This is a genomic window from Pseudomonas onubensis, from assembly GCF_965653655.1.
Lineage (GTDB): Bacteria > Pseudomonadota > Gammaproteobacteria > Pseudomonadales > Pseudomonadaceae > Aquipseudomonas.
The window spans coordinates 1-57671 of record NZ_CBFHAZ010000030.1; the positions used below are offsets into that span (position 1 = coordinate 1).

Genomic DNA, 57671 nt, shown 5'->3' on the forward strand with positions numbered 1-57671 from the left:
CGAATACGGAGTATCAGCTACGCATGTATTGGCTGATACACCGCATTCGCGAGCAAGCCCGCTCCCACATAAGGCAATCGGCGCTTGGCTGATCCAACAAAACGGCCGTTATCTTATAGCAAAACGGCGGCCAGAGGCCGCCGTTTAGTGCATTGCGCACGTTTTTACTCAGCTGTTGCCGGCTCAACCGTGGGTGCAGGTTTTGGCAGCGACGACAGGAACGCCATGATCAGCGCCGCCACGTACGGCAGCGATTGCACCAGCAGCATCACCACCCAGAAGCGTATGTCATTGCTTGGCAGGCCCTGCACCAGGTAAATCCCCAGTGCGGCGCCCCACAGCAGCAACATAATGAACATCTCTTCGCGGGCTTCGGAAATCGCCACCCAGAAGCCGTGGTTATCGGCGTTTTTGGGTGTGCGAAAGAACGGAATACTGGTGGTGAAGAAGCCGTACAGCACCGCCTTGGCGATGGTGTGCGACAACGCCAGACCGGCCAGTGCCGCGCAGAACGCATCCTTCAGGTTTACGCCAACGGCGCGGCGGTACAGGAAGATGATCTTGCCCACCTTGAACACAAACAACGCCAACGGCGGGATCGCGAAAATCAGCAGCGGCGGGTCAACACGGGTCGGCACGATGATCATCGCCGCCGACCACAACAGAGCGCCGACGGTGAAGAAGATGTTCATGCCATCCGCCACCCACGGCAACCAGCCCGCGAGGAAGTGGTAACGCTGGCCACGGGTCAGCTCGGTGCCCTTGCCGCGCAACAGGCTGGCGGTGTGGCGCTTGATGATCTGGATCGCGCCGTAGGCCCAGCGAAAACGCTGCTTCTTGAAGTCGATAAAGGTATCCGGCATCAAGCCCTTGCCGTAGCTGTCGTGGTAATACGCCGCCGACAGGCCTTTCTCGAACACGCGCAGGCCCAGTTCGGCGTCTTCACAGATGCACCAGTCGGCCCAACCCAGTTCTTCGAGCACCGAGCGACGGGTCATGGTCATGGTGCCGTGCTGGATGATCGCGTCACGGTCGTTACGGGTGACCATGCCGATATGGAAGAAGCCTTTGTATTCGGCGTAGCAGAGCTTCTTGAAGGTGCTTTCGTTCTGGTCGCGGTAATCCTGCGGCGACTGCACCACGGCGATTTTCGGGTCGGCGAAGTGCGGCACCATGTGCTTGAGCCAGTTGGGCGACACGCAGTAGTCCGAGTCGATCACTGCGATCACTTCGGCATCCTTGGCGGTGTGCGGGATCAGGTAGTTCAGCGCGCCGCCCTTGAAACCGGCCAGGGGCGAAACGTGGAAGAACTTGAAGCGCGGGCCGAGGGTTTCGCAGTAGTCGCGCACCGGTTCCCAGACGGCCGGGTCTTTGGTGTTGTTGTCGATGATCAGGACTTCAAAGTCCGGGTAATCGAGGGCGGCCAGGGCGTCCAGGGTCTGTTTGACCATCTCCGGCGGCTCGTTGTAGCACGGCACATGGATCGAGACTTTCGGGCGGTAGTGCGAGTCACCTTCCACCGGCAGGAATTCACGCCGGCGCTTGTGGGTCCACACCGCTTCCGCCAGTTCGTGGGCTTCGGTGAGCAATACGATAAACACGCCCAACGCGCCGAGGGCCAGCAAGATGCCAACCGTCAGGCTAAACCAGGTGCTGTATTGCTGGCTGTAGTCGTAGCCGATCCACACCAATACCGAACCGCAAAGGAACGCGATAAAGGTCAGGAAGGTGCGACCACGCTGGCGCAGGGCCGAGCCGTCGATCATCAGCAGGGTCAGCGACAGCAGCGCCAGCACCACCGAGCCGATGGCCAGCACGCGCCATTGCGGGATGGCGACGACCGGGCCTTCAAAGTTGAATTTCTGCTGGCGTGCGGCGTTGTACACGCCCCAATAGGCGCCGGCCGAACCTTCGTCACTGACTTTCCACGGCTGGTCGAAAGCCTCGATCACGAAGTAGTTGTAACCCTGGCGGTTGAGCTTGTTGACCAGCGTACGCAGGTAAATCGCCTGGTCGGCCGGCGAGGTTTCATTGCCACCGCGCATACGGCCGTTGCTCGGCCAGCCCACTTCCGAGAGCAGCAGCGGTTTTTTCGGGAACAGCTTTTTCAGGTCCCGGGCACGGTCCAGTACGTACTGGCCGGCCTTGTCCATCGGGATGAACTCCCAGAACGGCAGGATGTGCGCGGCGATCAGGTCGACGTGCTTGGCCAGTTGCGGGTTCTTTTCCCAGATGTGCCATTGCTCGGAGGTGGTCACCGGTACTTTCACGGCGGCGCGCACCCGGTCCAGCAGCACAATCAGCGCCTCTGGGGTGATTTCCTCACGGAACAACGCCTCGTTACCGACCACCACGCGCACTACGCTGCGCGAGGTGTTGGCGATCTCGATGGCGCGCTGGATTTCCCGTTCGTTGCGTTCCAGGTCCGGGCTGATCCAGATCCCCAGGGTCACGCGCAGGCCAAACTCTTCGGCCAGTTTGGGGATATCGCCCAGGGTGCCGTCGACCGAGTAAGTACGGATGTTGTCCGTCATCTTGCTCATGATCGCCAAGTCCTGGCGCATCTGGTCGTCGGTGGGGTACTGGTCTTTCTGCGGGAACTGGCCTTGTTGGAACGGCGAGTAGGAGAACCCGGAGATCTGTTCAGGCCAGTTGGGGGTGGTGACCGGGCGGTTGATCAGCGCCCAGAAGCCGGTGAAAAGCGCGGCAATTGCCAGCACCACCACCAGGTTGAGTCCAAATTTACGCGATGACATGGCTATTTCGGGTTCCAAAGGGTGTGGAACGAAAAGAGGTGTCGGCCAACGCCGAACGGCGCGCATCCTACACCGGCCTCTAACTGAGCGTACAGCAGACAGAGAAAAGCCGGACGTTAGTCAGCGAAAGACCCTCTAAGTTCTTAACTTGTAACTTGTAGCTTAAAACTTGCCGCTGCGTAGCCCTATAATGCGCGCCGGTTTTTGGGGTAATGGTCATGAGCACAGAAGATCCACGGTTTGCAGGCGTCGCCCGCTTGTATGGCATTGAAGGCCTGGAACGTTTGAAAGCGGCCCACGTGGCGATCGTCGGCGTCGGCGGCGTGGGCTCGTGGGCGGCGGAAGCGATTGCCCGGTGCGGTGTGGGCGAGATTTCGCTGTTTGACCTGGACGATGTCTGCGTCAGCAACAGCAACCGCCAGTTGCACGCCCTGGACAGCACCGTGGGCAAGCCCAAGGTCGAAGTGATGGCCGAACGCCTGCGCGGCATCAACCCCGACTGCAGGGTGCACGCGGTGGCGGACTTCGTGACCCGTGACACTATGGCCGAGTACATCACACCGAATATTGATTGCGTGATCGACTGCATCGACGCCGTCAACGCCAAGGCGGCGCTGATCGCCTGGTGCAAGCGCCGCAAGATCCAGATCATCACCACCGGCGGCGCCGGCGGGCAGATCGACCCGACGCTGATCCAGGTCTGCGACCTGAACCGCACCTTCAACGACCCGCTGGCCTCGAAAGTGCGCTCCACGCTACGCCGCGACTACGGCTTTTCGCGCACCGTGACCCGCCATTACAGCGTGCCGTGTGTGTTCTCTACCGAGCAGCTGCGTTATCCCAAGCCGGACGGCAGCATTTGTTTGCAGAAGAGTTTTGTCGGTGACGGCGTGAAGCTGGACTGTGCCGGTGGGTTTGGCGCGGTGATGATGGTCACGGCCACGTTTGGCATGGTGGCCGCGACCAAGGCGGTGGACAAGATTGTGGCCGGGGTGCGCAGGCCGTCGGAGCGGGTCAAGCCTGACTGAATCTCACTGCCGGGCATAGATCCAAATGTGGGAGCGGGCTTGCTCGCGAATGCGGTGGTTCAGTCAATGAAGTATTGACTGACACTACGCTTTCGCGAGCAAGCCCGCTCCCACATTCAGTTTTGTGTACGGCTTAATTCACGCATGCGCTGCAGTACAGCATTAAGACCATTGCTGCGTGACGGCGATAGCTGTCGCGACAGGCCCAACTGTGTAAACCAGTCCGGCAAGTCAACCGCCTGCAGCTCACTTGCCGACAACCCATTGACCCGTGCCAGCAGCAACGCCACCAACCCTCGGATCATTCGCGCATCACTGCTCGCGGCAAACTGCCAATGACCATCCTGCAAACTGGCGACCAACCACACCAGGCTTTCACAGCCCTGTACCAGGTTTGCCTCGACCTTTTCGTCATCCGCCAACGCAGGCAACCGCTCGCCCCATTGCATCAGCAAGCGGGCGCGCTGCTCCCAACTGCCGACTGCCTGAAACGACTCAAGCGCGCTGACGGCATCCACAGGCAAGCTCATCGCAACATATCCAGCGCCTGATCCAGCGCTTCAAAGAAGCGTTCCAGGTCATCGGAATCGTTGTACAGCGCCAGGGACACACGGATCGCCCCGGACAAGTGCATGGCCTTGAGCAACGGCATTGCACAGTGGTGGCCGGCCCGCACGGCAATACCTTGCTCGGTGAGCAGGTGAGCCAGGTCGGCGTTATGCACGCCATCCACGACGAAACTGGCGAGTGCCACCTGTGGCGAGCCGAGTACGCGCACGCCATTGCGCGCTTTCAGGCCGCGCAGCAGGTAGTCATGCAGCGCCGCTTCGTGGGCGACCACGGCCAGCGGGTCCAGTGAGTTCAGGTAATCGAGCGTGGCGCCCAGGCCGATCACACTCGCAATCGGCGGCGTGCCCGCTTCGAAACCCAGCGGGGCAGGGCGAAAGCTCGCACTCTGATACTCGGCCTGCTGCACCATCTCGCCGCCGAACTGCCAGTGGCGCAGGTGATGCAGCGCTTCGTTGCGGCCATACAGCACGCCGACGCCGTCCGGGCCGTAGAGCTTATGGCTGGAAAACACGTAGAAGTCGCAACTCAGCGCCTGTACGTCGTGGCGACCGTGGACAATGCCTTGGGCGCCATCGACCACGGTCAAGGCGCCGTGGGCCTTGGCCATCGGCAGCAAGGCTTGCAAGGGTTGCCAGGCGCCGAGCACGTTGGACAGCTGGCTCACTGCCAGCAAGCGCGTGCGCGGGCCGATCAATTCGGCGGCGGCTTGCAGGTCAATCACGCCATTATCGCCAAGGGGCAATACCACCAGCGTCAGCGCGCGGCGCTTGGCCAGTTGCTGCCAGGGCAGCAGGTTGGCGTGGTGTTCCAGGGCGCTGATGACAATCTCATCGCCCGCATTGAATAAGTGCTCAAGGCCATAGGCCAAAAGGTTCAGCGCAGACGTCGCGCCGTGAGTGAACACGATCTGCCCGTTATCACCTGCGTTCAACCACTGCGCGACCTTGCTGCGACTGTTTTCAAACGCCTGAGTCGCATGGGCACCCGGCAAATGCTGGGCACGGTGCACATTGGCTGCGCCATTGGCGTAGTAATGGCTGATGGCATCCAACAGGGCTTGGGGTTTTTGCGTGGTGGCGGCGTTGTCCAGGTAGGTCTGGTCTTGCCGTTGCAGGGTGGCGATGGCCGGGAAATCGGCGCGCCAGGGAGAGGGCACAAGCATGGTCTTAAGACTCGTATAAGCGAGCCCCAGGTTTGGGGCCCGCTAGTGGCATCGAGTGGCTGCTTAGTTGTGAGCGTGCAGCGCTTCGTTCAGTTCGATCGCCGATTTGTGGGTTTTGCACTCCACGGCACCGGTCTGGGAATTGCGGCGGAACAGCAGGTCCGGCTGGCCGGCCAATTCGCGCGCCTTGACCACTTTGACCAGTTGGTTGTGCTCGTCGAGCAGGGCAACCTTGGTGCCGGCGGTTACGTAGAGGCCCGATTCCACGGTATTGCGGTCGCCCAACGGGATACCGATACCGGCGTTGGCGCCGATCAGGCAGCCTTCGCCAACCTTGATCACGATGTTGCCGCCGCCCGACAGGGTACCCATGGTGGAGCAACCGCCGCCCAGGTCCGAACCCTTGCCGACGAATACGCCAGCCGACACGCGGCCTTCGATCATGCCAGGGCCTTCGGTGCCGCCGTTGAAGTTGACGAAACCTTCGTGCATCACGGTGGTGCCTTCGCCCACGTAGGCGCCCAGGCGGATGCGCGCGGCATCAGCGATACGCACACCGGTCGGCACTACGTAGTCAGTCATTTTCGGGAACTTGTCCACCGAGAACACTTCCAGCAGCTCGCCACGCAGGCGTGCTTCCAGCTGGCGCTCGGCCAATTCGTTGATGTCGATTGCGCCCTGGCTGGTCCATGCCACGTTCGGCAACTGCGGGAACACACCGGCCAGGCTCAGGCCGTGGGGCTTGACCAGGCGGTGGGACAGCAGGTGCAGCTTGAGGTAGGCCTCAGGCGTGGAGGTGAGCGCGGCGTCTTCGGCCAACAGGGTGGCGACCAGCGGCGTGTGGCTTTCAGCCAGGCGGCTCAGCAGGGCAGCTTGGGCAGTGTCGACGCCTTTGAGCGCGTCAGCCAATTGCAGCGCCTGGGAGACGGTGAAGGTGATGGCCTGGTTGCCTTCGGTGTAACCGAGGATCGGCGCGATAGCGGCGACGATTTCGGCCGACGGCTTGAGCAACGGTTGTGCGTAAAACACTTCCAGCCAAGCACCTTGGCGGTTCTGAGTGCCGACGCCGAAGCCCAGGCTGAACAGGGAATTGGACATGCTGTTACCTCTACAAAAATGGAAGGCTGGCCTACTTGAGGGCCGCCGAATAACTATCTGGCTTGAAGCCAATCAGGGTTCTGTCACCGAGATCGAGCACGGGGCGCTTGATCATCGAGGGTTGTGCGAGCATCAATTCAATGGCTTTCGACTGATCGAGATCGGCTTTGCGTTCGTCTTCGAGTTTGCGAAAGGTGGTGCCCGCACGGTTCAAAACCACCTGCCAACCGTGCTCGTTGCACCATTGGGTCAAGTGTTCGCGGTCGATACCGGCCGTTTTGTAGTCGTGGAATTCATAGCTCACGCCGTGCTCATCGAGCCAGGTGCGGGCTTTTTTCATGGTGTCGCAGGCTTTGATGCCGAAAAGGTGCAAGGTTTTGCTTGAAGCGGTCAAGGAATTGCCCCCCTTTGGACGTACGAAAGTTAAAGGTCACGGATTATGCCACGACCAGCGGGTTTGGGTGCCGCTCGTCATACCTGCCAATGATTCCGTGCGACTTATGTGCAAAGGCCGTCGCGCAGCCAAGCGGGTAACATAGCCGTTTAATATGGCACTTCAGCGGCCAGTTGTTGCCAGATCGGTGTCATTGCAAGTCGATTGTCCGGGAAACCCGCGTTATGCAAACCGCCTATACCGTTCTTATCCTGCTGATGCTGGTCAGCGTTTCGCGCCTTGTCGGGCGCATTATTCCCCTGCCGTTGCCCTTGGTGCAGATCGCCGCCGGCGCCTTGCTGGCCTGGCCTACGCTAGGGCTGCACGTAGCACTGGACCCGGAGCTGTTCCTGTTTCTGTTTCTGCCGCCGTTGCTGTTCTCCGATGGCTGGCGCATGCCCAAGCGCGAATTGTGGCGCCTGCGTGGCCCGATCCTGACGTTGGCGGTGGGGCTGGTGTTGTTTACTGTGGTCGGTGCCGGTTACTTCATCCATTGGATATTGCCTACGATCCCGTTGCCGGTGGCCTTCGCCTTGGCGGCCGTATTGTCCCCGACTGACGCCGTAGCGGTGTCGGCCATTTCCCAAAATCGCCTGCCAAAGCCTTTGATGCATATGCTGCAAGGCGAGGCATTGATGAATGATGCCTCGGGCCTGGTGACCTTCAAGTTCGCCCTGGCGGCGGCGTTGACCGGCGTGTTTTCCCTGGCCGATGCCAGCCTGACTTTTGTGCTGGTAGCGGTGGGCGGCCTCGCGGTAGGCGTGGCGCTGAGCTGGTTGGTCGGCCGTTTACGTGCCTGGATGATTGCCCGTGGCTGGGACGACCCGGCCACCCACGTGGTGTTTATGTTACTGCTGCCGTTCGCAGCCTATGTGCTGGCCGAGCGCCTGGGGGCATCGGGCATTCTGTCGGCGGTGGCGGCGGGCATGATGCAAAGCTGGCTCGACTTGCTGCCACGCCAGACCAGTACGCGCCTGCTCAATCGCAGTGTCTGGTCGCTGCTGGAGTTTGCGTTTAATGGCCTGATCTTTTTGCTGCTGGGCCTGCAACTGCCGGACATCATCAAGGCCGTGGTCAGTCACGAGCCGACACTATGGCCAACCTTGCTGTATCGCTGCCTGGATGTGGTTGCGATTTTCCTGGTGCTGGTGGTGTTGCGCTTTATCTGGGTGCAAAGCATCTGGCGGCTCTCGGGTTTACTGCGGCGTATTCGCGGTAAAAGCGAGCTGACATTGGTGCCGACTGCCCGTTCCTGCTGGCTGTTGACTGTTGGCGGCGTGCGCGGTGCTGTCACCTTGGCGGGTGTGATGTCGGTGCCTCTGCTGCTGGCGCCGGGCCAGGATTTTCCCGAGCGCGACCTGCTGATCTTCATCGCCGCCGGCGTGATCCTGTTGTCGCTGGTCGCCGCCTGTATCGCGTTGCCATTGCTGCTGCGTGGCATCGAGCAGAGCCCGGATGAAAAGCGCCATAACGAAGTGCGCGAGGCGTGGAAAAAGACCGCCGTAGCCGCCATCCACGCGCTGGAAGCGGACGAGCCTGCCGAAACCGAAACCCCAGACGCCGCCCAGGCAGCACTCGCGACCGAGCTAAAGGCGCGCTTGATGTCGGAATATCGTCATCAGTTGGAAGTATTCAACGATTCAGCCGAAGCCCAGGCGCTGGCGCACCAGATGGACTTGCTTGAACGTAAATTGCGCCTCAAGGCCCTGCGCGCGCAGCGCTTGGAGTTGTACAGCTTGAGCCGCCATCACCAGATTGGTGATGACGTTTTGCGCGAGGTGTTGGCGGATCTGGATATGAGTGAGGCGAATCTGGGGGCTATCAAGTAAATTGGCCTACCATTGGTTTGAGCTAGGAAAGGCTGCCATATCCATCTATCGGGCCGCTGTCACTCGGGGGCTTTTATGGTGTTAAATGCCTCCCTCGTGATCAATAGTGTTCTACATTGATCCTATGACAGTCTGATGCATTTTTGAGATCTGCTCGCCTCTGGCTTGAGCGGCTCGTTTGCCGGATGAAAAGTCAAAAAAATCATGGAGAGGAGTCATGTCTAAAAGCAATGTCGTCTCGTTTACCGAAAAGAAAGCCGAGCTTCAAGCCGGGGCAGGCTTTCTTGAGTTGCTTGACAACGATATCAAGGCAAATCCAGACACTGTTCTGCCATTGCCACGCGGTTTGGTGCAGCGCATTGAAACCCTTCGCGCTAAAGCAGACGCTAACCGTCGTCGCGAGCTGCAAGAAGGGTGAGCGCGGCTGAGAGCGCTGTTCATGTCGAAAACGGGTGGGCTCTTTATGCTCACCCGTTTTTCGTTTCACGTCTTGATGAACTCACCGTTGAGATAGAGCGAGCTGCTGTCAGTGATCCTGATGGTTTTCATCATCATCCGGCTTACAAGTTGTTCGATGCTGTAACCGTTAACATTCTGCATAACGTGCCGGCTGACCCGACTCGTCCTTGTTACCGTCAGGGAAAGACGCTTGGACGTGAATTTTTACATTGGTTCAGAGTGAAAAAACAGGGCATGTTGCCGCGATATCGCTTGTTCTTCCAGTTCAGGTCCGATGCGCCGAAGACTATTATTTATGCTTGGCTGAATGATGAGCGAACCTTGCGCAAGGCTGGCGATAAAAATGATGTCTACGCCGTTTTCACAACAATGCTGAAAAACGCAAAGATGCCCAATTCCTTTGCTGAGTTGATGGCGGTGTGCAAAGGGTTAAGCCTTGATGGTGCGGCTACCGGCACCGAGGAAGAGTAGATCTGTTTAAAAAATCAAAAGCCCAGCTTGATCCGCTGGGCTTTTTGTATGGGCATTTACCGACGGCGTCGAATAAAGTCCCGAATCCGCTCTGCTGCTTCCACACACTCCGCCAACGGCGCCACCAGCGCCAGGCGCACACGCCCGGCGCCCGGGTTGAAACCGTCCACTTCGCGGGACAGGTACGAGCCCGGCACCACGGTCACGTGTTCTTCCACGAACAAATCGCGGCAGAACGCAGCATCGTCGCCCTGTACATTCGGCCACAGGTAGAAGCCGCCGTCTGGGGCTTGTACATCCAGCACCGGCTTGAGAATCGCCAGCACGGCGTCGAATTTCTCCCGATACATGTCCCGGTTAAGCAATACGTGAGCCTCGTCCTGCCAGGCCGCAATGCTGGCCAGCTGGGTTTGCACCGGCATCGCGCAGCCGTGGTAGGTGCGGTACAACAGGAAGGCCTTGAGGATGTCGGCGTCGCCGGCCACGAAGCCCGAGCGCAGGCCTGGCAGGTTGGAGCGTTTGGACAGGCTGTGGAACACCACGCAACGCTTGAAGTCCTGGCGGCCGAGTTCCACGCAGGCGCTGAGCAAGCCTGGCGGCGGGGTCTGTTCGTCGAAGTACAGCTCGCTGTAGCACTCGTCGGCGGCGATCACGAAGTCATATTCGTCGGCCAGGGCGATGAGCTTTTTCAGGGTCTCGACCGGGATCAGCGCGCCGGTCGGGTTGCCGGGGGAGCACAGGAACAGGATCTGGCAGCGTTTCCAGATGTCTGGCGTTACCGCATCGAAGTCCGGGTTGAAACCGTTGCTGTCCAGGCACGGCAGGTAATGCGGCTTGGCCCCGGCCAGGAACGCAGCGCCCTCGTAGATCTGATAGAACGGGTTCGGGCTGACCACCAGTGCATCGTCAGCACGGTTGACCACGGTCTGGGTGAAGGCAAACAAGGCCTCGCGGGTGCCGTTGACCGGCAAAATGTTGCGCGCCGGGTCCAGCCAGCCTTTGGGCACGTTGAAGCGGCGCTCGCACCAGGCGCCGATGGCCTCGCGCAGGGCCGGAATGCCCAGGGTGGTCGGGTACACCGCCATCTGGTCAAGGTTGTCCGCCAGAGCCTTGGCCACGAAGGCCGGGGATTTGTGCTTCGGCTCGCCGATGGACAGCGCGATCGGGCGTTTGTCCGGGTTCGGCGTGACGCTGCCGAGCAGGGCGCGCAGTTTTTCGAACGGGTAGGGCTGCAGCTGGTTCAGGGCGTTGTTCATGTAAGCCTCTTACGGTCAGCACGCACTCTGTGGGAGCTGGCTTGCCTGCGATGGCATCACTGTGGTCTGCCTGATAGACCAAGGTGTCTGCATCGCAGGCAAGCCAGCTCCCACATGAATCGTGTCCACAATGTTAAAAATCAAATGGTCAGTCTGGTCAGCTCGACACCCGGTTCCTGGCTCACGCTTAATTGCTGCACGATAGCTTCCTGCAAACGCAGGCACAGCTGCGGGTCGGACAGCGGCTGGTTGTCGGCGTCGGTAATAAAGAACACGTCTTCCACGCGTTCCCCCAGGGTCGCAATCTTGGCGTTTTGCAACGACAGGTCGAACTCCAGGAAAATCCCGCCGATGCGCGCCAGCAAGCCTGGGCGGTCCGGTGCGCTGAGTTCCAACACGGTCACCGGGCGCTGGGCGTCGTTGGAAATGGTCACCTGGGGCGCAAAGGCAAAGTGTTTGAGCTGGCGCGGTACCCGACGCTGGATGATGGTCGGGTAGTCGTCAGGGTTGCGCAGGGCCTCGGTAAGGCCTTCGCGGATCTTTTTCACGCGCGCCGGGTTGTCGCCGATCGAGTCGCCATCGGTGTCGAGCACAATGTAGGTGTCGAGGGTGAACTGGCTGCTGGAGGTGATAACCCGCGCGTCATGGATGTTCAGGTTGAGTTGGTCCATGGCGGCCACGGTCACGGCGAAGAAGTCGTGCTGGTCCGGCGCGTAGATGAAGATCTGCGTTCCGCCTTCGAATTCGCGTTGGGTGGTTTCCTTGATCAGCACCAGTGGACCACCGTCGGCCGGCTGTTGCAGGATCGCGTCACTGTGCCAGGCCACGTCGCCGGCGGTGTGGCGCAAGAAGTAGTCATCACCCAGTTGCGACCACAGCTGCTCGACGTCATCCGGGTCGTTGCCACCGCGCACGAGGATATCCAGGGCCGCGCTTTGGGTGCGGCGGATCTGCTCCTCACGGTCTACCGGGTTCTCCAGGCCACGGCGCAGCGCGCGCTTGGTCTCGGTGTAGAGCTGGCGCAACAGGCTGGCGCGCCAGGAATTCCAAAGCGTCGGGTTAGTGGCGTTGATGTCGGAGACGGTCAGCACGTAGAGGTAATCGAGGCGAGTTTCATCGCCGACGATCCCGGCAAAATCGTGAATCACCTGCGGGTCGGACAGGTCTTTGCGCTGGGCGGTGGTCGACATCACCAGGTGGTTCTGCACCAGCCACACGATCAGGCGGCTGTCCCACAGCGGCAGCTGGTGGCGCTGGCAGAAGGCTTCGGCATCAACCGCGCCGACTTCGGAGTGGTCGCCATGCCGGCCTTTGCCGATGTCGTGGTACAGGCCGGCCAGGTAGATCAGCTCGGGCTTGGGCAGCTTGGCCATGAGCTTGCTGGCCAACGGGAATTTCTCTGACACCTGGGTGTACTGCAACTTGCGCAGGTGTTTGATCAAATTGAGGGTGTGGGCGTCGACGGTATAGATGTGGAACAGGTCGTGTTGCATCTGCCCGACAATAAAGCCGAACTCCGGCAGGTAGCGGCCGAGGATGCCGTAACGGTTCATGCGCCGCAGGTTGCGGTGAATGCCGATCTTGCACTTGAACAGTTCGATAAACAGGCTGGTGTTGCGGATGTCGTTGCGAAAGTCATCGTCGATCAGGTGACGGTTTTCGCGCAGCAGACGGATGGTATCGGCGCGCACGCCTTTGATTTCCGGCTGCTGGGCCATCAGCACGAAGATTTCCAGCATGGCGAACGGCGTGCGCCGGAACACATTGTCGTTGCGCGCTTCGATATACCCGTCGTGCAACTGAAAACGCGAGTTGATCGGCTGCGGCGGGGCTTCGTCTTCCGGCGCTAGGATCACTTCTTCGAAGTGCTGGATGATCAGGTCGCTGAGTTGGGCAATGCTCATGACCACGCGGTAATACTGCTGCATGAAGCTTTCGATGCTGGTTTTTGCGTCTTCGCCTTCAAAGCCCAGCAGAGTGGCAATGGAACGCTGGTGGTCGAACAGCAGGCGGTCTTCGGAGCGCCCGGCAAGCATGTGCAGGGCGTAGCGCACTTTCCACAGAAACTCCTGGGACGAAGCCAGCAGGGCATTTTCGCTTTCGACCAGAAAGCCCTCGCCAGCCAAGGCGCGCAGGTTGAGGGTGCCGTATTGGCGCCGGGCGACCCACAGAATAGTTTGGATGTCGCGCAGCCCACCCGGTGAACCTTTGACGTTGGGTTCCAGGTTGTATTCGGTGTCGTTGTACTTGTGGTGGCGGGCTTTTTGCTCGGCACGCTTGGCCAGGAAGAACTCCTTGCTCGGCCACATATGCGCGGTGCTGGTGACCTCCAGCATGCGCTGGCGCAGGCGTTCTGGCCCGGCGATGGTGCGGCTTTCCATCAGGTTGGTGATCACAGTGAGGTCGGCGCGTGCCTCCTCGGCGCACTCGTCCACCGAGCGCACGCTCTGGCCAACTTCCAGGCCGATGTCCCACAACAACGTCAGAAAACGCTCGATGGAATCGCGAAAGATCTCATGATCGGCGCTGTCCAGCAGGATCAGCAGGTCGATGTCGGAGTAGGGGTGCAACTCGCCGCGACCATAGCCGCCGACCGCCACCAGGGCGATGTCGGCGTCTTCACTCCAACTGAACTGCTCCCAGGCCTTTTGCAGGATGTTGTCGACGAACCAGGCGCGGTCCTCGATCAGCCGACGAATGTCGCGGCCGCTGCGAAAGCGCTCATCAAGCACCTCGCGGGCCTGGCGGATAGCCTTCTTGAAGGCGGCGATGGGGCTTGCCTTCAGCGCCAGTTCGGCCTGGAACTGGCCGCGGTCGAAGAGTTCGGGATCCACCTGGGGCATCGATCGGCTTTCCTATCTGTCTATGGAGTCATTCACAACGGTGCAGCTGGAAAACCGAGGCAACCATTACGCCGAAACGCGAGGAATCGTGTCGTCAGCGCGCAGGGTGAAGATCTCGTAGCCGGTCTCGGTGACCAGCAGGGTGTGTTCCCACTGGGCCGAGAGCTTGCGGTCCTTGGTGATGGCGGTCCAGCCGTCGCCCAGCACCTTGGTGTCGGCCTTGCCCTGGTTGATCATCGGCTCGATGGTGAAGGTCATGCCCGCCTTGAGCTCCATGCCGGTGCCGGCGCGGCCGTAGTGCAGGATCTGCGGTTCTTCGTGGAATACCTTGCCGATGCCATGGCCGCAGAATTCACGGACTACCGAGAAACCGTTCTTTTCCGCGTGCTTCTGGATCACTTCACCGATATCGCCCAGGCGGCAGCCGGGCTTGACGATCTCGATGGCCTTATACATGCATTCCTGGGTGACCTGGGACAGGCGCTCAGCCCAGACCGGCACGGTGCCGACGTGGAACATGCGGCTGGTGTCGCCGTGGTAGCCATCCTTGATCACCGTGACGTCGATGTTCAGGGTGTCGCCGTCCTTCAACGGTTTGTCGCCCGGGATCCCGTGGCAGACCACGTGGTTGATCGAGGTGCAGATCGACTTGGGGAAGCCCTTGTAGTTGAGCGGGGCAGGGATGGCTTTTTGCACGTCGACTATATAGTCGTGGCAAATGCGGTCCAGGGCTTCGGTGGTGACGCCGGGTTTGACGTGTTCGGCAATCATTTCCAGCACGTCGGCAGCCAGTTTGCCGGCAACGCGCATGCCTGCGATGTCTTCGGCGGTTTTCAAGTTAACGGTCATACAGGCTCTCTCTAGCGCGACGCGCTGAAATCAATACGGTTTACGGGCGTGCGACAAAAGGTTACAGAATTCGCACAAGCCCCAAAAAACCTGATTCTAACAGACGCGGGCGGCAAATCATGAGCCTCTGATGATCGCTTCTGTCTATCAAGGTGGGGGCATATTGGCTCTATTCAAAGGGTTACGCAAAAGCGGAGCACGGCAAATGTGATTGCGGGTTTCGTTTTTGTCCTTCCTGTGGTATAAAATGCGCCGCTTTCCGGGGATGCCCCGCGAAGCTTAAATCCACACACGTGTCGACACGATGACCTGGGTGCCGGAGGCCTTGAAGCCGCTGGTTGGTCATTGGGATACGTGGAGGCCAAACCCGACTTATTAAGGAACTATCATGTCCCAAGTCAACATGCGCGATATGCTGAAGGCCGGTGTGCACTTCGGTCACCAGACCCGTTACTGGAACCCGAAAATGGGTAAATACATTTTCGGCGCGCGTAACAAGATCCACATTATCAACCTTGAAAAAACCCTGCCAATGTTCAACGAAGCTCTGACTTTCGTAGAGCGTCTGGCCCAGGGCAAAAACAAGATCCTGTTCGTCGGCACCAAGCGTTCCGCTGGCAAGATCGTTGCTGAAGAAGCAGCACGTTGCGGTTCGCCGTACGTCGATCACCGCTGGTTGGGCGGCATGCTGACCAACTTCAAAACCATCCGTGCTTCCATCAAGCGTCTGCGTGACCTTGAAGTGCAAGCCGAAGACGGTACTTTCGCCAAGCTGACCAAGAAAGAGGCGCTGATGCGCACTCGCGACCTGGAAAAGCTCGATCGTTCCCTGGGTGGTATCAAGGACATGGGCGGTCTGCCTGACGCACTGTTCGTTATCGACGTTGATCACGAGCGCATCGCGATCACCGAAGCCAACAAGCTGGGCATCCCGGTTATCGGCGTAGTCGATACCAACAGCAGCCCGGAAGGCGTTGACTACATCATCCCAGGCAACGATGACGCAATCCGCGCTATCCAGCTGTACATGGGTTCGATGGCTGACGCTGTAATCCGTGGTCGCAACCACGTTGCTGGTGGTACCGAGCAGTTCGTTGAAGAAGCTCCGGTAGCTGCCGCTGAGTAATTAGCGCCCTGGCGTTGACTCAGTAAGCAAAAAGGGGGCTTGGCCCCCTTTTTGCCACCTCGAAAACCATTTGTCGGCAGCGCAGCTACAACTTCTGTAACGTGCAGCGGCCTACAAGGGTGATTCGGGAAGAATTGATCGCCCGTTTGATCGGGTGGAATGGTTGAAAACCTATCCAAGAGGATTTTGAAATGGCAGAGATTACTGCAGCGTTGGTTAAAGAACTGCGTGAGCGTACCGGCGAAGGCATGATGGATTGCAAAAAGGCCTTGACCAAGGCTGGCGGCGACATCGAAAAAGCCATCGACGACATGCGTGCTTCCGGCGCCATCAAGGCTGCCAAGAAAGCCGGCAACGTCGCTGCTGAAGGCGCTATCGCTCTGGTTGAAGACGGCAAGGCTGCCGTTCTGCTGGAAGTGAACTCCCAGACCGACTTCCTGGCTCTGCAAGACGACTTCAAGGCATTCGTTGCTGCCAGCGTCAAGAAAGCATTCGACGACAAGCTGACTACTGTTGAGCCGTTGATCGAGGCTCAAGAAGCTGATCGCCTGGTACTGGTCGGCAAGGTTGGCGAAAACGTCAACATCCGTCGCCTGGCTCGCATCGAAGGTGATGTGGTTGGTGGTTACCTGCACGGTAACAAAATCGGCGTCGTGGTTGCCCTGAAAGGCGGCGACGTTGAGCTGGCAAAAGATATCGCTATGCACGTAGCGGCCAGCAACCCTGAATTCCTGCTGCCATCGGAAGTCTCCGCTGACGCAATCGAACGCGAAAAAGCCGTGTTCCTGAGCCTCAACGCTGACAAGATCGCCGGCAAGCCGGAAAACATCGTTGAAAACATGATCAAAGGCCGTATCAGCAAGTTCCTGGCTGAAGCGAGCCTGGTTGAGCAGGCGTTCGTCAAGAACCCTGAAATCAAGGTTGGCGACCTGGCTAAGAAAGCCGGCGCTGAAATCGTTTCCTTCACCTACTACAAAGTAGGCGAGGGCATCGAGAAGCCGGTCGACAACTTCGCTGAAGAAGTTGCTGCCCAGCTGGCTGCCGCCAAGCAATAAGACAGTTTTCAACTGTCGCCGAAAGAGGCTGCCCGCTCACGCGCGCAGCCTCTTTTCAAATGGGAAGGCCAATTTTTATTTGGTTTCCTGTCGGAACTGGCTTACAAAGCCGTGTTCCGATGGCGCTGTGATAGCGTCCAGCTAGAGTGAACGCAAGCCGTAAACGGCTCGCCAAGAATTTTTAAAAAATACGCCGCAGGAGAGATTCGCAATGGCTCAGCAGGGCAGTGGTTATCAGGCTCGCTATAAACGCATTCTACTCAAGCTCAGCGGCGAGGCCCTGATGGGCTCGGAAGAGTTCGGGATCGATCCCAAAGTACTCGACCGCATGGCGCTCGAAGTTGGCCAACTGGTCGGCATCGGCGTACAAGTCGGCCTGGTGATTGGCGGCGGTAACCTGTTCCGTGGCGCGGCACTGAGTGCTGCCGGTATGGATCGTGTCACTGGCGACCACATGGGCATGCTGGCCACTGTGATGAACGCCCTGGCCATGCGCGACGCCCTGGAGCGCGCCAATATCTCGGCCATCGTGATGTCGGCTATTTCCATGGTTGGCGTGACTGATCATTATGATCGTCGCAAAGCCATGCGCCACCTGAACGCCAAAGAAGTCGTGATCTTTGCTGCCGGTACCGGCAACCCGTTCTTCACCACGGACTCGGCTGCCTGCCTGCGTGCCATCGAAATCGATGCCGACGTGGTACTCAAGGCCACCAAGGTGGATGGCGTCTACACTGCCGACCCATTCAAAGACCCGCATGCCGAGAAGTTCGATCATCTGACCTACGATGAAGTGCTGGATCGCAAGCTGGGTGTGATGGACCTGACGGCTATTTGCCTGTGCCGCGACCACAAGATGCCGCTGCGCGTATTTAACATGAACAAGCCCGGCGCCCTGCTGAATATCGTACATGGCGGCGCGGAAGGGACTCTGATCGAGGAAGGCCAACAATGATCAACGAAATCAAGAAAGACGCTCAAGAGCGTATGCACAAATCCCTGGAGTCTCTGAACCACGCGTTTGGTCAGATTCGTACCGGTAAGGCTCACCCAAGCATTCTGGGTAGCGTGATGGTGCCGTACTACGGCACAGATACCTCCATCACCCAGGTGGCCAACATCACCGTGAAAGACTCGCGCACCCTGCAAGTCGTGGCTTTTGAGCGCAACATGCTCGGCGCTGTCGACAAAGCTATCCAGAGCGCTGGCTTGAACCTCAACCCGACGAACCTGGGTGAGTTGCTGCTGATCTCTATGCCGGCCCTGACCGAAGAAACCCGTAAGGGCTTCACCAAGCAGGCGCGCAGCGCAGCTGAAGATGCGCGGGTTGCAGTGCGTAATATCCGCCGTGATGCGCTGGGCGACCTGAAGAAACTGGTCAAGGACAAAGAAATCAGCGAAGACGAAGAACGTCGCGCCGTCGCCGAAATCGACAAGCTGACCAAAGATGCCGAGGCCCAGATCACCAAGGCCACGGAAGAGAAAGAAAAGGACCTGATGGCCGTATAAGGGGTCAGGACGCCTTCATGGAAAAGACCAAGCAGACTGTGCCCTCTGTGGTGCCGCGCCATGTCGCGATCATCATGGATGGGAATAATCGCTGGGCGAAGAAACGCTTTATGCCGGGTGTCGCCGGGCATAAAGCGGGTGTCGATGCAGTGCGCGCCGTGATTGAGGTGTGTGCCGAGGCCAAGGTCGAAGTGTTGACCTTGTTTGCCTTCTCCAGTGAGAACTGGCAACGGCCAGCCGAAGAAGTCAGCGCCTTGATGGACCTGTTCTTCAAGGCTTTGCGTCGTGAGGCCAAGCGCCTTAACGACAACAACATCAGCCTGCGTATTATCGGTGACCGCTCGCGGTTTCATCCGGAGTTGCAGGCAGCCATGCGCGAAGCAGAAGCCATCACTGCCGGCAGCAACCGTTTTGTACTGCAGATCGCGGCCAACTATGGCGGCCAGTGGGATATCGCCCAGGCCGCGCAGCGCCTTGCCCGCGAAGTACAGGCCGGGCACCTGCGGCCCGACGACATCACGCCCGAATTGTTGCAAACCTGCCTGGTGACCGGTGACCTGCCGTTGCCGGACCTGTGCATCCGCACCGGTGGCGAGCACCGCATCAGCAATTTCCTGCTGTGGCAGCTGGCCTACACCGAGCTGTACTTCTCCGACCTGTTCTGGCCGGACTTCAAACACGATGCCATGCGTAATGCACTGGCCGATTTCGCTTCCCGTCAGCGCCGCTTCGGTAAAACGAGCGAGCAGATCGAAGCTGGAGCCCGGGTTTAAATGCTTAAACAACGAATCATCACTGCACTGATCCTGCTGCCGATTGCCTTGTGTGGGTTTTTCCTGCTCGACGGTTCCGGCTTTGCGCTGTTTATCGGCGTGGTCGTGACCCTGGGTGCCTGGGAATGGGCGCGTCTGGCGGGCTTCGAGGCACAATTGCCACGTGTGGCCTACGCCGCTGTCGTGGCGCTGTTGCTGTTCCTGATGCATACCCTGTCGAGCATCGTGGTGCCTTGGGTATTAGGCGCTGCGGTGCTGTGGTGGGCGCTCGCGACCTTCCTGGTGCTGACGTTTCCGCGCACCAGCGGCCATTGGTCCAGTGTTGCCAGCAAGTTGGTGATTGGCTTGCTGATTTTGTTGCCGGCCTGGCAAGGCCTGGTGGAAATCAAGAATGCACCGATGGGCAACTGGCTGATCATGGCGGTGATGGTGTTGGTGTGGGGCGCTGATATTGGCGCCTACTTCTCCGGCCGCGCCTTCGGTAAGCGCAAGCTGGCTCCGGCAGTCAGCCCCGGCAAGAGCTGGGAAGGCGTTTACGGCGGCCTGGCGTTGACCTTGCTGATCACGCTGGTAGTGGGTGTTGTGCGCGACTGGTCGGTAAAGGAAATACTCCTGGCCCTGCTGGGCACGGCAGTCGTGGTGTTCATCTCAGTGGTGGGCGACCTGACTGAAAGCATGTTCAAGCGCCAGGCCGGGATCAAGGACAGCAGCAATCTGCTGCCGGGCCATGGCGGCGTGCTGGACCGTATCGACAGCCTTACCGCTGCGATCCCGATCTTTGCCGTGCTGTTGTGGATGACGGCTTCGTGAGCCGCTTGCAACAGGTGACCGTGCTGGGTGCAACCGGCTCGGTGGGGCTGAGCACCCTGGATGTGATCGCTCGCCATCCTGACCGTTATCAGGTGTTTGCCTTGACCGGCTTCACCCGCTTGAGCGAGCTGCTGGCCCTGTGCGTGCGCCACACGCCGCGCTTTGCCGTGGTGCCTGAAGTGGCGGCAGCGCGTGGCTTGCAGCAACAACTGCAGGCTGCCGGGCTGGCTACGCAAGTGCTGGTAGGTGAGGAAGGTTTGTGCCAGGTGTCAGCCGATGCCGAAGTGGACACGGTGGTGGCGGCCATTGTCGGCGCAGCGGGTTTGCGCCCGACGTTGGCAGCGGTGGATGCCGGCAAGAAGATCCTGCTGGCTAATAAAGAAGCGCTGGTCATGTCCGGCACGCTCTTTATGCAGGCGGTACGCAAGAGCGGCGCAGTGTTGTTGCCCCTCGACAGCGAACACAACGCAATTTTCCAGTGCATGCCCGGCGATTTTGCCCGTGGCTTGAGCCAGGTGGGTGTACGGCGGATTCTTCTTACGGCATCCGGTGGCCCGTTCCGGCAAACTCCATTGGCTGATTTGGAGCATGTGTCGCCTGACCAGGCTTGTGCACATCCGAACTGGTCCATGGGGCGCAAGATTTCCGTGGACTCGGCGAGCATGATGAACAAAGGCCTGGAGTTGATCGAAGCGTGCTGGTTGTTCGACGCTCGGCCCGATCAGGTTGAAGTGGTGATCCACCCGCAAAGTGTGATTCATTCCCTGGTCGACTACGTGGACGGTTCGGTGTTGGCGCAACTGGGTAACCCGGACATGCGCACGCCGATCGCCAATGCCCTGGCCTGGCCGGAGCGAATTGACTCGGGTGTCGCACCGTTGGACCTGTTCACCGTTGCGCGCCTGGACTTCGAGGCGCCGGACGAGCAGCGCTTCCCGTGCCTGCGTTTGGCGCGGCAAGCGGCAGAGGCGGGCAATAGCGCACCGGCGATGCTCAATGCGGCTAACGAGGTGGCTGTGGCGGCGTTTCTGGACGGGCGTATTCGCTTCCCGCAGATCCCGAGTATCATCGAGGAAGTTTTGAGCCTTGAGCCCGTTGTGGCAGTGGATGATTTAGGTGCAGTGTTCGAGGCCGATGCAAAGGCCCGTACGCTGGCCGAGCAATGGTTGAACCGCAACGCGCGTTAGTCTGTGGGCGGGTTTGAGCCTTCAGGCACTGGATTGGAATGCGGAGAAATTAGATGAGTGCGCTCTACATGATTGTCGGCACCCTGGTTGCTCTGGGTGTGCTGGTTACCTTCCACGAATTCGGCCACTTTTGGGTGGCGCGTCGTTGCGGCGTCAAGGTACTGCGCTTTTCCGTCGGTTTTGGCATGCCATTGCTGCGTTGGCACGATCGGCGTGGCACCGAATTCGTGATTGCGGCCATTCCGTTGGGCGGCTACGTCAAGATGCTCGACGAGCGCGAAGGCGAAGTGCCGGCCGATCAGTTGGATCAGTCGTTCAATCGCAAGACCGTTCGTCAGCGCATCGCGATTGTGGCTGCCGGTCCGATCGCCAACTTCCTCTTGGCGATCGTGTTCTTCTGGGTCTTGGCCATGATGGGCAGCCAGCAGGTGCGCCCGGTCATCGGCGCGGTCGAAGCCGACAGCATGGCGGCCAAGGCCGGCCTGGTCGCAGGGCAAGAAATTGTTTCCATTGATGGCGAGCCGACCACAGGGTGGGGCGCGGTCAATTTACAGCTGGTACGCCGCATGGGTGAAAGCGGCACCATTAATGTGGTGGTGCGCGAACAGGATTCCACCGCCGAGACGCCTCGCACCCTGGCCCTGGATCACTGGCTCAAGGGCGCAGATGAGCCTGACCCGATCAAGTCGCTGGGGATTCGACCGTGGCGCCCGGCCTTGCCGCCGGTGCTGGCCGAGCTGGACCCGAAAGGCCCGGCACAAGCCGCAGGTCTGAAAACCGGCGACCGCTTGTTGGCCCTTGATGGCCAGGTGCTCGGCGACTGGCAGCAAGTGGTCGATCTGGTGCGTGTACGTCCTGATACCAAGATTGTGCTGAAAGTTGAGCGCGATGATGCTCAAATCGACGTCCCTGTGACCCTGGCGGTACGTGGGGAAGCCAAGGCCGCGGGGGGGTATCTGGGCGCCGGGGTGAAAGGAGTCGACTGGCCACCTTCGATGGTGCGGGAGGTCAGCTTCGGGCCGCTGGCGGCAATTGGCGAGGGCGCGAAACGCACTTGGACCATGAGTGTGCTGACCCTCGAATCGCTCAAGAAAATGTTGTTCGGCGAGCTCTCGGTAAAAAACTTGAGTGGACCGATAACCATTGCTAAAGTGGCGGGCGCTTCTGCCCAGTCGGGTGTCGCGGATTTCCTGAATTTCCTGGCTTATCTGAGTATTAGCCTTGGAGTTCTGAATTTGTTGCCCATTCCAGTATTGGATGGGGGGCATCTGTTGTTTTATCTGGTCGAGTGGGTGCGTGGGCGCCCCTTGTCGGATCGGGTGCAGGGTTGGGGGATACAGATCGGTATCAGTTTGGTGGTCGGAGTGATGTTGTTAGCTCTGGTCAACGATCTGGGAAGACTGTAACGCTTCGCTGAATTGCGAATCTGCCGCATTTTGCGGCAGTTTGTTTATTGCCAGTTGGAATAAGAAAGGACTTCATGAAACGTCTGCTGCTAACTGCGGTTCTCACCGTATTGATGATCGCCGAAGTTCACGCCGAGTCCTTCACTATCTCCGATATTCGTGTCAACGGCCTCCAGCGGGTTTCCGCCGGTAGCGTCTTTGGTGCCTTGCCGTTGAACGTCGGGGAACAGGCTGATGATCGTCGCCTGGTGGAATCCACTCGTGCGCTGTTCAAAACCGGGTTCTTTCAAGATATCCAACTGGGTCGCGAAGGTAACGTCCTGGTCATCACTGTCGTTGAGCGACCTTCCGTCGCCAGTATCGAGATCGAGGGTAACAAGGCGATCTCCACTGAAGACTTGATGAAGGGTCTCAAGCAATCCGGCCTGGCCGAAGGCGAGATCTTCCAGCGCGCCACCCTTGAGGGTGTGCGTAACGAACTGCAACGTCAGTACGTGGCTCAGGGTCGCTATTCCGCGTCCGTGGATACCGAAGTGATCCCGCAGCCTCGTAACCGTGTTGGCCTCAAGGTCAAGATCAACGAAGGCACAGTAGCGGCCATCCAGCACATCAACGTGGTGGGTAACACCAAGTTTGCTGATGACGACCTGATCGACCTGTTCGAACTCAAGACCACCAACTGGCTGTCGTTCTTCAAGAACGATGACAAGTACGCCCGTGAAAAACTCTCCGGTGACCTGGAACGTCTGCGTTCCTACTACCTGGACCGTGGCTATATCAACATGGATATCGCTTCGACCCAGGTGTCCATCACCCCGGACAAGAAACACGTCTACATCACCGTCAACGTCAACGAAGGTGAGAAATACACCGTGCGTGACGTCAAGCTCAGCGGTGACCTGAAAGTCCCTGAGGACCAGGTGAAGTCGTTGTTGCTGGTGCAGAAAGATCAGGTGTTCTCGCGCAAGCTGATGACTACCACGTCCGAACTGATCACCCGTCGCCTGGGTAACGAAGGCTATACCTTCGCCAACGTCAACGGCGTGCCGACCCCGCACGACGAAGACCACACCGTAGACATCACCTTCGTTGTCGACCCAGGCAAGCGTGCCTACGTGAACCGCATCAATTTCCGTGGCAACACCAAGTCTGCGGACGAAGTGCTGCGTCGTGAGATGCGTCAGATGGAAGGTGGCTGGGCGTCGACTTACCTGATCGACCAGTCCAAGACCCGTCTTGAACGCCTGGGCTTCTTTAAGGAAGTCAACGTCGAAACCCCGGCCGTACCGGGTGTGGACGACCAGGTTGACGTGAACTACGCCGTAGAAGAACAAGCGTCGGGCTCGATCACTGCCAGCGTCGGTTTTGCACAGAGTGCCGGCCTGATCCTTGGTGGTTCGATCACCCAGAACAACTTCCTCGGTACCGGTAACAAGGTCTCCATCGGCCTGACCCGAAGCGAATACCAGAGCCGCTATAACTTCGGTTATGTCGACCCCTACTGGACTGCTGACGGTGTGAGCCTGGGCTACAACGCCTTCTACCGCACCACTGACTACAAAGACCTCGATGTTGACGTTGCAAGTTATGCGATCGACAGCCTCGGCGCCGGTGTCAACATCGGTTACCCGATCAGCGAGACCTCGCGTCTGACCTTCGGCTTCACCGCGCAACAGGACAAGATCAAGACCGGTGTGTACACCACCGACGAAATCTTCAACTTCGTGCGCAAAGAGGGCGACCAGTTCCTGAACTTCAAGGCGTCGGCCGGTTGGTCGGAATCGACCTTGAACAAAGGTGTGCTGGCAACCCGTGGCCACTCCCAGAGCCTGACCCTGGAAGCCACTACGCCAGGCAGCGACCTGTCGTTCTTCAAGCTCGACTACCGTGGCCAGTTGTTCCAGCCGCTGAGCGATAACTACACCATGCGCCTGCACACTGAGCTGGGTTATGGCGACGGTTATGGTTCGACCAACGGTCTGCCGTTCTATGAGAACTACTATGCAGGTGGTTTCAACTCGGTTCGCGGCTTCAAGGACAGCACCTTGGGTCCACGTGGTACACCAAGCCGTGGTCAAGCAGTAACCGGTAACCAGGGCACCAGCGTTGACTCGAACAATGACGCACTGCCGTTCGGTGGTAACATTTTGATCCAGGGTGGTGCGGAGATTCTGTTCCCGCTGCCATTCGTCAAGGATCAGCGTTCGCTGCGTACTTCGGTCTTCTGGGACGTGGGTAACGTGTTCGACTCCAAGTGCGAACAGATCACCAACCCGAGTGGCGTGAAGTCCCAGACTGAGTGCAACGACGTCAGCCTGAGCAACCTCGCCAGCTCCGTAGGTGTAGGTGTGACGTGGGTGACTGCGCTTGGCCCATTGAGCTTTGCTCTGGCCATGCCGATCAAGAAACCGGATAACGCTGAAACCCAGATTTTCCAATTCTCCCTCGGCCAGACGTTCTAAGCGTCTGACCCAAGATAACGACAACGGATTCTGTAGGAGTACATCGTGCGTAAGTTGACTCAATTGGTTCTGCTGGCCACCGTGCTGGTAACCACACCGGCCTTCGCCGAAATGAAAATCGCCGTCCTGAACTATCAGATGGCCCTGCTGGAATCCGACGCGGCCAAGCGTTACGCCGTGGATGCCGAGAAGAAGTTCGGTCCGCAACTGACCAAGCTCAAGACCCTGGAAAGCAGTGCCAAGGGTATCCAGGATCGTCTGGTAGCCGGTGGCGACAAAATGCAGCAAGGCGAACGTGAGCGCCTGGAGCTTGAATTCAAGCAAAAGGCCCGCGACTACCAGTTCCAGTCCAAGGAGCTGAACGAAGCCAAAGCCGTTGCTGACCGTGAAATGCTCAAGCAGCTCAAGCCTAAGCTCGACAGCGCTGTGGAAGAAGTCATCAAGAAAGGTGCCTTTGACCTGGTGTTCGAGCGCGGCGCCGTGATTGACGTCAAGCCTCAATACGACATCACCCGTCAGGTGATCGAGCGCATGAACCAGCTGAAGTAAGCCATGACCGCGACTATCAAACTCGGCGAGTTGGCCGAGTTCCTGGGGGCCACCTTGCGTGGCTCCAAGGAGAAAGAAATCACTGGGCTAGCCACCTTGCAGGAGGCTGGCCCAGCTCAGTTGAGCTTCCTCGCAAATCCTCAATACCGTAAATACCTGGTCGACAGCCAAGCCGCAGCCGTGTTGCTGAAGGCCGCTGACGCTGAAGGGTTTACCGGGGATGCGCTGGTGGTTGCCGACCCTTACCTGGCATATGCCCGGGCGTCGCACCTGTTCGATCCCAAACCCAAGGCGGCGGCTGGTATTCACCCGTCAGCCGTGATCGCCGATGATGCCCAGGTTGACCCTGCGGCCAGCATTGGCGCGTTTGCGGTGATCGAGAGTGGTGCGCGCATTGCCGCCGGTGTCACGGTGGGGGCTCATTGCTTTATCGGTGCGCGCTGCGAAATCGGCGCCGATGGTTGGCTGGCGCCTCGGGTTACCCTTTACCACGACGTGCGTATTGGTAAGCGGGTGGTCATTCAGTCGGGTGCCGTGATCGGTGGCGAAGGGTTTGGTTTTGCCAACGCCAAAGGTATCTGGCACAAAATTGCCCAGGTCGGCGGCGTATTGATCGGCGATGACGTTGAAATCGGTGTCAACACCGCTGTGGATCGCGGGGCCTTGGCCGATACCGTGCTCGGTAACGGCGTGAAGCTCGACAACCAGATCCAGATCGCCCACAACGTGCAGATTGGCGATCACACCGCCATGGCGGCGTGCGTGGGCATCTCCGGCAGTACCAAGATTGGCAAGCATTGCATGCTCGCCGGTGGCGTAGGGCTGGTGGGGCATATCGAAGTTTGCGACAACGTCTTCATCACCGGCATGACCATGGTGACCCACTCGATTACCGAGCCGGGTTCCTACTCTTCCGGTACGGCCATGCAGCCAGCGGCTGAATGGCGCAAAAGTGCGGCACGTTTGCGCAAGATCGACGACATGGCCCGACGCCTCAAGCAGGTCGAAAAGCGTGTCGAGGACGTGACCCCTGGCGGTAATGCTTCATCAGAAGGCTGATACCATTTCCATATCAAGTGTGCACAGCCGCTAGACTGCCTCCTTGATTTGCTAGCGGGGCGTGCGTTTAGTTCGCCCGCCCCCAATCTTTATTACAGGCTTCCCCCCGAAATGATGGACATCAACGAGATTCGCGAATACCTGCCTCACCGTTACCCGTTCCTGCTGGTGGACCGTGTAGTGGACCTCAATGTCGAGGAAAAGCGCATTCGTGCCTACAAGAATGTCAGCATCAACGAACCGTTCTTTAATGGTCACTTCCCCGCGCATCCCATCATGCCGGGCGTGCTGATCATCGAAGCGATGGCCCAGGCTGCCGGTATCCTTGGTTTCAAAATGCTCGACCTCAAGCCTGCCGATGGCACGCTTTACTATTTCGTGGGCTCCGACAAACTGCGCTTTCGCAACCCGGTCACCCCGGGTGACCAGTTGATCCTGGAAGCCAAGTTCATCAGCTGCAAGCGCCAGATCTGGAAGTTCGAATGCCAGGCCTCGGTGGATGGCAAGCCGGTGTGCTCCGCTGAGATCATCTGCGCGGAACGCAAACTATGAGTTTGATTGACCCTCGCGCAATCATCGATCCGTCGGCCGTTCTGGCCGCCGACGTTGAGGTCGGCCCTTGGTCGATCGTCGGCGCAGGTGTTGAAATCGGCGAGGGGACTGTCATCGGGCCACACGTGATCCTCAAAGGTCCGACCCGCATTGGCAAACACAATCGCATCTACCAGTTTTCCTCGGTAGGCGAAGACACCCCGGACATGAAGTACAAGGGTGAAGAAACACGCCTGGTAATCGGTGATCACAACATTATCCGTGAAGGTGTGACCATTCACCGTGGCACTGTGCAGGATCGTGCCGAAACCACGCTGGGTGATCACAATCTGATCATGGCCTATGCGCATATCGGCCATGACAGTGTGATCGGCAACCATTGCATCCTGGTCAACAACACCGCGCTGGCGGGCCATGTGCACGTTGATGACTGGGCGATCCTGTCCGGCTTTACCCTGGTTCACCAGTATTGCCATATCGGCGCCCACAGCTTTTCCGGCATGGGCACCGCGATCGGCAAGGATGTTCCGGCATTTGTCACGGTGTTCGGCAACCCTGCCGAAGCCCGTAGCATGAACTTCGAAGGCATGCGCCGCCGCGGTTTCAGCGAAGACGCGATTCACGCCCTGCGCCGCGCCTACAAGACGGTTTACCGTCAGGGGCTGACGGTTGAGCAGGCCCTGACTGAACTGACCGAGCCGGCAGCGTTGTTCCCGGAAGTCGCGGTGTTCCGCGACTCTATCCAGGCATCGACGCGCGGCATCACCCGCTGATCATGGCTAATCTGCGTATTGCGCTGGTGGCCGGTGAGGCTTCCGGCGATATTCTCGGCGCTGGCCTGATGCGCGCGCTCAAGGCGCAGCATCCTGCGGTGGAGTTTATCGGCGTGGGCGGCCCGCTCATGCAGGCCGAAGGCCTTACGTCCTACTTTCCCATGGAGCGCCTGTCGGTCATGGGGCTGGTGGAAGTGCTGGGCCGACTGCGTGAGCTGCTGGCGCGCCGCAAGCTGCTGATTCAAACCCTGATCGAAGAAAAGCCCGACGTCTTTATAGGCATCGATGCGCCGGACTTCACCCTCAATATCGAACTCAAGTTGCGTCAGGCCGGCATCAAGACTGTGCATTACGTCAGCCCGTCCGTATGGGCGTGGCGGCAGAAGCGCGTGCTGAAGATCCGCGAAGGCTGCGACTTGATGCTGACCTTGCTGCCGTTCGAAGCCAGGTTCTACGAAGAGAAGGGCGTGCCAGTGCGGTTTGTCGGGCATACCTTGGCCGACACCATTCCGTTGCAAGCCGACCGCGCCGCTGCGCGCGCTGAGTTGGGCTTGCCCGACGGCCCGCTGGTGGCATTGATGCCGGGCAGTCGTGGCGGTGAAGTCGGGCGTCTGGCCAGTGTGTTTTTCGAGGCTGCCGAACGCCTGCAAACCTTGAAGCCAGGCGTGCGTTTTGTATTGCCTTGCGCCAGCCCGCAACGGCGTGCGCAAATCGAGACCTTGCTCGAAGGCCGCACTCTGCCGTTGACCTTGCTCGACGGCCAGTCGCACCTGGCCCTGGCTGCCTGTGACGCGGTACTGATTGCCTCGGGCACCGCGACCCTGGAGGCGCTGCTGTACAAACGCCCAATGGTCGTGGCTTATCGCCTGGCGCCGCTGACCTTCTGGATTCTCAAGCGCATGGTCAAGAGCCCTTACATCTCCTTGCCTAACCTGCTGGCCCAGCGCCTGCTGGTGCCTGAGTTGTTGCAGGACGATGCAACGCCTGACGCCCTGGCGCAAACCTTACTACCCTTGATCGACGGCGGCGAAGAGCAGACCCGTGGTTTTGATGACATCCACCGCACCCTGCGCCGTGATGCATCGAACCAGGCGGCCGATGCCGTATTGACCCTGATCGGGCAAAAACAGGACGTTTTATGACCACGCAAATGGGCCTGGATTTCAGTCTGGTCGCACACGCCGATGCGCTGGTCGCCGGTGTTGACGAAGTAGGGCGCGGCCCGTTGTGTGGCGCGGTGGTAACGGCGGCGGTGATCCTCGACCCAAACCGCCCGATCCTCGGCCTCAATGACTCGAAAAAACTCACCGAAGCACGCCGTGAAAAGCTTTACGACGAGATCTGCGAGAAAGCGCTGAGCTGGCACATCGCTCGGGCTGAGGTCGAAGAGATCGATGAGCTGAACATTCTTCACGCCACCATGCTGGCCATGCAGCGCGCCGTCGAAGGGCTGCACATCACCCCGAAAATGGCGATGATCGACGGCAACCGCTGCCCCAAACTGGCGATGCCGTCAGAAGCGGTGGTCAAGGGTGACAGCAAGGTCCCGGCGATTGCCGCCGCCTCGATCCTGGCCAAAGTCAGCCGTGACCGCGAAATGGCGGCGTTCGAATTGATCTATCCGGGTTACGGCATCGGTGGTCATAAAGGCTACCCGACGCCCGTTCATCTGGAAGCCTTGGCTCGCCTGGGCCCGACCCCGATCCACCGTCGCTCGTTCGCTCCGGTTCGCCAGGCTTACGAGGCACGCGAGAGCCTCAGCGAGGTTTAGTCGCGAGGCTGATGTTTTGCTCAAGGCCCGGTACAATCCCGGGCCTTGTTGTTTCTAAGTTTTTAGACAGGATCACTATGCCGGCTTCATTCGTTCACCTGCGCCTGCACACTGAATACTCCCTGGTCGACGGCCTGGTACGGATCAAACCGCTGGTCAAAACGCTGGTGGGCATGAACATGCCTGCGGTGGCGGTTACCGATCAGAACAACATGTGTTCCCTGGTCAAGTTCTACAAGAACGCCATGGGCGCCGGCATCAAGCCAATCTGCGGCGCCGACCTGTGGCTGTCGAACAAAGATCCGGATAACCCCCTGAGCCGCATCAGCCTGCTGGCTATGAATGGCGTGGGTTATCGCAACCTCACCGAATTGATCTCCCGCGGGTTTATCGACGGCCAGCGCAACGGCTCGATCATCATCGAGCGTGAGTGGGTGGCTGAAGCGAGCGAGGGCGTGATCATGCTCTCGGCCGCCAAAGAGGGCGAGATCGGTATCGCGCTGCTGGGCGGCAACCCCCAGGAAGCCGAAGTGTTGGCCCGCGAGTGGATGGATGTGTTTCCGGATCGTTTCTACCTGGAAGTCCAGCGCACCAACCGCCCCAACGATGAAGAGCACTTGCACGCCGCCGTGGCCCTGGCCGACAAGCTGGGCGCGCCGCTGGTTGCGACCAACGATGTGCGCTTTATCAAAAAAGAAGATTTCGAAGCCCACGAAACCCGCGTGTGCATCGGCGAAGGCCGCGCACTGGATGACCCGCGCCGCTCCAAGAACTACAGCGAAGAGCAGTACCTAAAAAGCGCCGATGAAATGGCCGAGTTGTTCAGCGACCTGCCTGAAGCGCTGGAAAACTCGGTCGAAATCGCCAAGCGCTGCAATATCGAAGTGAAGCTGGGCAAGCACTTCCTGCCCAACTTCCCGATTCCCGATGGCATGACCATCGATGAGTACTTTCGCAAGGTGTCGTTCGACGGCCTGGAAGAGCGTTTGAGCGTTCTGCTGCCCAAGGACACCACCGAAGACTACGACGCCAAGCGCCAGGTCTACGTCGACCGGCTTAATTTCGAACTGGATATCATCATCCAGATGGGGTTCCCCGGTTACTTCCTGATCGTAATGGACTTTATCCAGTGGGCTAAGAGCAACGGCGTGCCGGTAGGCCCGGGCCGTGGTTCGGGTGCCGGTTCGCTGGTGGCTTATGTGCAGAAGATCACCGACCTTGACCCGCTGGAATACGACCTGCTGTTCGAACGGTTCCTGAACCCGGAACGGGTTTCCATGCCCGACTTCGACGTCGACTTCTGCATGGACGGTCGCGACCGCGTGATCGAGTACGTGGCCGAAAAATACGGCCGCAACGCCGTGAGCCAGATCATCACCTTCGGTTCCATGGCGGCCAAGGCCGTAATCCGTGACGTGGCGCGGGTGCAGGGCAAGTCCTACGGCCTGGCGGATCGCTTGTCGAAGATGATCCCGTTTGAAGTCGGCATGACTCTTGAGAAAGCGTATGAGCAGGAAGAAATCCTGCGCGACTTCATCAAGGTCGATGAAGAAGCCGCCGAAATCTGGGACATGGCGCGCAAACTCGAAGGGGTGGTGCGTAACGTCGGTAAACACGCCGGTGGTGTGGTGATTGCGCCGACCAAGCTCACTGACTTTTCGCCGATTTATTGCGACGAAGAAGGCGATGGCCTGGTCACCCAGTTCGACAAGGATGACGTGGAGGCGGCCGGCCTGGTGAAGTTCGACTTCCTGGGCCTGCGAACCCTGACGATCATCGACTGGGCGCTCAAGACCATCAACCGCGAGCGCGCCAAGGTCGACGAAGCACCGCTGGATATCGCGTTTATCCCGCTGGACGATAAACCGACTTACCAGTTGCTGCAAAAAGCCGAAACCACGGCGGTGTTCCAGCTTGAGTCGCGCGGCATGAAAGAGCTGATCAAAAAGCTCAAGCCCGATTGCCTGGAAGACTTGATCGCACTGGTGGCCCTGTTCCGCCCTGGCCCGCTGCAGTCGGGCATGGTGGATGACTTCATCAACCGTAAGCACGGCCGCGCCGAACTGGCGTACCCGCACTCCGATTACCAGTATGAAGGCCTCAAACCGGTACTGGCGCCGACCTACGGCATCATTCTGTATCAAGAACAGGTGATGCAGATTGCCCAGGTGATGGCCGGTTACACCCTCGGTGGTGCGGACATGCTGCGTCGCGCCATGGGTAAGAAAAAGCCCGAAGAAATGGCCAAGCAGCGCGGCGGTTTCATTGAAGGTTGCGCCTCCAACAATATCGACGCGGACCTGGCCGGTAACATTTTCGATCTGGTAGAGAAGTTCGCCGGTTACGGCTTCAACAAATCCCACTCCGCCGCCTACGGCCTGGTGTCGTACCAGACCGCCTGGCTCAAAGCCCACTACCCGGCGCCGTTCATGGCGGCGGTACTCTCGGCGGATATGCACAACACCGACAAGGTCGTGACCTTGATCGAGGAAGTGCGCACCATGAAGCTGCGCCTCGACGCGCCGGACGTGAACGCCTCGGAGTTCAAGTTCACGGTGAACGACGAAGGCCGCATCATCTATGGCCTGGGTGCCATCAAGGGCGTGGGCGAGGGCCCGGTCGAGGCAATCACCGAAGCGCGTCAGCATGGGCCGTTCGAGGATCTGTTCGACTTCTGCGCACGGGTTGACCTCAAGCGCATCAACAAGCGCACCCTCGATGGTTTGATCCGCAGTGGCGCGCTTGATCGTCTCGGCCCGTATTTCCATGATGAGCCGAAGGCTTACCAGGCGAATATCGACCGCAACCGTGCGGTACTGCTCACCGCCATGGAAGAAGCGATCAAGGCCGCCGAACAGACCGCCCGCACCCACGACAGTGGCCACGCCGACCTGTTTGGCGGGTTGTTTGTCGAGGAAGATGCCGACGTTTATGCCAACCATCGCAAGGCCAAGGAGCTGACCCTCAAGGAGCGTCTCAAAGGTGAGAAAGACACCCTGGGCCTGTACCTGACCGGTCACCCGATTGACGAGTACGAAGGCGAAATACGCCGTTTCGCCCGTCAGCGCATCATCGACCTGAAACCGGCGCGCGATACCCAGACCGTCGCCGGCATGATCATCGCCTTGCGGGTGATGAAAAATAAGAAGGGCGACAAGATGGGCTTTATCACCCTCGACGACCGTTCGGGCCGCATCGAGGCGTCGCTGTTCGCCGATGCGTTCCACTCCGCGCAGTCGCTGCTACAGACGGACGCCATGGTGGTGGTGGAGGGCGAGGTCAGCAACGATGACTTCTCCGGCGGCCTGCGCCTGCGGATCAAGCGGGTGATGAGCATGGAAGATGCGCGCACCAACCTCGCCGAAAGCCTGCGCTTGAAGGTCAAGACCGAAGCCCTTAAAGGCGATCAGCTACGCTGGTTGGGTGATTTGCTTAAACGCCACCGTGGCGCATGCCCGGTGACCATGGAGTACACCGGCAATGACGCCAAGGCGATGTTGCAGTTTGGTGAGACGTGGCGAATTGATCCCGCTGATGGCTTGATTCAAGCTTTGCGTGACCAGTTCGGGCGAGACAACGTCTTCCTCCAATACCGCTGACGGTCAGATAACTCTGATCTCGGCTGAACATTTAATCTCGACCTAAACGCGCCTCTCCCTTAAGGTAGGGCGCGAATAGACAACCGGCTGGCCAGGCACTCCCTGGCCGTCGACCCAAGACGGACGCTTATGAACCCGAATTTTCTTGATTTCGAACAGCCGATCGCTGACCTGCAAGCCAAGATTGAAGAACTGCGCCTGGTCGGCAATGACAATTCGCTGAATATCGGCGATGAGATCGCTCGCCTGCAAGACAAGAGCAGCACGCTCACCGAAGACATTTTCGGCAAGCTGACCAGCTGGCAGATCGCGCGCCTGGCTCGCCACCCGCGCCGTCCGTATACCCTGGACTACATTCAGCACATCTTTACCGAGTTCGACGAGTTGCATGGCGATCGCCACTTCTCTGACGACGCAGCCATCGTGGGCGGTATTGCTCGCCTGGACGACCAGCCAGTAATGGTGATCGGTCACCAAAAAGGCCGTGAAGTGCGTGAAAAGGTGCGCCGTAACTTCGGCATGCCGCGCCCGGAAGGCTACCGCAAAGCGTGCCGCCTGATGGAAATGGCCGAGCGCTTCAAAATGCCGATCCTGACCTTCATCGACACCCCGGGTGCCTACCCAGGTATCGATGCCGAAGAGCGCAACCAGAGCGAAGCGATCGCCTGGAACCTGCGCGTGATGTCCCGCTTGAAAACCCCGATCATCGCCACCGTGATTGGTGAAGGTGGTTCCGGCGGTGCGCTGGCCATCGGCGTCTGCGACCAACTGAACATGCTGCAATATTCGACCTACGCGGTGATTTCGCCGGAAGGTTGCGCTTCGATCCTGTGGAAAACCGCCGAAAAAGCGCCGGACGCTGCCGAAGCCATGGGCATCACCGCCGATCGCCTCAAAGGCCTGGGCATCGTGGATAAGGTTATCGCCGAGCCATTGGGCGGCGCCCACCGCGACCCGGCTGCCGCGGCTGCGACTATCCGCGCTGAGCTGGGTTCGCAACTGGCGATGCTCAAGAAGCTGGACAACGAAGCACTGCTCAAGCGCCGTTATGAGCGCCTGATGAGCTACGGCCTTTGATCAAACACTGATCTGACAGGCAAAGCCGTACTAGTGTGGGAGCGGGCTTGCTCGCGAATGCGGTATATCAGTCGACCTATTCAGTGACTGACACACCGCATTCGCGAACAAGCCCGCTCCCACATTTGCTTTGTGTATGCTTGGCTTACGTATTCCAGTTCTGCGCCGGTATTTTTGATGAGCCCTACTTTACCCGCCAAACTTCTGCAAAACCTCGCCCCCTGGCGCAACGCCTCGGCCTGGCATATCGCCTTCTCTGGCGGGCTTGATTCCACTGTCCTGCTGCACCTCCTGGTCACTCTGGCTAAAACTGACAAACTCCCACCGCTGCACGCAATCCATGTCCATCATGGCCTTCAAACCGCCGCCGATGCCTGGCCCAGTCATTGCCAAGCCGTCTGTGACGAGCTGAACGTGCCCTTGCAGGTGGTGCATGTGCACGTTCAGTCGGGTGCCAGCCTTGAGCGTGCAGCCCGCGATGCGCGCTACCGGGCGTTTACCGAGGTGACCGGGGCAGGGCAGGTAATGCTCACCGGCCAGCATCGTGACGACCAAGCCGAAACTCTGCTGTTTCGCCTGTTACGTGGCGCGGGGGTGCGAGGCTTGGCGGGCATGCCTTTGCATCGCCCATTGGCCGAGGGACACTTGGTGCGACCGTTGCTGGATGTCTCACGGGCTGAGCTGCAGACCTATGCGCAACAGCATCGCTTGCGGTGGATCGAAGACCCTTCCAACGTCGATTGCCGATTTTCGCGCAATTACCTGCGCAATCGTGTGTTCCCGCTGCTGACCGAGCGTTGGCCCCAAGCTGTCGCCAGCCTGGCCCGCACTGCCGAGCATTTGAGCGAAGCCCAGGGCTTGCTCGACGAATTGGCCGCCATTGACCTGCGCGCCGCCGACCAGCCTTCGCCGTTTCCCTGGCTGGCCTTGCCGTCATTGGCTCTGGCGCCCTTGCGCGGGCTTTCCGACGCCCGCCAGCGCAATGCCCTTCGCCATTGGCTGACGCTGCTGACGCGGTTACCCGACAGCGACCACTGGGCCGGTTGGTATGCCTTGCGGGATGCCAAGGCGGATGCACAACCGCTGTGGCGCCTGGCCGATGGTCAGTTGCACCGCAGCGGCGAGCGCGTGTGGTGGCTGCCTTCCACCTATTCAGAGTTTTCCGACACGCCGGTGAGCTGGTCCCACCCGCAAAACCCACTACAGTTACCCGGTAATGGTCAGCTTGAGTTTATCGGAGAGGCGCCCGCAGGCCCGTTGGTGATTCGTTATCGGCAGGGCGGCGAAATCATCGATGTGCCAGGTCGAGGCCGGCGTGACCTGAAGCGCCTGCTGAATGAAAGTGGCCTGCCAGGCTTCATGCGTGGCAGATTGCCGCTGCTGTATCAGGGCGAGCAATTGCTGGCTGTCCCAACCCTTGCGGGGCTGTGGACCTGTTCGACTGGCAAGTCGCAATTACATTGGATGCCACAGACGTGCGATCAAGGTTTGAGCTGATAGAGGCTTTCCGGTAGACTACGCTCCCTTCTTGATACAACTTCTGTGGATTCAGCTGAATCGCAGCAGTTGCCGATTACCAAGCAGTCTTTGCTGGGCGATTCCAAAAAATGTGTAGCGATCAACGTACCGGTGTTTCATTGCTGGTCTGTCACCACGCGGCGGTTTTTTTGAAAGGTGCACTGTGATTAATGCAGGTGATCGGGGGCTTCGGCCTTCCTTCGCTTTCCCCGGCGGCTCGGACCGCTTTAACGCAGACTTCTAGGGTTTTTCATGACGCGCTACATATTCGTCACGGGCGGTGTTGTTTCTTCATTGGGGAAAGGCATTGCCTCCGCTTCATTGGCGGCCATCCTGGAGGCGCGGGGACTTAAGGTCACCATGCTCAAGCTGGACCCGTACATCAACGTTGACCCGGGCACCATGAGCCCGTTCCAGCACGGTGAAGTGTTCGTCACCCACGACGGCGCCGAAACCGACCTGGACCTGGGCCACTACGAGCGGTTCATCCGCACGACCATGACCCAGAACAACAACTTCACCACCGGCCGTGTCTACGAGCACGTGCTGCGCAAAGAGCGCCGTGGTGACTACCTGGGTGCAACCATCCAGGTGATCCCGCACATCACCGACGAAATCAAGCGCCGCATCATCAAGGGTGCAGGCGATGCCGACGTGGCAATGGTCGAGATTGGTGGCACCGTGGGTGACATCGAATCCCAACCGTTCCTCGAAGCCATCCGCCAACTGCGTTTCGAAATCGGCGCCAAGCGCGCGATGCTGATGCACCTTACTCTGGTGCCGTACATCGCCACCGCCGGCGAGACCAAAACCAAGCCGACCCAGCATTCCGTCAAGGAACTGCGTTCCATCGGCCTGCAGCCGGACGTACTGATCTGCCGCTCCGATCACCCGATCGACATTTCCTCGCGTCGCAAGATTGCGCAATTCACCAACGTTGAAGAACGTGCGGTGATTGGCCTGGAAGACGCCGACACCATCTACAAGATCCCGGGCATCCTGCATGCGCAAGGCCTGGATGATTTTGTGGTCGAGCGCTTCGGCCTGCAGTGCGGCAGTGCCGACCTCTCCGAATGGGAAGCGGTAGTCGACGCCAAGCTCAACCCTGAGCACGAAGTCACCATCGCCATGGTCGGCAAGTACATGGAACTGCTGGACGCGTACAAGTCGCTGATCGAAGCGATGAGCCACGCCGGTATCAGCAACCGTACCAAGGTCAACCTGCGCTACATCGACTCCGAAGACATCGAGAACCAGGGCACCGCGCTGCTCGAAGGTGTTGACGCGATCCTCGTCCCCGGCGGTTTCGGTCTGCGTGGCGTGGAAGGCAAGATCACTGCCGTTCAATACGCCCGTGAAAACAAAGTGCCGTACCTGGGTATTTGCCTGGGCATGCAAGTGGCCGTTATCGAGTTCGCCCGTAACGTGCTGGGCTGGAAAGACGCCAACTCCACCGAGTTCGATCACACCAGCGGCCACCCGGTCGTAGGCCTGATCACCGAGTGGGAAGACGCCACCGGCGCCGTTGAAACCCGTACCGAAACCTCCGACCTGGGCGGCACCATGCGCCTTGGCGCACAGGACTGCCTGCTGGAGCCGGGTTCGCTGGTTCACGACTGCTACGGCAAGGACGTGATCGTTGAGCGTCACCGTCACCGCTACGAAGTGAACAACAACCTGCTGCCGCAGATCAAAGAAGCCGGCCTGAAAATTTCCGGTCGCTCCGGTGATGGCAAGCTGGTTGAAGTGGTCGAGGCGCCGGATCATCCGTGGTTCGTGGCCTGCCAGTTCCACCCTGAGTTCACCTCGACGCCGCGTGACGGTCACCCGTTGTTCAGCGGTTTCGTTAAAGCAGCACTGACGCAACATCAGAAGAAGGCGTAAACCTGATGGCCCAGAAGATCATTCGCGTAGGCGACATCGAGATTGCCAACGACAAGCCCATGGTGCTGTTCGGCGGCATGAACGTGCTGGAAAGCCGCGACATGGCGATGCAGGTCTGTGAAGAGTACGTAAAAGTGACCGAGAAACTCGGTATCCCTTACGTGTTCAAGGCCAGCTTCGACAAGGCCAACCGCTCGTCCGTGACCTCCTATCGTGGCCCAGGCCTTGAAGAAGGCATGCGGATCTTCCAGGACATCAAGCAAGCCTTCGGCGTGCCGATCATCACCGACGTCCACGAGCCTGAACAGGCTGCCGTGGTCGCCGAGGTGTGCGACATCATCCAGTTGCCGGCCTTTCTGTCGCGCCAGACCGATCTGGTCGTGGCGATGGCCAAGACCGGCGCTGTGATCAATATCAAGAAAGCCCAGTTCCTCGCGCCCCAGGAAATGAAACACATCCTGAGCAAGTGCGTGGAAGCGGGTAACGACCAGTTGATTCTCTGCGAGCGCGGTTCGAGCTTCGGCTACAACAACCTCGTGGTGGACATGCTCGGTTTCGGCATCATGAAACAGTTCGAATACCCGGTGTTCTTCGATGTGACCCACGCGCTGCAAATGCCCGGTGGTCGCGCCGATTCCGCTGGCGGGCGACGTGCCCAGGTGCTGGACCTGGCCAAGGCGGGCATCAGCCAGTCCCTGGCAGGCCTGTTCCTGGAAGCCCACCCGGACCCGGACAACGCCAAGTGCGACGGCCCTTGCGCCCTGCGCCTGGACAAGCTGGAGCCGTTCCTGGCCCAGTTGAAGCAGTTGGACGAACTGGTCAAGAGTTTTCCGACGGTAGAGACCGCGTAAGCGTCGTTTCTCCGGTAGACTTTCCCTCGTTTTACGCTCAGGCCTGCGGGCCTGAGCCTTGTCGCCTGCAAGCCTGCCCTGTTGTTCCACCCTTGCGGTCGGTCAAAAGATTTCCTACAGCTGCGTCGTTTTCGTCAACTTTGGAGTGTTTACAACAATGGCAAAAATCGTCGACATCAAAGGTCGTGAAGTTCTCGACTCCCGTGGCAACCCCACCGTCGAAGCCGACGTGCTTCTCGATAACGGCATCATCGGCAGCGCCTGCGCGCCGTCCGGTGCGTCTACCGGTTCGCGCGAAGCGCTGGAACTGCGTGATGGCGACAAGAGCCGTTACCTGGGCAAAGGTGTACTCAAAGCTGTAGCCAACATCAACGGCCCGATCCGTGACCTGTTGCTGGGCAAAGACCCGCTGGACCAGAAAGCCCTGGACCACGCGATGATCAAGCTCGACGGCACCGAGAACAAAGGCAGCCTGGGCGCCAACGCCATCCTCGCTGTGTCCCTGGCCGCTGCCAAGGCGGCGGCGCAGGACCAGGACCTGCCGTTGTACGCGCACATCGCCAACCTGAACGGCACCCCGGGTGTTTACTCGATGCCGGTCCCGATGATGAACATCATCAATGGTGGCGAGCACGCCGATAACAACGTCGACATCCAGGAATTCATGGTGCAGCCGGTTGGCGCCAAGACCTTCTCGGAAGGCCTGCGCATGGGTACCGAGATTTTCCATCACCTCAAGGCTGTGCTGAAGGCCCGTGGCCTGAGCACTGCGGTGGGTGACGAAGGTGGTTTTGCACCGAACCTGGCGTCCAACGAAGACGCACTCAAAGTCATCTCTGAAGCTGTGGCCAACGCTGGCTACAAGCTGGGCACCGACGTGACCCTGGCCCTGGACTGCGCTGCCAGCGAATTCTACGAGGACGGTAAATACAACCTGGCCGGCGAAGGCCACGTGTTCACGTCGGAAGGTTTTGCCGACTACCTCAAAGGTTTGACCGAGCGCTACCCGATCATCTCGATCGAAGACGGCCTGGACGAGTCCGACTGGGACGGCTGGAAAGTCCTCACCGACAAGATCGGCGAAAAAATCCAACTGGTGGGCGACGACTTGTTCGTCACCAACACCAAGATCCTGAAAGAAGGCATCGACAAAAAGATCGCCAACTCGATCCTGATCAAGTTCAACCAGATCGGCACCCTGACCGAAACCCTGGAAGCCATCCAGATGGCCAAGGCTGCGGGCTACACTGCCGTGATCTCGCACCGCTCCGGCGAAACCGAAGATTCAACCATTGCCGACCTGGCTGTGGGCACCTCGGCGGGCCAGATCAAGACCGGTTCGCTGTGCCGTTCCGACCGCGTTTCCAAGTACAACCAATTGCTGCGTATCGAAGAGCAACTGGCGGGTAAAGCCAAGTACAACGGTCGCAGCGAGTTTCGCGGTTGATCGCTACTTGATGTAAGGCATGGTAAAAAGTCGACAGGTAGCGTCGGAAAAATCACGACAGTGTGTATTTCGGCGCTAATCTGATGGCTATCAAGCACAAGCCTGGTTAATCCAGGCTTCGTGCTATCAGTTGCTGTAAAAAGTTTTGCATGGCTGTCTTTTTTTACTGGATACCCGGATTTCGATGCGCAGTCCCAATTGGTTGTTCCTCGTCTTGCTTTTATTGCTGGCTGGCCTGCAATACCGTCTATGGGTCGGTAATGGCAGCTTTGCGCAGGTGAAAGAGCTGACCCAGCAAATTGCCGACCAGCATGCCGAAAACGAAATCCTGCTGGAGCGCAACCGCGTCCTCGATGCTGAAGTGCTCGAGCTGAAAAAAGGCACCGAGACCGTTGAAGAACGGGCTCGCCATGAGTTGGGCATGGTGAAGGAGGGCGAAACCCTCTATCAGTTGGCCCAATGAGTCAGTCCGTACCGGCCTTCTGGGCCGTGATTCCCGCTGCGGGCGTGGGTGCCCGTATGGCCGCGGACCGTCCCAAGCAGTACCTGCAACTGGGAGGGCGCACTATTCTGGAACACAGCCTTGGCTGTTTTCTTGACCATCCAGGCCTCAAGGGGCTGGTGGTCAGTCTCGCTGTCGATGATCCCTACTGGCCAAACCTGCCGTGTGCCAACGACCCACGCATCGTGCGTGCGGATGGTGGCGACGAGCGCTCGGGTTCGGTGCTCAATGCGTTGCTGCAACTCAATGCCCTGGGCGCCAGTGATGACGACTGGGTGCTGGTGCACGATGCGGCGCGACCAAATTTGAGCCAGGATGACCTCGACAAACTCTTGGCGGACCTGGCGGATGATCCCGTTGGCGGCCTGCTGGCCGTGCCGGCGCGCGACACCCTCAAGCGTGCCGACAAGCATGGCCGGGTGGTGGAAACCGTTGATCGCAGCCTGATCTGGCAGGCGTATACGCCGCAGATGTTTCGTCTGGGTGCCTTGCACCGCGCCTTGGCTGACAGCCTGGTAGCTGATGCGGTGATCACCGACGAAGCTTCGGCCATGGAATGGTCGGGCCAGGCGCCACGTCTGATCGAAGGGCGTGCGGACAACATCAAGGTGACCCGGCCAGAGGATCTTGAATGGCTCAGGTTACGGTGGGCTAACCGCAGGTAGTCAGTTAAACCGTGTCGACCCCTTCGCGAGCAAGCCCGCTCCCACATTTGGAATGCATTTCAAAATGTGGGAGCGGGCTTGCTCGCGAAGGGGCCAGTACAGGCACTGAATAACTACCCGCCATACTCCGGCCGCTCAGCCAGACCAGTCTTCAAATAATCCACCAGCTTGCGAACCTTCGGCGATAAATGCCGCTGCTGCGGATACAACGCCCACACCGCCGTATTCGGCGGCTGATGCGCCTCCAGCAACGACACCAGCGCGCCACTGTGCAAATGCTCCAGCACGTAATAATCCGGCAGTTGGCACAACCCGACCCCTTGCAGCGCTGCGTCCAATACCGCCTGCCCACTGTTGCAGCGCCAGTTTCCCTGCACCCGCTGGGAAAATTCCCGCCCGTCCTGAGCCAGTTGCCAGATATCCGAGCTGCCGATCAGGCAGTTATGCCGACTCAATTCCGACAAACTATGTGGCCGACCATAGCGTGCCAAGTAGGACGCAGACGCGCACAGGTACATACGCCGAGGGGCCAGGCGGCTGGCGACCATGCGTGAGTCTTGCAAGCGCCCCAGGCGAATCGCCAGGTCCAGCCCCTCATGCACCAGGTCCAACTGGCGGTTACTCAATTCGATATCCACGCGCAACTGTGGGTACAGCCCCATGAACCGCGTGACCAGCGGCACGATAAAGCGTTCGCCATACGCCACCGCGCAGGTCATGCGCAACATGCCCTTGGGCTCGCTGGTGAGATCGCCCACCGCGCGCAACGCTTCTTCACGACCATCTTGTAAACGCTGGCAATGTTGCAGGAAGGTCTGACCGGCTTCGGTGAGGGTCACCTTGCGCGTGCTGCGATACAGCAAGCGCGTTTGCAGGCGTTCTTCCAGGCGTGCCACCTGCCGGCTGATATGCGATGAAGACACCCCCAGCCGCTCGGCCGCTGCGGTGAATTGGCTGCATTCGGCCACCGCGACGAACTCATCAATGCCTTCCCAGCGGTTTTCCAGCATGTTGATTGTCCCTGTACAGCAATAATGTTTTGCTTTTGCCTGGATTATTCATCACTCGGCCATGTTTTACACTCACCGCCTCAGTTTTTAACTCCCTGGAGAAACCCGGATGATCAAGTCCCGCGCCGCCGTAGCCTTCGAAGCGAAAAAGCCCCTTGAGATCGTTGAAGTGGATGTCGCCATGCCCAAGGCTGGCGAGGTGCTGTTGCGTGTGGTTGCGTCCGGCGTGTGCCATACCGACGCCTACACCTTGTCGGGCGCCGACCCGGAAGGCATCTTCCCGTCGATCCTGGGCCATGAAGGTGGTGCAGTGGTTGAGGCGATCGGCGAGGGCGTGACCTCGGTGGCCGTCGGCGACCATGTCATCCCGCTGTACACCCCGGAATGCGGCAAGTGCAAATTCTGCCTGTCGGGCAAGACCAACCTGTGCCAGGCCATCCGATCCACCCAGGGCAAAGGCCTGATGCCCGATGGCACCACGCGTTTCTCCTACAAGGGTCAGCCGATTTTCCACTACATGGGCACCTCGACCTTCTCCGAGTACACCGTGTTGCCGGAAATCTCCGTGGCCAAGATTCCTAAAGAAGCGCCCCTGGAGAAAGTCTGCCTGTTGGGTTGCGGCGTCACCACCGGCATCGGTGCGGTGATCAACACCGCCAAGGTCAAGCCGGGCGACACCGTGGCCATCTTCGGCCTCGGCGGTATCGGCCTGTCGGCCGTCATTGGCGCGGTCAAGGCCAAGGCTGGTCGCATCATTGCCATCGACATCAACCCGGCCAAGTTTGAAATCGCCAAGCAACTGGGCGCCACCGACTGCATCAATCCGAAAGACTACGACCGCCCAATCCAGGACGTGATCGTCGACCTCACCGACGGCGGTGTGGACTTCTCCTTCGAGTGCATCGGCAACGTACAGCTGATGCGCGCCGCGCTTGAGTGCTGCCACAAAGGCTGGGGCGAGTCGGTGATCATCGGTGTGGCCGGTGCGGGCCAGGAAATCGCTACGCGTCCATTCCAGCTGGTCACCGGTCGCGTCTGGCGCGGGTCGGCGTTCGGCGGCGTGCGCGGCCGCACCGAATTGCCAAGCTACGTGGAAATGGCCCAGACCGGCGAAATCCCGCTGGACACCTTCATCACCCACACCATGGGCCTGGAAGACATCAACAAAGCGTTTGACTTGATGCATGAAGGCAAGAGCATTCGTACCGTCATCCACTTTTGAAACAGCGGCAAGCTACAAGCTACAAGCCGCAAGTGGGTGTACGCCTTCTTGCCGCTTGAGGCTTGCGGCTTGCAGCTAGGAGCACGCCCATGACCCTGGAAAATATCTCCTGCCAAAAGAGTTTTGGTGGCTGGCATAAACGCTACAAGCACAGCTCCCACGTGCTCGGTTGCGACATGACGTTCGCCGTCTACCTGCCGCCGCAGGCGGAGCAGGGCGGCAAGTTGCCAGTGCTGTACTGGCTGTCGGGGCTTACCTGCACCGATGAGAACTTCATGCAAAAAGCCGGCGCCCAGCGCATGGCCGCCGAGCTTGGGTTGATCATCGTTGCGCCAGACACCAGCCCGCGTGGGCCGGGTGTGCCGGGCGACCCGGACAACGCCTGGGATTTTGGCCTGGGCGCTGGCTTCTACCTGAATGCCACACAGGAACCCTGGGCCAAGCACTATCGGATGCATGACTATGTAGTGCAGGAATTGCCTGCGTTGGTTGAAGCGCATTTCCCGGCTTCGGAAAAGCGCGGCATCAGTGGCCACTCCATGGGCGGTCACGGTGCGCTGGTGTGTGCCTTGCGCAACCCGGGACGTTATCAATCGGTGTCGGCGTTTTCGCCGATCAACAACCCGATGGATTGCCCGTGGGGCCAGAAAGCCTTCTCCCGTTACCTGGGCGAAGAACGCTCCAAATGGCGCGAGTGGGATGCCTGCGTGCTCATCAGCGAAGCCTCGGAAAAACTGCCGTTGCTGGTGGACCAGGGCGATCGCGACGATTTCCTTGCCGTGCAGCTTAAGCCTGAGGCGTTGCAGCAAGCGGCCAAGGCCGCCAACCATCCGCTGGAACTGCGCCTGCAGCCGGGTTATGACCACAGCTACTTCTTTATCGCCAGCTTCATCGAAGACCATTTGCGACATCATGGTCGTGCTTTGCTCGGTTAATGTTAGGCAAAAGTAGGTAGAATCACGCCCTGAATTAAATCGGGGCGTTTTTTTATGCGTATTGGCCACGGCTATGATGTGCACCGTTTCGCTGAAGGCGATTTCATCACTCTGGGCGGCGTGCGCATCGCACACCACCATGGGTTGCTGGCTCATTCCGACGGCGACGTAGTGCTGCATGCCTTGAGCGATGCCTTGCTCGGCGCGGCCGCGTTGGGCGATATCGGCAAGCACTTTCCAGACACCGACCCGACCTTCAAGGGCGCGGACAGCCGTGTCTTGCTGCGCCATGTGGTCGGCCTGATCCACGCCAAGGGCTGGAAGGTCGGCAACGTCGACAACACCATCGTGGCCCAGGCGCCGAAAATGGCGCCCCACATCGAGTCGATGCGCGCGCTGATTGCCGCCGACCTGCAAATTGAATTGGATCAAGTCAACGTGAAAGCCACCACCACCGAAAAGCTCGGGTTTACCGGCCGGGAAGAGGGCATCGCGGTGCACTCCGTTGCCTTGTTGCTGCGCGCATGAATGACCTGCAATTGCTGGGCCCGCGTGCCTATGGCGAGGCCTTGGGCAGCGCGGTTTTGAAAGCGACGGCTGAAGATTTTCAGGTCGACGAAGTGCTGGATATCCCGCTCAGCGGCGACGGTGAGCACCTGTGGCTGTGGGTCGAAAAGCGTGGCCTGAATACCGAAGAGGCCGCACGCCGTATCGCCAGGGCGGCCGGCGTGCCGTTGCGCACCGTCAGCTACGCCGGGCTCAAGGACCGCCAGGCGCTGACCCGTCAGTGGTTCAGCGTGCAACTGCCAGGCAAGGCCGACCCGGATATGAGCGGTGCCGAAAACGACACCCTCAAGATCCTCAAAATGGGCCGCCACAAGCGCAAGCTGCAACGCGGCGCGCATTCGGCCAATGGCTTTACCCTACGCCTGACCCAATTGGCGGGTGATACCGCCGCCATCGACGCGCGCTTGCAATTGATCGCCCAGCACGGCATCCCGAACTACTTCGGTGCCCAGCGTTTCGGGCATAACGGCGGCAACGTCGTGGATGCCCGCGATTGGGCGGCGCGCAAGGCGTTGCCGGAGCAGCGCAATGTGCGTTCGCGGCTGCTGTCGACCGCGCGCAGCTTTCTGTTTAACAAAGTGTTGGCGGCGCGGGTCGCGGATGGATCCTGGCAACGTGCCCAGGTCGGTGACCTGCTGGCGTTTACCGACAGTCGCAGTTTTTTCCCCGCAGGTGAGGCTGAATGCAGCGACCCGCGCCTGGCGATTCTGGACCTGCACCCCACCGGCCCGCAGTGGGGCGAGGGCGATTCACCGGCCGGCGGCGCGACCCACACGCTTGAGCAAAGCATTGCCGCCAGCGAGCCGGAGCTGCGTGATTGGCTGGTGAGAGCCGGCATGAGCCAGGAACGTCGCATTCTGCGACTGCCCATTGGCGGGTTGACGTGGCATTATCCCGGTCCTGACATTCTGCAATTGGAATTCGTCCTGCCGGCCGGATGCTTCGCCACTGTCTTGGTGCGCGAGCTTGTTGATCTGGTGCCGGTGGGGCCGACGGACAACCCATGCGTATTCTGATATCAAACGATGACGGTGCCACCGCACCCGGTCTTGCCGCGCTTTATGCTGCGCTGCAGGATTACGCCGAGTGCGTGGTGGTTGCCCCGGACCAGGACAAGAGCGGCGCCAGCAGTTCGCTGACGCTCGACCGTCCGCTGCACCCGCAGGTTCTGGCCAATGGCTTTATCAGCGTGAACGGCACCCCCACCGACTGCGTGCACCTGGCAATCAACAGCTTGTTGGACCAGGAGCCGGATCTGGTGGTGTCGGGCATCAACCTGGGCGCCAACCTGGGCGATGACGTGCTGTATTCCGGCACGGTGGCGGCGGCCCTTGAAGGGCGCTTCCTGGGGCGCACCTCGTTCGCTTTTTCGTTTGCCTCACGGCAACTGGATAACCTGGCGACGGCGGCGTATTTCGCCCGCAAGCTGGTGGAGGCCCATGGCTCGCTGGACTTGCCTGCGCGTACGGTGCTCAACGTCAATATTCCCAATTTGCCCCTCGACCATATCCGCGGCATCCAGCTGACCCGCCTGGGCCATCGCGCCCGTGCGGCAGCGCCGTTGAAGGTGGTCGACCCGCGTGGCAAGGAAGGTTACTGGATTGCTGCCGCCGGTGATGCCGAAGACGGCGGCCCCGGCACCGACTTTCATGCGGTGATGCAAGGTTATGTTTCGATTACCCCGTTGCAGCTCGATCGCACCTTCAGTGATGCCTTCAGTAGTCTGGATGGCTGGCTTGAGGGGCTGCGTTAATGGCGCGTGAACAAGACGACCTGTTGCGTCGTGGTATCGGGATGACCTCCCAGCGTACCCGCGAGCGTTTGATCCAGCGTCTGTATGAAGAAGGCCTGTCCAACGCCCAAGTGCTGGAAGTCATCCGGCGCACGCCTCGGCATCTGTTCGTGGACGAGGCGCTGGCGCATCGCGCTTACGAAGACACGGCGTTGCCAATCGGCCATAACCAGACCATCTCGCAGCCTTATATGGTTGCGCGCATGAGTGAGCTGCTGCTGGCGGCGGGGCCGTTGGACAAGGTGCTGGAGATCGGCACCGGTTCGGGTTACCAGACTGCCGTACTCTCGCAACTGGTGGAGCGGGTGTTCTCGGTGGAGCGCATCAAGGTTCTGCAAGACCGCGCCAAGGAGCGCCTGGTGGAGCTCAACCTGCGCAACGTAGTGTTCCGCTGGGGCGATGGTTGGGAAGGCTGGCCGGCGCTTGCGCCGTATAACGGCATCATCGTCACGGCGGTCGCCACCGATGTGCCCCAGGCGTTACTCGATCAGCTCGCCCCTGGCGGGCGCCTGGTCATCCCGGTGGGCTCTGGCGAAGTGCAACAATTGATGCTCATTATCCGTGAGGACGAAGGTTTTTCCCGGCATGTACTGGGTGCCGTGCGCTTCGTTCCGCTGCTCAATGGCCCGCTGGCCTGATCATTTCTTCGCAAACAGTGAATTCTGTTGAGGGGGATGGGTCTTACGGCGGGGCTTGTTGAGTCAACATGATTGGAAGCCGGGTTTAAATACGATGAATTTTTCGTTTCAGTCGTGTGCCGGTAAAAAGCCAATGCCCAGTTATACTTGCGACATATTTCAAGCCTGATACAGGCATTCATGTTCGGCCAGCACAAAGGGAGCGGCGGGTGAGTCTCACAGGTCTTGCGCAGCGTATGAGTAAAACAAGTTTTCAGCGACTGGTGCTTGGCCTTGTCTTGAGTTCCTTATTGGTGGGTTGCTCAAGCTCTCCGTCCAGTGGTGCTCGGGTTGTCGACCGAAACGGTGCCAGCACCGTGCCGCAAAAACCGACGGTCACCACCGGGCAATATGTCGTGCGAAAGGGGGACACGATGTTCTCGATCGCCTTCCGTTACGGCTGGGATTACAAGGCGCTCGCAGCTCGTAACAATATTCCTGTGCCCTATACGATACATCCGGGGCAAACCATTCGTTTCGATGGGCGAACCGGTTCGGCGCCTACGGCAGTTGTGACAAAATCCGGTTCTTCGGCCTCGTCTTCAAGCAAAACCACGATCATCACCCGGCCTGCAGGCACCGCCGCGCCTACGGTTGCGAGCAAACCGGCAGCCACGCCGTTGCCACCTGCCGGGCCGGCGCCGACCGGTTGGGGATGGCCTTCAAACGGGGTGTTGATTGGAAAATTCTCTTCAAACGGTAGTTTGAATAAAGGCATTGATATCGCCGGAGATTTGGGACAGCCTGTTTTAGCTGCGTCTGATGGGACAGTGGTTTACGCCGGGAGTGGTTTACGGGGCTACGGCGAGCTGGTCATCATCAAACACAGCGATACCTACGTCAGTGCCTACGGTCATAACCGCAGGCTGTTGGTTCGGGAGGGGCAGCAGGTCAAAGTCGGACAGACAATTGCCGAAATGGGGTCAACTGGTACAGACCGGGTGAAACTGCACTTTGAGATTCGCCGCCAAGGGAAACCTGTAGATCCGCTGCAATTCCTACCCCGTCGTTGATGTGTTGCACAGCCTGTTCCCTCACGTAGAAGGAACAGGCTCCAGCGTTGCCAAGGATAAAGGCGTCGCTTGAGCTTGAGGTCGAACTCACCAAAGGACTATAACAATGGCTCTCAGTAAAGAAGCGCCGGAGTTTGACATCGACGATGAGGTTCTCCTTGAAATGGAGATACTCACCGAAAAGGAATCGATGTCGAATGATGAAGGGTCTCCAGCTCCTTCAGTTCGCACCAAATCCAAGAACTCCACCGCGTTGAAGCAACACAAGTACATTGACTACACGCGGGCGCTCGACGCCACGCAGCTGTATCTCAATGAAATCGGCTTTTCCCCTTTGCTGACTCCCGAAGAAGAAGTCCATTTTGCGCGCTTGTCGCAAAAGGGCGATCCGGCTGGGCGCAAGCGCATGATTGAAAGCAACCTGCGGCTGGTGGTGAAAATCGCCCGACGCTACGTCAATCGTGGCCTGTCGCTGTTGGACTTGATCGAGGAGGGCAACCTGGGCTTGATCCGGGCAGTGGAGAAGTTCGACCCTGAGCGGGGCTTCCGCTTCTCTACCTATGCTACCTGGTGGATTCGCCAGACCATCGAACGGGCGATCATGAATCAGACCCGCACGATCCGGTTGCCGATCCATGTGGTCAAGGAGCTCAACGTCTACCTGCGGGCAGCGCGTGAGCTGACACAAAAACTCGATCATGAACCCTCGCCTGAAGAAATCGCCAACCTGCTGGAAAAGCCAGTGGGAGAGGTTAAGCGCATGCTCGGCTTGAATGAGCGCGTATCTTCGGTCGACGTCTCGCTGGGTCCGGACTCGGATAAAACCCTGCTGGACACCCTGACGGATGATCGCCCGACAGATCCTTGTGAGCTGTTGCAGGATGATGATCTTTCCCAAAGCATTGACCAGTGGTTGTCGGAGCTCACGGACAAGCAGCGTGAGGTGGTGATTCGCCGCTTCGGCCTGCGCGGCCATGAGAGCAGCACCCTGGAGGATGTAGGCCTGGAGATCGGCCTGACCCGTGAGCGGGTGCGGCAAATCCAGGTAGAGGGCCTCAAGCGCTTGCGTGAGATCCTCGAGAAGAATGGCTTGTCGAGTGAGTCGTTGTTCCAATAAGCGACGCTGAACAAAATGTGGGAGCAGACTTTATGTGGAGGCTGGCAAGCCAGTTCCTGCATAAAGCTTGCTCCCACATTTTTTTGTGCCCCGCCTGATCGTTCCCACGCTTGATCGTTCCCACGCTCTGCGTGGGAATGCCTCTTGGTGACGCTCTGCGTCACGCTGGGGGGCGCGGAGCGTCCCGGGCTGCATTCCCACGCAGAGCGTGGGAACGATCAGATCAGGCATAAAAAAACCCCGCTTTTAAGGGCGGGGTTTTTTCGACTAAGTCAGTACAAGTTAGATAACTTGAACTTCTTCAGCTTGCATGCCTTTCTGACCGCGGGTAGCGATGAAAGAAACCTGTTGGCCTTCTTTCAGGCTTTTGAAGCCGTCGGATTGGATAGCTTTGAAGTGAACGAACAGGTCGTCACCGGATTGTGGAGTGATGAAGCCGAAGCCTTTTTCATCGTTGAACCACTTAACGGTACCAGTTTGGCGATTAGACATGGTGTATCTCCTTGGACAAAGTTAACTGCGACTCAGGAAAAGCCCTGGCCGAGACTGAGTGCAAAGAGCAGGAAAAATTCTTGGAGATGGTTGGATCGAAATTCAACATATCGTGTAGAGATTCTCAGTGACACAAGCAGCACAGTGGCGCCACCTTAACCCTTTTTCCGGGACGTGCCAATGGTATTTCCGAAGGTTTCTCTATTTTCGTGACTGGCGGTGGTATTTACAGTCACCGGGCACTGCAACGTCGGTCCCGGCCCCGCTGGCTGCCGCTTATGGCAGGCAGCACATTCATCAACAAATCCCCCGCGCCCTTTGAACCCCAGAGCCGGCCCCGGTAAGATGCCCAACAGAATTTTTCCACCTCGCTATTCAGGACACCGCCATGAGCATCAAATCGGACAAGTGGATTCGCCGCATGGCGCAAGAACACGGCATGATCGAACCCTTCGTTGAGCGCCAGATCCGTGGCGAAGGCGCGGCTCCCGTGATTTCCTACGGTGTTTCCAGCTACGGCTACGACGTGCGCTGCGCCGATGAATTCAAGGTGTTCACCAACATCAACTCGGCGATCGTCGATCCGAAAAACTTCGACGAAAAGAGCTTCGTCGACGTCAAGAGCGACGTGTGCATCATTCCGCCAAACTCCTTTGCGCTGGCGCGCACTGTGGAATTCTTCCGTATTCCCCGTGACGTGCTGACCATCTGCCTGGGTAAAAGCACCTACGCGCGCTGCGGCATCATCGTTAACGTGACGCCGCTTGAGCCGGAGTGGGAAGGCCACGTGACTCTGGAGTTCTCCAACACCACCACCTTGCCGGCCAAGATCTACGCCAACGAAGGCGTGGCGCAGATGCTGTTCCTGCAGTCCGACGAAGCTTGTGAAGTGTCCTATAAAGACCGCGCCGGCAAGTACCAGGGCCAGCGCGGCGTCACTCTCCCACGCGCTTGATCGAAAGGTCTTACACGCAAAGGGAATTAGTCTGCGTGAAGTGACTCTATTGGGTGTACTGCCTCGGCGCGTGCAAAACGTGCCGAGCCACGCTTGAGGAGTACTTTATGAAGATCGACCCGCGAATCAGCGCTGAACTCGCCCGGCTTGAACCCAACCAGATTGGTGTTCTGGCCTGGTCCCTGATGGCCGACCCAGCGTATGCGGGCGGTATCCCTGGTCAACCAGACGAAGATTGGCCGCAGCAGCCCGCCGAGCCCGGTGAGCCAGTTCGTCCCGATGAGCCGCCTCCCGCGCCTGTCGCCTGACTTATCAAAAGACATGGCTGGCGCTTCAGCGCACCGGCCATACGTCTTGATCGCCGATCACAAATACTCGCCGGTCGTCGCTTTTACCTACGGAGTAACCCCCGGTAAAAGCCCCAAACGCCGGCAATAAACTGATCTTCGAACCGATCTGAAAGCACGGCAGCCGTAAACTCTGGCGACCTTTGCCGCGCAACCGGTACACCGGGTGCACATGCCCGGCCAGCACATGATGGCTGGGGTGGGCATCCGGCTCATGCTGCAATGCGAACGGCCCCATCAATAGCGGTTCGGCCACCACTTCAATCCTCAAGTCGGCAGGCGGGTCGCCAGCGCGTTTATCGTGATTGCCGCGAATCAAGGTCAGGTTCAGTTCGTGATTGCGCTCGCGCCAGGCCCTCAAGGCGCTCAGGGTGCCGCTGGCGTGCGAGCCTGGGCCGTGCAGGAAGTCGCCCAGAAAGATCACCTGCGCGCACGGCAGGGCCGATAACAGGCGGTCCAGGCGCTGCAGGTTTTCGCTGGTGGTGCCCTGCGGCACCGGCTGCCCGAGGCTGCGATACGCCGAGGCCTTGCCAAAATGCGCGTCAGCGATCAACAGGCACTGACGGGCGGGCCAGTAAATCGCCTTTTCCGCCAGCAGCCATAACGTCTCACCTTCAAGAGTCAGCGAATAATGCATCAGCGTTTCCCGTTATCCGCGACTTTTTCCAGGTCCTTGACCATGCGTGCAATGCGCTCGGACAGCTTCTCCGAGCTCATGCTCTCGCGCATTCGCTCAACCAGCAGTGGAAAAGCCAGCGGCGTCGGCCGTTCGATCACGTGCAGGTCCAGTTTCAACGCCGACAGATGACGCAATGTCTCCTCCAACCGACGAATATCCAACTCATCACGCAGGACTTCTTCTCCGGCCTGGGTCAGCAAAAGGTTTTGCGGATCGTACTGCTTGAACACCTCGAAGAATAAACCGCTGGAAGCCTGCACTTGCCGCGTGCTTTTCGGCGCGCCGGGGTAACCGGCAAATACCAGCCCGGCGATGCGTGCGATTTCGCGAAAGCGCCGCAGCGCCAGCTCACCGGCATTCAGGCTGGCCGCCACGTCCAGCAGTAAGTTGGTCGGGCTCAGCAGCGCTTGATTCAACGCAACCGGCCAGTCCACCGGCGTAGCGCTCAGCAATTCCAGCCCGTAATCATTTACCGCAACCGAAAAGGTCACCGGCTGGCCTTGGCTGACCCGCCACGCCAGCAAGCTCGCCAGCCCCAGATGCACCTGGCGCCCGGCAAACGGATAGAGAAACAGGTGCCAGCCTTCCCGCGACTTCAGGGTTTCAGCCAGCAAATGCGCGCGTGTCGGCAGGCCAGACCAGCGCAACTGAGTCTGCAGCAGCGGTTGCACCGCGCGCATCTCGGGGCCGTCGAAGTGCCCGTGCGAAGCTGCATCAAAGCGCTCGACCACCGCCTGGGCCAACTCATTGGAAAGCGGCATACGCCCGCCATTCCAACGCGGTACAGCGGCCTTTTTCGCGCTGCTGCGGCGTACATACGCCGTCATGTTTTCCACTCGCACCAACTCCAATAGCCGCCCGGCGAACAGAAAGCCGTCACCGGGTTTGAGCCGGGCGATAAAGCCTTCCTCGACACTGCCCAGATTCTTGCCGCCGCCGCCCTTGCTCCAGAATTTCAACTGGATACTCGCATCGCTGACGATAGTGCCCACGCTCATGCGATGGCGCCGTGCCAGGCGCGCATCCGGCACGCGCCACACGCCATGCTCGTCGGGTTCCACTCGGCGGTAATCCGGATAGGCCGTCAACGACAGGCCGCCATGGCGCACAAACCCCAGCGCCCAGGCCCAATCGGCGTCAGTAAGGTCACGATAAGCCCAGGCACCCCGCACCTCCGCCAACAGCGCATCCGGGGTAAAACCACCGCCCAGGGCCATGCTCACTAGATGTTGTACGAGCACATCCAAAGGCTTGTAGGGCGATTCGCGAGCTTCGATGCGCCGCTGCGCTATCGCGTCCTGGGCGGCGGCGGCTTCCACCAATTCCAGGCTATGGGTCGGCACCAACGTCACCCGTGATGGCCTGCCTGGCGCATGGCCAGAGCGCCCGGCGCGTTGCATCAGGCGCGCCACGCCTTTGGCCGAGCCGATTTGCAGCACGCGCTCCACCGGCAGGAAGTCCACACCCAGGTCCAGGCTCGAAGTACACACGACGGCCTTGAGCTGGCCGTCTTTCAAGGCCCGCTCCACCCAGTCGCGGGTTTCACGCGACAGCGAGCCATGGTGCAGGGCAATCACGCCGGCCCAGTCCGGGCGCGCTTCCAGCAACGCCTGGTACCAAATCTCCGACTGTGCGCGTGTATTGGTAAACACCAGGCAACTGCTGCTGGCGTCCACTTCGGCCACCACCTGCGGCAACATCTTCAAACCGATATGCCCGGCCCAGGGAAATCGCTCGGTGGTCGGCGGCAACAAGGTGTCGACCTTCAGTTCTTTTGCCGTTTGCCCCTGCACATTGATCCCTCCGCCTTGTGGGACCAGAACCTCAAGGGCGTGGGACTGATTGCCCAAGGTCGCGGAAATCCCCCACACCATCAAGTCAGGATGCCAACGCCGCAAGCGCGCCAACGCCAGTTGCAGTTGCACGCCACGTTTGTTGCCGATCAGTTCATGCCATTCGTCCACGATCACCATGCGCAGGTGCGCCAGGCTGGTCTCACTGTCGGCACGCGCGAGCATCAGCGTCAGGCTTTCCGGGGTGGTCACCAGCGCGGTGGGCTGACGCCGGGTCTGGCGCGCGCGTTCGCTGCTGCTGGTGTCGCCGGTACGCAGGCCGACGCTCCAGGGAATCTGCAGCGCCTCAAGCGGTGCTTGCAGGGCGCGCGCTGTGTCGGCGGCCAAGGCTCGCATTGGTGTGATCCACAACACCGTCAGTGGCTCAGCGGGCGCTTTGCGTTTACCGGTGGCAGGCGGGCGAGCGACGGCGAAGCGGTTGAGGGCGGCAAACCACAGCGCATAGGTTTTACCCGCGCCGGTGCTGGCGTGCAGCAGGCCTGATTGGCCGTCCTTAACCGCCGTCCATACGGCTTTTTGAAAGGCGAACGGTTTCCAGCCTTTGGCGGCAAACCATTTTTTGGCGAAGTCGAGGGGTTTTGCCATTCGGCGGCTGACGCTCTGGAGGCTCTATGTCAGAGACCCTCCAGGCGTCGCAAAGGTTTACTTCAAGTTACCGCTCAGAAATTGCTGCAGGCGCTCGCTCTTCGGGTTGCCCAACACATCCTCGGGGGTGCCTTGCTCTTCCACCAGGCCCTTGTGCAGGAACAGCACCTGGTTCGACACCTTGCGCGCAAAACTCATCTCGTGGGTGACCATGATCATGGTGCGGCCTTCCTCGGCCAGGCCCTGGATCACTTTCAACACTTCGCCGACCAGCTCCGGGTCGAGGGCCGAGGTGGGTTCGTCAAACAGCATCACCTCCGGCTCCATGGCCAGGGCGCGGGCGATGGCCACCCGTTGCTGTTGGCCACCGGAAAGGAACGCCGGGTATTGATCGGCCACACGCGCCGGCAACCCGACCTTATCCAGGTAGCGACGGGCACGGTCCTCGGCGTCCTTCTTGCTGCAGCCCAGCACCCGGCGCGGCGCCATGGTGATGTTTTCCAGCACGCTCATATGGCTCCACAGGTTGAAGTGCTGGAACACCATCGCCAGCCGCGTGCGCAGGCGTTGCAGTTCGGCATCGTCGGCCACGCGCATGCCGTGGCGGTCGCTGACCATGCGGATCTGCTGACCATCGAGGGTCATGGCGCCGTCATTGGGGGTTTCCAGAAAGTTGATGCAGCGCAAAAAGGTACTTTTGCCCGAGCCACTGGCGCCGATCAAGCTGATCACGTCACCGGTCTTGGCCTTGAGCGAAACACCTTTGAGCACTTCATTGTCGCCATAGCTTTTATGCAGGCCTTCAACGGTCAATTTGTACATGGGGCGTGCATCCTCAAGGCGAAAGTAGGTAGCCGCTGCGGTAGGCTTGCGTGCCTGCGACGTGGCTGATCACCATGCCGGCAGTGGCCATGCGCCGCAGCGAACGGGCGTAAAGCAGGCCGGCATGTTTGCAGTGCACAGGCGTTACGCGGTCGGTAATGGGGTCGATGATTTCGGCGATCAGTTGCCCGGCTTCCAGGTATTCACCGGGCAAGGCGCTGAACACCAGCAAGCCGCCGACCGGCGTGGCCACCGGTTCCACGCCCGCCAGCGGCGTGGCCGGGTAGGGCAGCTCGGGCAGGGGCGGCGCGTCACCGGTAATGGCACCGAAATGAGTCAGGTAATCGATGATTGCCTGGCAATCCAGCGCCGCCAGGCCGTGGTTGACGTCGCCCTGGCCGCGCAGTTCGACGGTCACCGAAAAACTGCCCATCGGGATCGGGAAGCGCTCACCGAAACGCTGCTGCAACTGCCACCACACCAGGGTGAAACATTCGTCGAACGAATGCCCGCCGGAGTCGGTCGCCAGCAAGTTGGCCTCCGAGCCGATATAGCGCGCCAGCGGCTCCACCTGCGGCCAGGCCTCGGGCGTGGTGTACAGGTGCGCCACGGCTTCGAAGTCGCAATGCAGGTCCAGCACCATGTCGGCATCGCAGGCCAGGCGTTGCAGCATCAGGCGCTGGGATTGCAGCTGGGTAGCAGGCGTTTGCGCCGCGAGGGCCAGGCTCAGGGCGTCGCGAATAAGCTCGACGTTGTGCGTGGGATCATCCCCCAGCAACTCCTCGACCTGATTGCCGACTTCCTCACTGAGATCGACAAACAGGCGATTGAAGTTCTGCCCGCTTTCCAGCTCGTAGCGGCCCAATGGTATGTCCATCAACACCTGCTCAAGCCCCACCGGATTGGCGATGGGTACCAGCACGATCTCGCTGCGCAGGCGCCCGGCCGCTGCCAGCTCCGCCAGGCGCAGCTTCAGGTGCCAGGCCACCAGCATGCCCGGCAGCTCATCGGCATGCAGTGACGACTGAATGTAGATCTTGCCCTCAGCCTGTTCCGGGCCGAAGTGGAAACTGTGAACCTGCCGCGCCGTGCCGGGCACCGGCGCGATCAGATCATGTACCTGATGACGCATCACGACTCCTTAGTGGCTCGGCCCGAGAAAGGCCAGCCAGCGGCGTTCCGCCAGACGAAACAGCCCGACCAGCGCAAAGGTCACGGTCAGGTAGATCAGCGCGGCGATGCCGAATGATTGAAAGGTCATATAGGTGGCCGAGTTGGCGTCCCGCGCTACCTTGAGAATGTCCGGCACTGTCGCGGTAAACGCCACGGTGGTCGAATGCAGCATCAGGATCACTTCGTTGCTGTAGTAGGGCAGCGAGCGGCGTAGGGCCGAGGGCATGATCACGTAGGCATACAGCTTCCAACCGCTCAGGCCGTAAGCCTTGGCCGCTTCGACTTCGCCGTGGGCCATGCTGCGGATCGCCCCGGCGAAAATCTCCGTGGTGTACGCGCAGGTGTTAAGGGCGAAGGCCAGAATGGTGCAGTTCATCGCATCGCGAAAGAACGCATCCAGCACCGGTTGCGCGCGCACGGCGGCGATGCTGTAGATGCCGGTGTAGCAAATCAGCAGTTGGATATACAGCGGCGTGCCACGAAACAGGTAGGTGTAGAACTGCACCGGCCAGCGTATGGAGCGTTTGCGCGAGACGCGGGCGATGGACAACGGGATCGACACCAGAAAGCCGATCACCAGCGCGGCGCTGAGCAGCCACAGGGTCATCGCCAGCCCGGTGATGTGCTGGCCGTCGCTATAAAGGAAAGGCCGCCAGTATTGCTGGATAAGTTCGATCATCGCACGGCCTCCCGGGACCCAGCGGAGTAGCGGCGCTCAAGCCAGCGCAGGACGACGTTGGACGCGCTGGTGATCAGCAGGTAGATCAACGCGGCGAGTACCAGAAAGTAAAACAGTTGATAGGTGCTCTTGCCCGCATCCTGGGCGGCCTTCACCAGGTCTGCCAGGCCGATGATCGACACCAGCGCCGTGGCTTTGAGCATCACGCACCAGTTGTTGTTAATGCCCGGCAAGGCAAAGCGCATCATCTGCGGGAAGGTCACGAAGCGAAACCGCTGCCCGCGCGTGAGCCCGTAGGCGGTCGCCGCTTCCAACTGGCCACGCGGTACGGCGAGGATCGCGCCGCGAAACGTCTCGGTGAAGTAGGCGCCATAGATGAAGCCCAGGGTGATGACCCCGGCGCTGAATGGGTCGATCTCGATGT

General features: G+C 59.6%; 53 protein-coding genes (1 of these 53 running past the window's edge). 37 read left to right on the forward strand and 16 right to left on the reverse strand.

The window, feature by feature from the left end; genetic code table 11:
• Positions 1-164 precede the first annotated feature (164 nt).
• Positions 165-2756, reverse strand: coding sequence for a glycosyltransferase (locus ACTD9P_RS12585; protein WP_438867954.1), 2592 nt, complete (start codon positions 2754-2756; stop codon positions 165-167).
• 218 nt (positions 2757-2974) lie between these two features.
• Here ACTD9P_RS12585 and tcdA point away from each other — a divergent pair, with 218 nt between their 5' ends.
• The gene (gene tcdA, locus ACTD9P_RS12590; RefSeq protein WP_438867955.1) at positions 2975-3784 is read left to right on the forward strand and encodes a tRNA cyclic N6-threonylcarbamoyladenosine(37) synthase TcdA; all 810 of its coding nucleotides are present in this window, start codon (positions 2975-2977) and stop codon (positions 3782-3784) included.
• A 116-nt stretch (positions 3785-3900) separates the two neighbouring features.
• On the opposite strand, the gene ACTD9P_RS12595 is transcribed toward tcdA, so the two are convergent.
• The 4 genes from ACTD9P_RS12595 to ACTD9P_RS12610 form a co-directional block, all read right to left on the reverse strand.
• Positions 3901-4314, reverse strand: a complete 414-nt coding sequence (locus ACTD9P_RS12595; protein ID WP_438867956.1) for a SufE family protein — start codon at positions 4312-4314, stop codon at positions 3901-3903.
• A complete protein-coding gene (locus tag ACTD9P_RS12600) occupies positions 4311-5516 on the reverse strand; it encodes an aminotransferase class V-fold PLP-dependent enzyme (protein WP_438867957.1) in 1206 nt (401 codons plus the stop codon). The genes ACTD9P_RS12595 and ACTD9P_RS12600 overlap by 4 nt, the downstream gene beginning before the upstream one ends.
• A gap of 63 nt (positions 5517-5579) precedes the next feature.
• Entirely contained in the window at positions 5580-6614 is a 1035-nt protein-coding gene (gene dapD, locus ACTD9P_RS12605; protein ID WP_438867958.1) for a 2,3,4,5-tetrahydropyridine-2,6-dicarboxylate N-succinyltransferase, read from the reverse strand.
• A gap of 31 nt (positions 6615-6645) precedes the next feature.
• Positions 6646-7008, reverse strand: a complete 363-nt coding sequence (locus tag ACTD9P_RS12610) for an ArsC family reductase (RefSeq protein WP_003189147.1) — start codon at positions 7006-7008, stop codon at positions 6646-6648.
• 224 nt (positions 7009-7232) lie between these two features.
• Between ACTD9P_RS12610 and ACTD9P_RS12615 the strand changes: the two genes are divergently transcribed.
• The 3 genes from ACTD9P_RS12615 (at position 7233) to ACTD9P_RS12625 (ending at position 9806) form a co-directional block, all read left to right on the forward strand.
• Positions 7233-8876 carry a Na+/H+ antiporter gene (locus ACTD9P_RS12615; RefSeq protein ID WP_219337740.1) on the forward strand — a complete coding sequence of 548 codons (1644 nt, stop codon included), beginning with the start codon at positions 7233-7235 and terminating at the stop codon, positions 8874-8876.
• A 217-nt stretch (positions 8877-9093) separates the two neighbouring features.
• Positions 9094-9294, forward strand: coding sequence for an AbrB/MazE/SpoVT family DNA-binding domain-containing protein (locus ACTD9P_RS12620; RefSeq protein WP_219337739.1), 201 nt, complete (start codon positions 9094-9096; stop codon positions 9292-9294).
• On the forward strand, positions 9291-9806 hold the full coding sequence (locus ACTD9P_RS12625; protein WP_438867959.1) for a type II toxin-antitoxin system YhaV family toxin: 516 nt from the start codon (positions 9291-9293) through the stop codon (positions 9804-9806). The genes ACTD9P_RS12620 and ACTD9P_RS12625 overlap by 4 nt, the downstream gene beginning before the upstream one ends.
• Positions 9807-9862: 56 nt before the next feature.
• Here the strand turns inward: ACTD9P_RS12625 and dapC are convergent, their stop codons facing one another.
• From dapC to map, 3 genes are all read right to left on the reverse strand, one after another.
• Complete coding sequence (gene dapC, locus ACTD9P_RS12630; RefSeq protein WP_438867960.1) at positions 9863-11062, reverse strand: succinyldiaminopimelate transaminase; 1200 nt, start codon at positions 11060-11062, stop codon at positions 9863-9865.
• Between the two features lie 140 nt (positions 11063-11202).
• Positions 11203-13905 carry a [protein-PII] uridylyltransferase gene (locus ACTD9P_RS12635; protein ID WP_200433317.1) on the reverse strand — a complete coding sequence of 901 codons (2703 nt, stop codon included), beginning with the start codon at positions 13903-13905 and terminating at the stop codon, positions 11203-11205.
• Positions 13906-13971: 66 nt separating this feature from the next.
• A complete protein-coding gene (gene map / locus ACTD9P_RS12640; protein WP_138816458.1) occupies positions 13972-14754 on the reverse strand; it encodes a type I methionyl aminopeptidase in 783 nt (260 codons plus the stop codon).
• 388 nt (positions 14755-15142) lie between these two features.
• Between map and rpsB the strand changes: the two genes are divergently transcribed.
• The 23 genes from rpsB (at position 15143) to ispD (ending at position 41329) form a co-directional block, all read left to right on the forward strand.
• Entirely contained in the window at positions 15143-15880 is a 738-nt protein-coding gene (rpsB, locus tag ACTD9P_RS12645; protein WP_003219330.1) for a 30S ribosomal protein S2, read from the forward strand.
• A 191-nt stretch (positions 15881-16071) separates the two neighbouring features.
• Entirely contained in the window at positions 16072-16935 is an 864-nt protein-coding gene (tsf, locus tag ACTD9P_RS12650; protein ID WP_438867961.1) for a translation elongation factor Ts, read from the forward strand.
• A 211-nt stretch (positions 16936-17146) separates the two neighbouring features.
• A complete protein-coding gene (gene pyrH, locus ACTD9P_RS12655) occupies positions 17147-17890 on the forward strand; it encodes a UMP kinase (RefSeq protein ID WP_003172271.1) in 744 nt (247 codons plus the stop codon).
• Positions 17887-18444 (forward strand): ribosome recycling factor, encoded by a 558-nt coding sequence (gene frr, locus ACTD9P_RS12660; protein ID WP_438867962.1) that lies wholly within the window; start codon positions 17887-17889, stop codon positions 18442-18444. Before pyrH ends, frr begins: the two co-directional genes overlap by 4 nt.
• Positions 18445-18461: 17 nt before the next feature.
• Positions 18462-19217 carry a polyprenyl diphosphate synthase gene (uppS, locus tag ACTD9P_RS12665; protein ID WP_017137143.1) on the forward strand — a complete coding sequence of 252 codons (756 nt, stop codon included), beginning with the start codon at positions 18462-18464 and terminating at the stop codon, positions 19215-19217.
• Positions 19218-20027 carry a phosphatidate cytidylyltransferase gene (locus ACTD9P_RS12670; RefSeq protein ID WP_438867963.1) on the forward strand — a complete coding sequence of 270 codons (810 nt, stop codon included), beginning with the start codon at positions 19218-19220 and terminating at the stop codon, positions 20025-20027. It abuts the gene before it with no gap.
• A complete protein-coding gene (gene ispC / locus ACTD9P_RS12675) occupies positions 20024-21214 on the forward strand; it encodes a 1-deoxy-D-xylulose-5-phosphate reductoisomerase (protein ID WP_438867964.1) in 1191 nt (396 codons plus the stop codon). Before ACTD9P_RS12670 ends, ispC begins: the two co-directional genes overlap by 4 nt.
• A 53-nt stretch (positions 21215-21267) precedes the next feature.
• Positions 21268-22620 carry a sigma E protease regulator RseP gene (gene rseP, locus ACTD9P_RS12680; RefSeq protein ID WP_438867965.1) on the forward strand — a complete coding sequence of 451 codons (1353 nt, stop codon included), beginning with the start codon at positions 21268-21270 and terminating at the stop codon, positions 22618-22620.
• A gap of 74 nt (positions 22621-22694) precedes the next feature.
• Entirely contained in the window at positions 22695-25082 is a 2388-nt protein-coding gene (gene bamA / locus ACTD9P_RS12685) for an outer membrane protein assembly factor BamA (RefSeq protein ID WP_438867966.1), read from the forward strand.
• A gap of 45 nt (positions 25083-25127) precedes the next feature.
• Complete coding sequence (locus ACTD9P_RS12690) at positions 25128-25631, forward strand: OmpH/Skp family outer membrane protein (RefSeq protein WP_003189173.1); 504 nt, start codon at positions 25128-25130, stop codon at positions 25629-25631.
• A gap of 3 nt (positions 25632-25634) precedes the next feature.
• On the forward strand, positions 25635-26690 hold the full coding sequence (gene lpxD, locus ACTD9P_RS12695) for a UDP-3-O-(3-hydroxymyristoyl)glucosamine N-acyltransferase (protein ID WP_138816453.1): 1056 nt from the start codon (positions 25635-25637) through the stop codon (positions 26688-26690).
• Between the two features lie 111 nt (positions 26691-26801).
• On the forward strand, positions 26802-27242 hold the full coding sequence (gene fabZ, locus ACTD9P_RS12700; RefSeq protein ID WP_003172281.1) for a 3-hydroxyacyl-ACP dehydratase FabZ: 441 nt from the start codon (positions 26802-26804) through the stop codon (positions 27240-27242).
• Positions 27239-28015: an acyl-ACP--UDP-N-acetylglucosamine O-acyltransferase gene (gene lpxA, locus ACTD9P_RS12705; RefSeq protein WP_056857531.1), complete on the forward strand. Its 777-nt coding sequence runs from the start codon at positions 27239-27241 to the stop codon at positions 28013-28015. The genes fabZ and lpxA overlap by 4 nt, the downstream gene beginning before the upstream one ends.
• 2 nt (positions 28016-28017) lie before the next feature.
• Positions 28018-29157, forward strand: a complete 1140-nt coding sequence (gene lpxB / locus ACTD9P_RS12710) for a lipid-A-disaccharide synthase (protein WP_438867967.1) — start codon at positions 28018-28020, stop codon at positions 29155-29157.
• Positions 29154-29786 carry a ribonuclease HII gene (gene rnhB, locus ACTD9P_RS12715; RefSeq protein WP_017137151.1) on the forward strand — a complete coding sequence of 211 codons (633 nt, stop codon included), beginning with the start codon at positions 29154-29156 and terminating at the stop codon, positions 29784-29786. The genes lpxB and rnhB overlap by 4 nt, the downstream gene beginning before the upstream one ends.
• 77 nt (positions 29787-29863) lie before the next feature.
• On the forward strand, positions 29864-33385 hold the full coding sequence (dnaE, locus tag ACTD9P_RS12720) for a DNA polymerase III subunit alpha (RefSeq protein ID WP_200433310.1): 3522 nt from the start codon (positions 29864-29866) through the stop codon (positions 33383-33385).
• 129 nt (positions 33386-33514) lie between these two features.
• Complete coding sequence (locus ACTD9P_RS12725; RefSeq protein ID WP_017137153.1) at positions 33515-34462, forward strand: acetyl-CoA carboxylase carboxyltransferase subunit alpha; 948 nt, start codon at positions 33515-33517, stop codon at positions 34460-34462.
• Between the two features lie 177 nt (positions 34463-34639).
• Positions 34640-35959, forward strand: coding sequence for a tRNA lysidine(34) synthetase TilS (tilS, locus tag ACTD9P_RS12730; protein ID WP_438867968.1), 1320 nt, complete (start codon positions 34640-34642; stop codon positions 35957-35959).
• 273 nt (positions 35960-36232) lie between these two features.
• Positions 36233-37864, forward strand: a complete 1632-nt coding sequence (gene pyrG, locus ACTD9P_RS12735; protein WP_056857526.1) for a CTP synthase — start codon at positions 36233-36235, stop codon at positions 37862-37864.
• Between the two features lie 5 nt (positions 37865-37869).
• The gene (gene kdsA, locus ACTD9P_RS12740; RefSeq protein ID WP_064451165.1) at positions 37870-38715 is read left to right on the forward strand and encodes a 3-deoxy-8-phosphooctulonate synthase; all 846 of its coding nucleotides are present in this window, start codon (positions 37870-37872) and stop codon (positions 38713-38715) included.
• Between the two features lie 157 nt (positions 38716-38872).
• Positions 38873-40162 (forward strand): phosphopyruvate hydratase, encoded by a 1290-nt coding sequence (gene eno / locus ACTD9P_RS12745; RefSeq protein WP_438867969.1) that lies wholly within the window; start codon positions 38873-38875, stop codon positions 40160-40162.
• A 184-nt stretch (positions 40163-40346) separates the two neighbouring features.
• Positions 40347-40625, forward strand: coding sequence for a cell division protein FtsB (gene ftsB / locus ACTD9P_RS12750; RefSeq protein WP_058412406.1), 279 nt, complete (start codon positions 40347-40349; stop codon positions 40623-40625).
• Positions 40622-41329 (forward strand): 2-C-methyl-D-erythritol 4-phosphate cytidylyltransferase, encoded by a 708-nt coding sequence (ispD, locus tag ACTD9P_RS12755; RefSeq protein WP_438867970.1) that lies wholly within the window; start codon positions 40622-40624, stop codon positions 41327-41329. Before ftsB ends, ispD begins: the two co-directional genes overlap by 4 nt.
• Positions 41330-41442: 113 nt before the next feature.
• On the opposite strand, the gene ACTD9P_RS12760 is transcribed toward ispD, so the two are convergent.
• Positions 41443-42339, reverse strand: coding sequence for a LysR substrate-binding domain-containing protein (locus ACTD9P_RS12760; protein WP_438867971.1), 897 nt, complete (start codon positions 42337-42339; stop codon positions 41443-41445).
• 109 nt (positions 42340-42448) lie between these two features.
• Here ACTD9P_RS12760 and ACTD9P_RS12765 point away from each other — a divergent pair, with 109 nt between their 5' ends.
• From ACTD9P_RS12765 to rpoS, 8 genes are all read left to right on the forward strand, one after another.
• On the forward strand, positions 42449-43561 hold the full coding sequence (locus ACTD9P_RS12765; protein WP_025855143.1) for an S-(hydroxymethyl)glutathione dehydrogenase/class III alcohol dehydrogenase: 1113 nt from the start codon (positions 42449-42451) through the stop codon (positions 43559-43561).
• 89 nt (positions 43562-43650) lie between these two features.
• Positions 43651-44496, forward strand: coding sequence for an S-formylglutathione hydrolase (gene fghA, locus ACTD9P_RS12770; RefSeq protein WP_438867972.1), 846 nt, complete (start codon positions 43651-43653; stop codon positions 44494-44496).
• Positions 44497-44550: 54 nt separating this feature from the next.
• A complete protein-coding gene (gene ispF, locus ACTD9P_RS12775; RefSeq protein WP_012722614.1) occupies positions 44551-45024 on the forward strand; it encodes a 2-C-methyl-D-erythritol 2,4-cyclodiphosphate synthase in 474 nt (157 codons plus the stop codon).
• Complete coding sequence (truD, locus tag ACTD9P_RS12780; protein ID WP_438867973.1) at positions 45021-46079, forward strand: tRNA pseudouridine(13) synthase TruD; 1059 nt, start codon at positions 45021-45023, stop codon at positions 46077-46079. The genes ispF and truD overlap by 4 nt, the downstream gene beginning before the upstream one ends.
• Entirely contained in the window at positions 46067-46816 is a 750-nt protein-coding gene (gene surE / locus ACTD9P_RS12785) for a 5'/3'-nucleotidase SurE (protein WP_438867974.1), read from the forward strand. The genes truD and surE overlap by 13 nt, the downstream gene beginning before the upstream one ends.
• Before the next feature lie 41 nt (positions 46817-46857).
• Positions 46858-47493, forward strand: coding sequence for a protein-L-isoaspartate(D-aspartate) O-methyltransferase (locus tag ACTD9P_RS12790; protein WP_169850588.1), 636 nt, complete (start codon positions 46858-46860; stop codon positions 47491-47493).
• 209 nt (positions 47494-47702) lie between these two features.
• Positions 47703-48545, forward strand: a complete 843-nt coding sequence (locus ACTD9P_RS12795) for a peptidoglycan DD-metalloendopeptidase family protein (RefSeq protein WP_200433305.1) — start codon at positions 47703-47705, stop codon at positions 48543-48545.
• A 106-nt stretch (positions 48546-48651) separates the two neighbouring features.
• Positions 48652-49662: an RNA polymerase sigma factor RpoS gene (gene rpoS, locus ACTD9P_RS12800; RefSeq protein WP_438867975.1), complete on the forward strand. Its 1011-nt coding sequence runs from the start codon at positions 48652-48654 to the stop codon at positions 49660-49662.
• A 282-nt stretch (positions 49663-49944) separates the two neighbouring features.
• Here the strand turns inward: rpoS and ACTD9P_RS12805 are convergent, their stop codons facing one another.
• Entirely contained in the window at positions 49945-50154 is a 210-nt protein-coding gene (locus tag ACTD9P_RS12805; RefSeq protein ID WP_002554837.1) for a cold-shock protein, read from the reverse strand.
• Positions 50155-50542: 388 nt separating this feature from the next.
• Here ACTD9P_RS12805 and dcd point away from each other — a divergent pair, with 388 nt between their 5' ends.
• Positions 50543-51109, forward strand: a complete 567-nt coding sequence (gene dcd / locus ACTD9P_RS12810) for a dCTP deaminase (RefSeq protein ID WP_017137166.1) — start codon at positions 50543-50545, stop codon at positions 51107-51109.
• A 107-nt stretch (positions 51110-51216) separates the two neighbouring features.
• Positions 51217-51417 carry a hypothetical protein gene (locus ACTD9P_RS12815; RefSeq protein ID WP_438867976.1) on the forward strand — a complete coding sequence of 67 codons (201 nt, stop codon included), beginning with the start codon at positions 51217-51219 and terminating at the stop codon, positions 51415-51417.
• A 25-nt stretch (positions 51418-51442) separates the two neighbouring features.
• Here ACTD9P_RS12815 and pdeM read toward each other — a convergent pair whose 3' ends face one another.
• The 6 genes in view from pdeM to ACTD9P_RS12845 are tightly spaced (at most 57 nt apart) and all read right to left on the reverse strand, a layout consistent with a single transcriptional unit that may run on beyond the window.
• Positions 51443-52093 carry a ligase-associated DNA damage response endonuclease PdeM gene (pdeM, locus tag ACTD9P_RS12820; protein WP_438867977.1) on the reverse strand — a complete coding sequence of 217 codons (651 nt, stop codon included), beginning with the start codon at positions 52091-52093 and terminating at the stop codon, positions 51443-51445.
• Entirely contained in the window at positions 52093-54573 is a 2481-nt protein-coding gene (locus tag ACTD9P_RS12825; RefSeq protein WP_438867978.1) for a ligase-associated DNA damage response DEXH box helicase, read from the reverse strand. The genes pdeM and ACTD9P_RS12825 overlap by 1 nt, the downstream gene beginning before the upstream one ends.
• Positions 54574-54630: 57 nt before the next feature.
• On the reverse strand, positions 54631-55395 hold the full coding sequence (locus tag ACTD9P_RS12830; protein ID WP_056857517.1) for an ABC transporter ATP-binding protein: 765 nt from the start codon (positions 55393-55395) through the stop codon (positions 54631-54633).
• Positions 55396-55408: 13 nt separating this feature from the next.
• Complete coding sequence (locus ACTD9P_RS12835; RefSeq protein ID WP_438867979.1) at positions 55409-56527, reverse strand: succinylglutamate desuccinylase/aspartoacylase family protein; 1119 nt, start codon at positions 56525-56527, stop codon at positions 55409-55411.
• Between the two features lie 9 nt (positions 56528-56536).
• Positions 56537-57247 (reverse strand): ABC transporter permease, encoded by a 711-nt coding sequence (locus ACTD9P_RS12840; RefSeq protein WP_438867980.1) that lies wholly within the window; start codon positions 57245-57247, stop codon positions 56537-56539.
• Positions 57244-57671 carry the 3' portion of an ABC transporter permease gene (locus tag ACTD9P_RS12845; protein ID WP_138816435.1) on the reverse strand. Its footprint extends 301 nt past the window's final position, so the window shows 428 of its 729 coding nt (coding positions 302-729); its start codon lies beyond the right edge, outside the window; the stop codon is at positions 57244-57246. Before ACTD9P_RS12845 ends, ACTD9P_RS12840 begins: the two co-directional genes overlap by 4 nt.

Coding starts and splice junctions, on each gene's coding strand:
- fabZ (WP_003172281.1), top strand. CDS start 26,802: ATGATGGACATCAACGAGATTCGCGAATACCTGCCTCACCGTTACCCG.
- ispF (WP_012722614.1), top strand. CDS start 44,551: ATGCGTATTGGCCACGGCTATGATGTGCACCGTTTCGCTGAAGGCGAT.
- pyrH (WP_003172271.1), top strand. CDS start 17,147: ATGGCTCAGCAGGGCAGTGGTTATCAGGCTCGCTATAAACGCATTCTA.
- ACTD9P_RS12790 (WP_169850588.1), top strand. CDS start 46,858: ATGACCTCCCAGCGTACCCGCGAGCGTTTGATCCAGCGTCTGTATGAA.
- rseP (WP_438867965.1), top strand. CDS start 21,268: ATGAGTGCGCTCTACATGATTGTCGGCACCCTGGTTGCTCTGGGTGTG.
- ACTD9P_RS12835 (WP_438867979.1), bottom strand. CDS start 56,527: ATGCGTCATCAGGTACATGATCTGATCGCGCCGGTGCCCGGCACGGCG.
- map (WP_138816458.1), bottom strand. CDS start 14,754: ATGACCGTTAACTTGAAAACCGCCGAAGACATCGCAGGCATGCGCGTT.
- ACTD9P_RS12760 (WP_438867971.1), bottom strand. CDS start 42,339: ATGCTGGAAAACCGCTGGGAAGGCATTGATGAGTTCGTCGCGGTGGCC.
- ACTD9P_RS12600 (WP_438867957.1), bottom strand. CDS start 5,516: ATGCTTGTGCCCTCTCCCTGGCGCGCCGATTTCCCGGCCATCGCCACC.
- ACTD9P_RS12670 (WP_438867963.1), top strand. CDS start 19,218: ATGCTTAAACAACGAATCATCACTGCACTGATCCTGCTGCCGATTGCC.
- pdeM (WP_438867977.1), bottom strand. CDS start 52,093: ATGCATTATTCGCTGACTCTTGAAGGTGAGACGTTATGGCTGCTGGCG.
- ACTD9P_RS12840 (WP_438867980.1), bottom strand. CDS start 57,247: ATGATCGAACTTATCCAGCAATACTGGCGGCCTTTCCTTTATAGCGAC.
- surE (WP_438867974.1), top strand. CDS start 46,067: ATGCGTATTCTGATATCAAACGATGACGGTGCCACCGCACCCGGTCTT.
- ACTD9P_RS12595 (WP_438867956.1), bottom strand. CDS start 4,314: ATGAGCTTGCCTGTGGATGCCGTCAGCGCGCTTGAGTCGTTTCAGGCA.
- rpsB (WP_003219330.1), top strand. CDS start 15,143: ATGTCCCAAGTCAACATGCGCGATATGCTGAAGGCCGGTGTGCACTTC.
- bamA (WP_438867966.1), top strand. CDS start 22,695: ATGAAACGTCTGCTGCTAACTGCGGTTCTCACCGTATTGATGATCGCC.
- ACTD9P_RS12805 (WP_002554837.1), bottom strand. CDS start 50,154: ATGTCTAATCGCCAAACTGGTACCGTTAAGTGGTTCAACGATGAAAAA.
- ftsB (WP_058412406.1), top strand. CDS start 40,347: ATGCGCAGTCCCAATTGGTTGTTCCTCGTCTTGCTTTTATTGCTGGCT.
- tsf (WP_438867961.1), top strand. CDS start 16,072: ATGGCAGAGATTACTGCAGCGTTGGTTAAAGAACTGCGTGAGCGTACC.
- tcdA (WP_438867955.1), top strand. CDS start 2,975: ATGAGCACAGAAGATCCACGGTTTGCAGGCGTCGCCCGCTTGTATGGC.
- dcd (WP_017137166.1), top strand. CDS start 50,543: ATGAGCATCAAATCGGACAAGTGGATTCGCCGCATGGCGCAAGAACAC.
- truD (WP_438867973.1), top strand. CDS start 45,021: ATGAATGACCTGCAATTGCTGGGCCCGCGTGCCTATGGCGAGGCCTTG.
- ACTD9P_RS12765 (WP_025855143.1), top strand. CDS start 42,449: ATGATCAAGTCCCGCGCCGCCGTAGCCTTCGAAGCGAAAAAGCCCCTT.
- rnhB (WP_017137151.1), top strand. CDS start 29,154: ATGACCACGCAAATGGGCCTGGATTTCAGTCTGGTCGCACACGCCGAT.
- lpxA (WP_056857531.1), top strand. CDS start 27,239: ATGAGTTTGATTGACCCTCGCGCAATCATCGATCCGTCGGCCGTTCTG.
- lpxB (WP_438867967.1), top strand. CDS start 28,018: ATGGCTAATCTGCGTATTGCGCTGGTGGCCGGTGAGGCTTCCGGCGAT.
- dapD (WP_438867958.1), bottom strand. CDS start 6,614: ATGTCCAATTCCCTGTTCAGCCTGGGCTTCGGCGTCGGCACTCAGAAC.
- pyrG (WP_056857526.1), top strand. CDS start 36,233: ATGACGCGCTACATATTCGTCACGGGCGGTGTTGTTTCTTCATTGGGG.
- frr (WP_438867962.1), top strand. CDS start 17,887: ATGATCAACGAAATCAAGAAAGACGCTCAAGAGCGTATGCACAAATCC.
- ACTD9P_RS12585 (WP_438867954.1), bottom strand. CDS start 2,756: ATGTCATCGCGTAAATTTGGACTCAACCTGGTGGTGGTGCTGGCAATT.
- ACTD9P_RS12620 (WP_219337739.1), top strand. CDS start 9,094: ATGTCTAAAAGCAATGTCGTCTCGTTTACCGAAAAGAAAGCCGAGCTT.
- ACTD9P_RS12615 (WP_219337740.1), top strand. CDS start 7,233: ATGCAAACCGCCTATACCGTTCTTATCCTGCTGATGCTGGTCAGCGTT.
- dapC (WP_438867960.1), bottom strand. CDS start 11,062: ATGAACAACGCCCTGAACCAGCTGCAGCCCTACCCGTTCGAAAAACTG.
- ACTD9P_RS12825 (WP_438867978.1), bottom strand. CDS start 54,573: ATGGCAAAACCCCTCGACTTCGCCAAAAAATGGTTTGCCGCCAAAGGC.
- eno (WP_438867969.1), top strand. CDS start 38,873: ATGGCAAAAATCGTCGACATCAAAGGTCGTGAAGTTCTCGACTCCCGT.
- ACTD9P_RS12815 (WP_438867976.1), top strand. CDS start 51,217: ATGAAGATCGACCCGCGAATCAGCGCTGAACTCGCCCGGCTTGAACCC.
- ACTD9P_RS12725 (WP_017137153.1), top strand. CDS start 33,515: ATGAACCCGAATTTTCTTGATTTCGAACAGCCGATCGCTGACCTGCAA.
- ispD (WP_438867970.1), top strand. CDS start 40,622: ATGAGTCAGTCCGTACCGGCCTTCTGGGCCGTGATTCCCGCTGCGGGC.
- uppS (WP_017137143.1), top strand. CDS start 18,462: ATGGAAAAGACCAAGCAGACTGTGCCCTCTGTGGTGCCGCGCCATGTC.
- kdsA (WP_064451165.1), top strand. CDS start 37,870: ATGGCCCAGAAGATCATTCGCGTAGGCGACATCGAGATTGCCAACGAC.
- lpxD (WP_138816453.1), top strand. CDS start 25,635: ATGACCGCGACTATCAAACTCGGCGAGTTGGCCGAGTTCCTGGGGGCC.
- tilS (WP_438867968.1), top strand. CDS start 34,640: ATGAGCCCTACTTTACCCGCCAAACTTCTGCAAAACCTCGCCCCCTGG.
- ACTD9P_RS12635 (WP_200433317.1), bottom strand. CDS start 13,905: ATGCCCCAGGTGGATCCCGAACTCTTCGACCGCGGCCAGTTCCAGGCC.
- ACTD9P_RS12830 (WP_056857517.1), bottom strand. CDS start 55,395: ATGTACAAATTGACCGTTGAAGGCCTGCATAAAAGCTATGGCGACAAT.
- dnaE (WP_200433310.1), top strand. CDS start 29,864: ATGCCGGCTTCATTCGTTCACCTGCGCCTGCACACTGAATACTCCCTG.
- fghA (WP_438867972.1), top strand. CDS start 43,651: ATGACCCTGGAAAATATCTCCTGCCAAAAGAGTTTTGGTGGCTGGCAT.
- rpoS (WP_438867975.1), top strand. CDS start 48,652: ATGGCTCTCAGTAAAGAAGCGCCGGAGTTTGACATCGACGATGAGGTT.